Source organism: Streptomyces sp. NPDC006743 (assembly GCF_040703815.1).
In the GTDB taxonomy this organism is placed as follows: Bacteria; Actinomycetota; Actinomycetes; order Streptomycetales; family Streptomycetaceae; genus Streptomyces.
The window spans coordinates 1-57,671 of record NZ_JBEYJA010000019.1; the positions used below are offsets into that span (position 1 = coordinate 1).

Below are 57,671 nucleotides of genomic sequence, written 5' to 3' on the forward strand. Positions count from 1 at the left end.
CGCGACGCGCGCATGGCCATGCGCGCGTCGCGGGCCGTGGCACCGGGCGCCCGAGTGGACGGCGCGCGCAGTGCCGGTGAGGCGGCCGGACCGCGGGACTGGCCGGCTCAGCCGCCGCTCTTGCGCCTGAACGACCGCTGGCTCGCAGCCGGGCCGTGCGCCGCACGCACCTTGGAGGCGTCCGGGTTGGCGGCGACGTCGGCCGCGTCCGCCTGCGCACCGCGCTTGCGCGCCAGGGCTTCACGGAACTTGCGCTTCAGGTCGTAGTTGCCGTCGTCGTCGGGCGTCAGAGGGGACGTCTCGGCGCCGTCCGGCTCCGCACCTTCCGTACCTTCCGTGGTGACGGGCTCTGCGGTCATGGTGACCTCCTGGGTCCGGGGGTGGGCAAGCACAGCTTGTCATGCCGGGCGCGGTGCGGGGCGCCGGCCACCTCATCCCGCTGCCTCTTCTGCGGGTGTCCGCGGCGCCGTTGAAGGGGTTCGCCCGGTGAGTGGGAGGGCGGGAGGGGCTTCGGGCCGGCCGTGGGTGGTCGAGCCATCGGCCCGGACACGCGCTGCCAGGACGACATACCTCAGCCGTTGCGGCGTACGAGGGCGGCCCTGCGGGCCTCGGCGAGCTTGCGGGCCTCGCCGGCCTTCCGGGACCTGCCGCCGGCGCCGCGGGCGGGGTCCTTGGTGGTGCCCAGACCGCGGAACGGAGCGTTGGTGTTCTTGGGCCGGGGGACGGCGGCCCCGGCGTCGAGCGGGATGCCGACGGGAGCCCTGGCGCCGGTGATCCGGCTCAGTTCCGCCTCGCCCGAGCGCACCTTGGTGACGGTCGGCTCGATGCCGGCCCCGGCCATCATGCGGCTCGTCTCACGGAGCCGGCCCGCCGGCACGAGCGTGACCACGCTGCCGGACTCACCGGCACGGGCGGTGCGGCCGGCCCGGTGCACATAGTCCTTGGGGTCGGTGGGCGGGTCGACGTTGACGACGAGATCGAGGTCGTCGACGTGCAGGCCGCGGGCCGCCACGTCGGTCGCCACCAGAACCGTGAGCCGGCCGCTCTTGAACTGCTCCAGGGTCCGCGTGCGCTGCGGCTGGGACTTGCCGCTGTGCAGGGCCCCGGCGGGCACCCCGCAGGCCCGCAGATGGCGGGTGAGCTGGTCGACGGCGTGCTTGGTGTCGAGGAACAGCAGTACGCGGCGGTCGCGGGCGGCGATCTCCGTGGTGACGGCGTAGCGGTCGGGGCCGTGGACGACGAGAAGGTGGTGCTCCGTCGTCGAGACCGTGCCCGCGGACGGATCGACCGAGTGGACGACGGGGTCGTGGAGGTGGCGGCGGACCAACTGGTCGACGTCGCCGTCCAGAGTGGCCGAGAACAGCATCCGCTGACCGTCGGGGCGTACCTGGTCGAGCACGTCGACGACCTGCGGCAGGAATCCCAGATCGCACATCTGGTCGGCCTCGTCCAGCACGACGATCCCGACCCCTCCCAGGCGGCAGGCGTTGCGCTCGATCAGGTCGTGCAGGCGTCCGGGGGTGGCGACGAGCACCTCGGCTCCCTCGCGCAGCGCGGCGATCTGCCGGCCGATCGACAGGCCGCCGACGACCGTGGCCATCCGCAGCCGCAGCGCTTCGGCGTACGGCGCCAGCTCCTGGGCGACCTGCTGGGCCAGCTCCCGCGTGGGCACGAGGATCAGGGCGAGGGGCTGCTTCGGCCGGGCGCGCCGCCCGGCCGTACGGGTCAGCAGCGGCAGGCCGAAGGCGAGTGTCTTGCCCGATCCGGTGCGTCCGCGCCCGAGGACGTCGCGCCCCTTCAGGGCGTCGGGCAGTGTGGCGGCCTGGATCGGAAACGGTGCACGCACCCCGCGTCCGCTCAGGGTCCGCAGCACCTCCGCCGGCAGTGCGAGACCGGCGAAGGAGGGGGCCGGGGGCAGCGCCGGAGCCCCGGCCCCGGGCTGGGCGGGACCGCCGTGAGCGATGCCGGAGTCGTCGGGGTGCTTCATGAACAGCCTTCCGCAGGGAGACGTACCGAGGAAGGCCCGGCAGGATGGCTCAGCCCGCGCACGAGCGGACCCGGACCAGCAGAATCGCCCACCGCGACGACCACGCAAACGCATGACACTAACACAGGGCACGACTCACGCCGGGGACACCGGTCTTCCCGTCGGACGAGGCGGTTCCCCGGCTGCGGAGCGGCGTCAGAGAGTGAGCACGACCTTGCCCTGGTCCCAGTAGGTGCCGTGGTTCGTACGGACCGCGACTTTGCCGTCCTTGGTGAGGACGAACAGGTCGGCCTTGCCGTCGCCGCCGGCGTCACCGAACTCCAGGACACCCAGCCCGGTGCCGTCGACGAAGCGGTCCCAGCCGCCGGACCACTGCTTGCCCTGGTCCCAGTACGTGCCGTGGTTGGTCCGGACGGCGATGTTCCCGTCCGTGGTGTGCGCGATCAAGTCCGCCTTGCCGTCGCCGTCCACGTCCGCGAAGTAGAGGCGGCCCAGGTCCTTCCAGGTCACGAAGCGGTCCCAGCCGCCGGACCACTGCTTGCCCTGGTCCCAGTACGTGCCGTGGTTGGTCCGGACGGCGATGTTCCCGTCCGTGGTGTGCACGATCAAGTCCGCCTTGCGGTCGCCGTCGACGTCCGCGAAGTACAGCCGGCCCAGATCACTTCCGTCGAGGAAACGGTCCCAGCCGCCCGACCACTGCTTGCCCTGGTCCCAGTACGTGCCGTGGTTGGTCCGGACGGCGATGTTGCCGTCCGTGGTGTGCACGATCATGTCGGCCTTGCCGTCGCCGTCCACGTCCGCGAAGTAGAGGCGGCCCAGGTCCTTCCAGGTCACGAAGCGGTCCCAGCCGCCGGACATGACCTTGCCCGGGGCGAAGGTGTCACCCTGGTTGCGGTGGACGACGACGTCGCCGTTCGTACGGAGGACGACCAGGTCGGCCTTGCCGTCACCGTCGACGTCGGCCGAGTAGTCCCGGTCGCGGTTGCGGACGTCCTTCACCCAGTCCGCCAGGCCGTCGACCCGGGCATCCACCGCACCGGTCCGGGTCTCCGTCTCCCCGAGGCACCCGCCCTGCCAGGACGTGCTGTGGACGGCGGTCAGCTCGACCGCACCGCCGCTGCCGCGCAGGGCCGGGCCACCGGCGTCACCCTTGCAGACCGAGGCTCCGTCCTGACCGGTCAGCGCCACGGTGGTGCCGGCCGTGGAGTCCACCCGGAACTCACCGGTGTGCAACTGGTCCGGGACCCACTCGGTGCCGGTCCGCCCGAATCCGGCACCCAGCAGGGTCTCCCCCGTCTCGGGGGCGCCGGCGGCCAGCGCCACCGGCGTGACCGTGGTGACCGGCTCGGCGAGCCGGACCATGGCCACGTCCCGGTCGTCGCGCGGGACCACCTCGACGACGTCGAGGGTCTGTCTGCCCACGGTCGCCCTGGTCTTCAGTGCGGGCTTGCCCGGCTTGACCACGGCACCCGGGGTGGGCGCGAAACAACTCGTGGCGGTCAGCAGCCACTGCTGGTGCACCAGCGCGCCGGAGCAGGAGCGCAGGGAGTCGTCCTCGCCGATGACGAGCCGGGCGGTGAAGGCCTGGTCCCCCGCGGTCGCGGGCTTGCCCGAGAGTGCCTGCGCGGCCGGGGCCGCGCTCAGCACACCCGCGGCGACCGCCAGGACGACGCCGGCGGTCATGGCGCCGCGAGCCCGCCGGGTCCCGATTCCTGTGGTGCGCAAGGTACTTCCTCCTGGGGTTGTGTTGATCGTGCGGGTGGCGAGACGAGGTGGGCAGGCGGTCCGCCACGGTCGCGCGCCGGTCCGCCACGGTCGCGCGCCGGTCCGCCGCGAAGTGGGCAGGCCGGCGCGAGCGGTGAGGGCGCCGTCGCACCGGCCCTGCCACGCCGGCCTCGCCGACGGCTGGAAGCCGCACCTCACCGCGTTACGACGGCTGCTGTCTGGTACGGCCGCGCGGTGGCCGGGCAGGCCAGGACGGGCCGGAAACGAGGGATCGGCCGGTACCGGGCAGGCTCGGCGCCGGCGGGTGTCCTTCGGTCTCCGCCGGTGTCTGCTGGTGTCTGCAGGTGTCTGCTGGTGTCTGCAGGTGTCTGCCGTGTCTGCTGGTGTTCGGCGGCATCTCCCGGTGTTCGCCGCTGACCACGGCCGTCGGGAAGCGCCGAGGGGGCCACGTGCCCGGCTCGCCGGCCGATACCCGTCGAGATCGCCGGGGCCGGATCACTGTGCGGTCCGTACGCCGGGCCAAGGACGAGGCTCGCGGACGCGGCGCCCGGCGCCGGCGGCACCTCGCCGCGCGCCGCGGGGAGCGCGGCGAGGCGGTGACGTCCGGGCAGTCGCACGTGACCTGGGAAGACCCTGGCGCACGGGGCACCGAGGACGGGCTACTTCGAGGTCCTGATCTCCACGAGCATGTGGTCGCGGCCCTCCGGGTCCGCGGACTCGCCCACCGGCGTCCAGCTGTTCTTGCTGATCTCGTAGGACTTCTCCTCGCTGCCCACGGTCATGTCGACCGTGGTGGAGTAGTCGTTGCCCCTGATCGAGAAGACGGCGGGGATCTCCAGGGTCAGCCAGCCCTCGTTGCCGACCGTGTTGAAACAGATCTTGTCGGCCTTGTCGCGGGCCAGGAGCTCCAACTGCCCCGTTCCTGAGACGCAGTCGGCGAGCGTGATGTGGCCGTCGCCCCGCTTCAGGACGATGTTCCGCTCCGCCAGGATCTTGTCCGCCTGGGGGTAGTCGAAGTTCTCCACGGCATAGCCGGGGGCGTCCCCCGCGACCAGCGCGGCGGTGTCGGCGGCCTCCGCGGTGCCCGCACCCGAGCCCTGCGCGCCGCCGGCCACGGCGGTCCAGGCCAGCGCGCCACCGACGGCGGCGGCGAGTACCCGTACCGTGAGCCGCATTCTCCGCGACTTTCCGGCGTCGGTGCTGATTTCCTTCATCGCATCCCCAATTTCGTTGCCACCGCGCGGGCCTGAAAAACCACCGGTCCCGAAACCGGTCGCCCGAACCCGTCGCGGACAGGGGAAGCCGCACACACGGAATGAAATCCCCCCTCGCGCCCCCTCGGCGCGCTCCGCGACGCACTCTCCGAACCCCCGGTGATCGTCATCGGCTCTGGCATCCCAGCACGGCGACGCACCCACGTCCAGCGCCGTGAACTGCCCATACCCGGACATTGAAAGCAACCTCGCGGTGACCTGCGTCACGCCGGGAAAAAGCCGCAGGGGCTGACGTCATGATTTCGTCGAGAAAGGTGCCGGATCGTCACATCCTCATGATTCGGTGCACTGTTGGCGTATTGGCGGGCACAACTTCCCCGGCATTTCGAGGATGTTGATACTGTCCACGAATTGTGGCGGGGGCCGGTCCACGGATCCGCGGTCCGTCACGGCGCGAAATCCGACACGTCACCGCATCACTCGTAGAAGGGCAAGTCCCGCATGCAGACAGCTTTCTGGAGCAGACGCCGCGTCCTCGGCGCGCTCGCGGCCGCGACCGCTGTCGCCGCCACCCCCTCGGTCCTGCGGCCGGCCACCGCCGCGGCCGCCGAGACGGGAGGGGCCGACCCGGTGCCGCTGCCGGACACCGAGCGCGCCAAGGCCGTCCGCGCGTGGCTGACCGGCGGCAAGGGCGTCAAGGCCGCCGCCACCACGGCACTGTGCGGGACCGACACCGAGATCCGGACCTTCCTCGCCGAGACGCTGCCGCAGCAGACCGTGCAGGACAACCGGGTCGCGATCGTCCGCAGTCTGGACCGTGCGGGCAAGGGCCTGCGGCGTGAGGCCGTCGCCGCCCTGGACAACGGCGACGAGGCGATAGCCGGCTTCCTCTCGAAGGGCTTCGCCCCCGCCATCCTGGAGGATTTCCAGGTCGCCACCAGCATCGTCGCGTCCACCGGTGACAAGGGCGTGGTGCGCGCGGCCAACGCCGCCCTCGACACCGGCACCGAGCCGGCCCTCCTCGCCTTCCTCGCCGACAAGCAGTACGACGCGCGGCTGGAGGACACCCGGGTCCAGGTCAGCGTCATGCTGATGACGGGCGGTCCGGAGGTGCAGAAGTACGCGGACCGCGCGCTCAGCGGCACCGCGAAGGACGTCGAGTGGTTCATCGAGACCGGTCAGCACATCGCGCGCGCCCGCGACCAGGAGTCGGCGACCATCGAGGAGCTGGTGGCCGTCGTCGAGCGCGAGGGCAAGCGCGCCGAACGCGAGACGAACCTGGCCGTCGAGGCCGGGGCGCGCGCCGAGACCGCCGCCACCAAGGCCAAGGAGGCCGCCGAGAAGGCCGCCGCCGAGGCCGCCGCCGCCCAGAGCGACGTGCAGAAGTCAGGGGCCGCGGCCCGCAAGGCGGCGAGCGCGGCGAAGGGCGCGGCCGACGCCGCCCGCAACGCCGTCAACGCCTCCAACGCGGCCGTGCAGGCCTCCCGTCGCGCCTCCTGGGCCGCCGCGGGCGCCGCCCAGGCCGCCGCGAAGGCCGGCAACGCGGCCGCCCGCGCCTACAACGCCGCGATCGCCGCGTCCAAGGACGCCGGCAAGGCGCAGGACGCCAAGAACGCCGCGGTCGCCGCCCGCAACGCCGCTTCCAAGGCCCGCAGCGCCGCCGCCGCTGCCGCCAAGGCGGCCCTCGCCGGCGACGCGGCCTCGGACGCCGGCCTGGCCGCCGCCTCCGCCGCCCGCAACTCGGCCGCCGCCGCGACCGCCGCCGCCCAGGCCGCCGTCTCCGCCGGTGCCGCCCAGGCGGAGGCCGCCGAGGCCAAGCGCCAGGCCGCCATCGCCACCAGCGCCGCCAACCGCGCCACCAACGCCGCCTCCGCCGCCCAGGCCCTGGCGAGCGCCGCCGCCAAGGCGGCCCGTACCGCCCGCGACGCCGCCAACTCCGCCGCCGACCACGCCGACAAGGCCGCGGACGCCGCCGAGGAGGCCGTGAAGTACGCGGGTCAGGCCGTCGACTACGCCAACAAGTCGACCGCCCACGCCGCGGAGGCCGTGAAGGCCGCCAACACCGCCACCCAGGCCGTCAGCGACGCCCTGGAGGTCGAGAAGAACGCCCGCGCCGCCGAAGCGCAGACCCTGGAGCAGGACAAGCAGCAGGCCATCGAGGAGGCCCGGCAGCTCGCCGCCATCGAGCAGACCGAGCTCTCCGACGTCCGCGAGAAGCGGCTGATGGCGGAGCGCACCGACCAGGCGACCAAGGACCTCATCGCCAAGGCCGAACAGGCCCTGTACTCCGGCGACATGACGGCCGCCGCGACCCTGGGCCGGCAGGCCGCGGTCGCGCTGATGGACGCCCGCGGGGCCAACACCCGGCAGGCCGCCCAGCACGCCCTCGCCGGCTCCGACGACGACGTCTACGCCTGGATCGACCTCGACCGGGCCCTCGCCCAGACGCAGGACGACCGCGAGACCACCCTGCACGTGGCGACGGTCGGCGGACCGAAGGTCGCCGCGGCCGCCGCGGCCGCGCTGGAGAGCAGCGACTCCAAGGCCGTCGGCGACTTCCTCACCGGCGGCATGAAGCGCGCCTCGGACGAGGACCTGCGCGTCGCCATCAACAAGATCATCGACGATGACGCGGGCAAGGCCGTCAAGGAGGCCGCCAACAAGGCGCTCGACGAGAACACCACCGAGTCCCTCAACTACTTCTTCGACCACGACTACCCGCTGGCCGTCCAGGAGGACGACCGGGTGCGGGCCACCGAGCTGATCAACACCGCGGGCGCCTTCACCAAGGCCTACGCGGAGGTCGCGCTCGAAGGACCGGCGTGGATGCTGCGCAACTTCATCACCGTGATCCAGTACCGCACGGCGCAGCTCGACTTCGACACCGCCACCCACGTCGCCGCCATCCGCGGGGCCATCGCCGCCGCCGCGAAGATCGCGGAGAAGGCGCAGGAGGACGCGGCCCTCGCCTCGAAGGCCGCCGCCGACGCCCGCAAGGCCGCCGCCGAGGCCCAGGAGTGGGCGCAGAAGGCGCTCGACTCCGCCGCCAAGGCCGAGGACTACGCCCAGCAGGCGCGGGACAACGCCGACGCCGCCGACAAGTCGGCCGCCGACGCCCAGGCCTCCGCCGACACGGCCAAGAACGCCGCCGCCACCGCCCGCAGCGCCGCCCGCTCCGCCAACTACTCGGCCAACAAGGCCGTCGACTCGGCGCGCGCGGCACTCGCCTCCTCCGCCGCGGCCCAGCGCTCCGCCGCCGCGGCCCGCGCCGCCGAACTCGCCGCCTCCGCCGACGCGAAGGCCGCCGCCGCCGCGTACGCGCAGGCCAAGCAGATCGCCGCCGACAAGAAGCGGGCCGAGGACATCGCGAAGGCCAAGGCGGCCGCGGCCCAGGCGCAGAAGGATCGCGACGCCAAGCAGGACCCGGCCAACAGCGACAAGAACAACCAGGTCAACCCGAACGGCACCGCGGACGGTGACGCCGACGAGTGGTGGAACGACGCCCAGTTCTACGCGGACGCCGCCAACGTGATCAGCGTCGGCGCCGGGTTCCTGGCCGCCGGCTGCGCCCTCGCCGCCTTCGTCTTCCCGCCGGCCCTCGCCGCGGCCGGTTTCTTCGCCGGCGTCTCCGCGGGCGCGGGTGCCCTCGGCACCCTCTTCACGGGCATCGAGCACGGCTTCACCAGCAGCGCCTTCTGGGAGTCCGCCGCCGGCACCGGCCTGAGCCTGGTCTCCTTCGGCGCCTACAAGTGGGTCGGCGCCGCCGACAAGGCGCTCGGCGGCGGCCTCGTCAAGCCCGTCGTCAGCAAGATCACGGACACCGGTGAGGACCTGGTCTCCGGCATCACGAAGGGCCTCAGCGACCTGTGGGGCCTGGCGGCCTGATCCCGCCCGCCCTCGCTTGCGGGGCGCCGCCGTCGGGCGGCGCCCCCTTCTCCCCTCCTCTCACGGAAAGTCCCTGTCCCCATGCATGGAATACGTGGCGGGCGCGCGGCAAGGAGACGCGCCCGCTCGACGGTCCTGACCGTCCTCACCGCCCTGACCCTCCTCACGACGGCCGCGACGAGCCAGGCGGCCGAGCCGCACGCGACGGCGAAGGCCCCGTCCGCCGCCAAGTCCGCGGCGTCCGGCGCGAAGACCACCGGCACCAGCAGGTTCGCGGCAGGCTCCGGTGAGGACTGCACGCCCACCGCGCCGGGCTCCAAGGAGCGCCGCGCCGGTGCCGTCGAGTCCTGTGTGACGGTCGCCCCCGCCCCGGTGCGGGCGAAGACCCGCACCGGTGCCGCCGCACCCGCCGCCACCACCCTGGCCGCCGCCGGCAGCTGCGACCTGAGCCCCGGCAACTACAGCTACGAGCGCTTCTCGTACTGCGTGAGCGGCATCACCGTCACCTACATCCTCCGCGACAGCAACGCCCGGGAGATCGGGCGCGGCACCCTGGCGGTCTCCACCAGTGCCGGCCTCTCCCCGACCGCGACGACCTGGAACGAGCAGGTCACCGTCACCATGACCGGCGCCCAAGGCGACGTCGCCGCGCTGAACGCCAAGTTCCGCGCCTCCTGCGACGCCGGCTGCACGGCCACCAAGACCGCGCCCTGGTACGGCGGCGGCCTCACCCTCGGCCAGACCCTGACCGGCACCGTCACGTACTCCTCGCCCCAGACGGCGGGCTCCTCCGCCTCCTTCTACACGGCGTACGCGATGTACGTGACGTCCCCGGGCGCGACGGCGACCGACCCGAACGCGTCGTGGAAGAACGCGCGGCAGATCAGGTGCGACGACGCGGTCGGCGGCACGTCGGTGGCGGGCTGTGCCGTTCCCTCCGTCACGGCCGTCGTGCCGCTGAAGGCGACGAGCTCGGACGCGGGCGGCGCCGTGGCCGCCTACGGCTGGGCCCAGAAGAACCTCGACGGCGCCTGGGGGACGAAGGGCCGCCCGCTGACCCGGTCGACGAGCGGTGTGGCCGCCCGCACCGCCGCCACCTGCACGGGCTTCACGGCCCAGACCGATCTCGTCGACGCCGACAGTTGCGGCGACTTCCCGTTCGGTGAGGCGAAGGAGGGCGGCACCGCCGGCAGCCAGTGCGTCCAGGTGATCCCCAACCTCGGCAACGGCGAATGGGACACCTACATCCTGAACGACGGTCATGCCCTGGACCGTTCCGCACCCTGCGTGCAGGCCCACGTCACGCCCACCGAGAAGCAGTTCGCCGACACCCAGCTCGCCGGCGGCTTCGCGGACCAGCGGGTGATCGACGCCGACCAGTTCGAGCTGACGGTCTCGACGCCGGACACGGGACCGCAGGCCAGCTGCCTGAACGACCCGCCGCCGGCCGGCGCGCTTCCCAACGGCGACGGCTGGTTCAAGAACACCACCGAGCCTGTTCCGCTCGTCAACCAGACCGACCCGGCGGGCGGGCCCGGACAGCGGCCGGCCCAGGCGCAGGCGTGCCTGGGGCGGGGCACCGGCAAGGGGACCGGAACCAGCGACCCCATCACCGGCATGAAGGACGCGGAGGCGTTCAAGAAGGCGAACAACGTCACCTATCAGCTGGTCCGGTGCCATCTCATCGCGAACATCCTCGGCGGACAGGGCACGAGTGCGCTCACCCGCTACAACCTCGTCCCCTGCTGGCAGTCGGGGATGAACACGGGTACGCCCAGCATGCGGACGTTCGAGACCAAGGCGCAGGACCTGATCAAGGGCCCCATCGCCGCTTTCGGAGCGAACGACGCGCTCTTCTACCAGGTGACGCCCGTCTACAAGGACGCTAACAGCACCATCCCGACGGGTGTCACGATGAACGCGACGATCCAGCGGGCGGACGGGACGACCGAGGAACTGTTCCCCAACGTCTACGTCACCAACACCTACCAGAACACCGGATCGCTCAACCTGGGTAACTGACCCGCCCAGTCAGCGCCAACGGGAGCCTGCATGAGTTTCACCACCCCACCGCGGCCGTTCGACGTCACCGCGCTCTTCCCTCAACTGGCCCCGCTGGCGCGCACCGCGACCCGGCTGCACCCGCGGCCGGCGTCGCCGACCGTGCACGACAGCTCAGTCGGCGGGCCGCTGCTGTGGCCCGCCGACGAGCCCTGGCCGCACTGCGACGAGCCGCACGACCGGCACGCGGCGCCGGTGGTCCACTCCCCGGACGACGTCCGGCTCCTGCGCCGCGACCTCGCCGCGGCGACCGAGCGGCTGCGCCTCGACCCGGAGGCACCCGAGGTCACCCCCGAGGAGCGGGAGAACTGGGAGCGGATCAAGGGGGGCCGCCCGTGGTTCGACGGCCCGGTCCCTCTTCTTCCCGTCGCCCAGCTCCACGCCCGCGACGTCCCCTTCCCGCGCCCCGCCGACGCGGACCTCCTCCAGGTCCTGTGGTGCCCCTTCGACCACGCGGAACACCCCCACCCCCGGACCGCGCTCTTCTGGCGCTCCGCCGCCACCGTCACCGACGTCCTCGACGCGCCGCCCGAGCCGCCGGTCGTCCAGTCCGCGCACTACCTCCCGGAGCCGTGCCTGTTCTCACCGGAGCAGGTCACCGAATATCCCCACCCCAGGGAGCTGGACAAGGAGATCCGGGACCAGTTGGACGACTTCAGCCGCTGGGAGACGATCGATCCCGCGCGGTACGCCACGTACGCGTACGACCCCGGCGAGCTCTACCTCGGCAGCCTCTCCACCGCCCCCGGCTGGAAGACGGGAGGCTGGTCCCGCTGGGACCCCACCGACCCCGTCGACCGCGCCTGCCCCGAGTGCGGCACCGAGGAGGTCCCGCTCCTCACCATCGCCTCCTCGGAATGGGACGGCATCGGCAAGTCCTGGATCCCCGAGGAGGAACCGGCGAACCCGGCCCCGCCTCCGCTCGGCGCCCGGGACGGCAACTTCACCTTGATCGACATCGTCGGCGGCTACAACCTCCAGCTCCACGCCTGTCCCGCCGACCCGGCCCACCCCCACATCGAACTGGTCCAGTGACCGGCACGAGCCCGTAGCGGACCTGCCGAGCGGGAGCCGGGCGTCTGGGGCGGGCGGGGCGGCGGGAGGCGTCTGCCACTCGGAGCCAGGTTCCGCCCCGGCCCGCCCGCGCCGTACAGCGAAGGCGCACTGGTACGCCTCGCACCGCCGCGCGTCCCCCGCCGGGCCGCCGCCCAGGTCGAACACGGGGTCCGCCGATAGAATGTGACCGGGCCGGCCGCCGGCTCACGCGACGGGGAAAGGTGCCGTCATGACCGGACGCATCAGCTACCGGAGGATCTACGAGGACGCGTCGCCGCGGGACGGCAAGCGGGTGCTCGTCGACCGGCTGTGGCCCCGTGGCGTGAGCAAGCAGGACGCCCGGCTCGACGAGTGGCTGCGGGACGTCGCCCCCTCCACCGATCTGCGCCGCTGGTACCACCACGACCCCGACCGCTTCGCCGAGTTCCGCCGCCGTTACCTCTCGGAACTGGACGACCCCGACCACCACCCGGCCGTCGAACGCCTGCACGACCTGCTGGCCCATGACGACGTCACCCTGCTCACCGCGACCAAGGACGTGGACCGCAGTGAGGCCGCGGTGCTCGCCGGCCGGCTGAACGGTGCGGACCGCCACGGCTCGTGACTGTGAGCCGTGGGGCGGGTCCGGATCCGTCGTGCGGACGGGCCCGCGACGTCCCCCGCAGGCGCCCGCGCGCCGGAAGACCATGACCACGCGTCACCGTGCACACCGAGCCTGGAGGCATGCTTCGTGGCCGAGTCACAGTCCGTGATCGCCCCGCCCGCCCGCTCCGCGCTGTTCCTCGTCTGCACCCTCGCCTCCGGCGGCGAGACGGCCGTCCGCGACCTGCTCCCGGACGTGGCCGGACTGAAGCGGTCGGTGGGGTTCCGGGCGCCGGACGACGCGCTCACCTGCGTCGTCGGCATCGGCTCCACCGCCTGGGACCGCCTCTTCGACGGGCCGCGCCCGCGCGACCTGCACCCGTTCGTGCCGCTGACCGGCGGCCGCCACCACGCCCCCTCCACCCCGGGCGACCTGCTGTTCCACCTGCGGGCCCGGCGCATGGACCTCTGTTTCGAACTGGCCCAGCTGATCGGCGAACGCCTGCGCGGCGCCGCCACCGTGGTGGACGAGGTGCACGGCTTCAAGTCCTTCGACGAACGCGACCTGCTCGGCTTCGTCGACGGCAGCGAGAACCCGGAGGGCCGGCCGGCCGCCGACGCCGTCCTCGTCGGTGAGGAGGACCCCGGTTTCGCCGGTGGCAGCTACGTCATCGTCCAGAAGTACCTGCACGACCTCCCCGCCTGGAAGGCGCTGCCCACCGAGGAGCAGGAGAGGGTCATCGGCCGCTCGAAGGCGGACAACGTCGAGATGCCCGACGACGTCAAACCCGCCGACTCCCATGTCGCCCTCACCACGATCACCGGCGAGGACGGCACCGAACACAAGATCGTCCGGGACAACATGCCCTTCGGGCGGGTCGGGGCGGGCGAGTTCGGCACGTACTTCATCGGGTACGCGCGCACGCCCGCCGTGACCGAGCGGATGCTGCGGAACATGTTCCTCGGCGACCGGCCCGGCGTGCACGACCGGATCCTCGACTTCTCCACCGCGGTCACCGGCTGCCTCTTCCACGTGCCCACCGCCGACTTCCTCGACGATCCGCCGCTCGCGCCCGGGGCCGCCGCCTCGGTCCCGGAGGGCTCCCTGCGCATCGGCAGTCCCGAAGAAGGCTGATCACAGACCCACGCCTCCCGTGACGAGCAGCCTCCACCGCGCACTCACGCCTGTCACGGCCCAGGCGTGCGCCCGGACTCCCGCCCGGTGGCCGCTTGCCGGCCGAGCCGGGCCGGCCGGGGCGCGCCCGGCAGGGGACGCGGGCGTCGAGGCTGCCGGACTCGCGTGCCGTGCGCCGGGCAGGACGGTCGCGCGGGGCGGCCGCCCGGCCGCGTGCCACGGGGTCAGGCCGGCGTCCGGCACCTTCGTTTCCGGTGCCCCGCCGACGCCGACTGAGAGTGCGCGGGCACGGGTACCCGGTGGCCCGTCCTGTCGGCCTCGGGGCGAAGGGATTGTGGCCATGGCTGACGACACGAGCGGCTCCGTCCGTGAGGAGGCGCGGCCCGCGGACCCCCAGGCACGGGCCTACGCGGACCCGGCCCCGGTGGGCCTCGCCGGGTTCGCGCTCACCACGCTGCTGCTGTCCATCATCAACACCGGCCTCCTCAAGGAGGGCGGGGCGATCCTCCCGGTGCTCGCCGTCGCGGCGTTCTACGGCGGCATCGCGCAGTTCGTCGCGGGACTGTTCGAATTCCGGCGCGGCAACACCTTCGGCGCGACGGCGTTCATGTCCTACGGCGCCTTCTGGCTGACCTACTGGTGGCTCGTGCAGCACCTCGCCGTCGCCGGGGACGTGCACAACGCCCTCGGGCTCTACCTGCTCGGCTGGGGCATCTTCACCGCCTACATGGCGGTGGCCGCGCTGCGGGTGAGCCTCGCCGTGCTGGCGGTGCTGGTGCTGCTCACGCTCACCTACGTCTTCCTGGCCGTCGGGTCGTTCCAGGGCGGGGCGCCGCCGCAGGTGATGACCCAGATCGGCGGCTGGTTCGGCATCGTGACCGGGCTCACCGCCTGGTACGCCTCGGCGGCCGCCGTCATCAACGCCACGCACCGGCGGACGCTGCTGCCGACCGGCCCTCGCTGAGAATCGGCCCCCGGCCGGGCGCACGGCGGTGCCGGAACCTCGGCCGGGGCGCGCCGGAGGCGGTGCGCAAGGGGCATGGCCCGGGTAGGGGGCCCGGCCCCGGGGTGCAGGACGGCCTGTGCACCGGCCCGGACGCGGGGCCCGGCCAGGCCGCGGGAAGGCACGGCCCGGACCCGGGGCCGGCCAGGGCGTACGACGGAACTGATCCCTGATCCCGGTACGCGGGGGCCGAGCAGGGACCGAGCGGGGACCGAGCCGGAGTGCCCGCGGCGGCACCGCGCCGGTGCACCCCGCGGCCCCGCGGTGCACCGGTCCGGCCGGGCGCACCGCGCGCCTACGCCCCCGCCTCCGCGCCGTCGGTGACGGACCCCGCCGCCACCGGCCGGCCCGCGACCGGCGGTGCGCCGGCCGGCTGCTGCTCCCCCGCCGTAGAGCGGGTCCCCTCCCTGGACGGGTCCCCCTCCGTGGAGCGGTTCCCCTCGGTGGGGCGGTCCCCCTCCTGCGGCTCTCCCCCTGGACGCTCCCCCGCCCGCTGTTCGCCCTGGCGCTGCTGCTGGGCGAACTGCGTGCGGTACAGCTGCGCGTAGCGGCCGTCCGCCGCCAGGAGTTCGTCGTGCGTGCCGCGTTCGACGACCGTGCCCGCCTCCACGACGAGGATGAGGTCGGCCGCGCGCACCGTGGACAGCCGGTGGGCGATCACCACCGCGGTGCGGTCCGCCAGAGCCTCGGTCAGGGCCTCCTGGACCGCCGCCTCCGAGGTGTTGTCGAGGTGCGCGGTGGCCTCGTCGAGGATGACGACCCGCTGGCGGGCCAGCAGCAGCCGGGCGATCGTCATCCGCTGGCGCTCCCCGCCGGACAGCCGGTAGCCGCGTTCGCCGACGACGGTGTCCAGGCCGTCCGGCAGCGAGCGGACGAGGTCGTCGAGGCGGGAGCGGCGCAGGGCGTCCCACAGTTCTCCGTCGGTGGCGTCGGGGCGGGCCAGCAGCAGGTTGGCGCGCACGGAGTCGTGGAAGAGGTGGCCGTCCTGGGTGACCATGCCGAGGGTGGCGCGCAGGGTGGCGGCGCTCAGGTCGCGCACGTCGACGCCGCCGATGCGCACGGCGCCCTCGTCGACGTCGTACAGGCGCGGCAGCAGTTGGGCGATGGTCGACTTGCCAGCGCCGGAGGATCCCACGAGGGCGACGGTCTGTCCGGGTTCGGCGCGGAAGGAGACGCCGTGCAGGACCTCGGCGCCGCCCCGGGTGTCCAGGCTCGCGACCTCCTCCAGGGAGGCGAGGGAGACCTTGTCGGCGGACGGGTAGCCGAAGCGGACACCGTCGAACTCCACCGCGACCGGGCCCTCGGGCACCTCGCGGGCGTCCGGCTTCTCCTGGATGAGCGGCTGGAGATCGAGGATCTCGAAGACCCGTTCGAAACTGACGAGGGCGCTCATCACCTCCACGCGCGCCCCGGCGAGCGCGGTGAGCGGCGCGTACAGGCGGGTCAGCAGCAGGGCGAGGGAGACGACGGCGCCCGGCTCCAGGGTGCCGCGCAGGGCGAACCAGCCGCCGAGCCCGTAGACCAGGGCCAGGGCGAGGGAGGAGACGAGGGTCAGGGCGGTGATGAAGGCGGACTGGGCGGTCGCCGTGCGGATGCCGATGTCGCGGACCCGGCGGGCGCGGGCGGCGAACTCCGCCGATTCCTGCTCGGGGCGGCCGAAGAGCTTGACGAGGGTGGCGCCAGGGGCCGAGAACCGCTCGGTCATACGGGTGCCCATCGCCGCGTTGAGGGTGGCCGCCTCGCGCTGCATGCGGGCCATGCGGCTGCCCATCCGGCGGGCCGGGATCACGAACACCGGCAGCAGCACGAGGGCGAGCAGGGTGATCTGCCAGGACAGGGTGAGCATCACGGCGAGCGTGAGCAGCAGCGTGACCACGTTGCTCACCACTCCGGACAGGGTGTTGCTGAAGGCGCGCTGGGCGCCGATGACGTCGTTGTTGAGGCGGGAGACGAGCGCGCCGGTGCGGGTGCGGGTGAAGAAGGCGACGGGCATGCGCTGCACGTGGTCGAAGACCGCGGTGCGCAGGTCGAGGATGAGTCCTTCGCCGAGGGTCGCGGACAGGCGTCTGCCGAGGATGCCGAGCGCCGCCTCGGCCACCGCGATGGCCGCGATCAGCAGGGCGAGGCGGACGACGGTGGCCCGGTCGCCGTGCGAGACGATCGCGTCGACGACTCGTCCGGCGAGGACCGGGGTGGCCACGGCGAGCAGGGCGGTCACCACTCCGAGGGCGACGAAGCGGGCGATGCGGCGGCGGTGGGGGCGGGCGAAGGCACCGATGCGGCGCAGCGTCTCGCGGGCGAAGGGGCGGCGCTCCTGCTGGGCGTTCATCACGCTGTGCAGCTGCGTCCAGGCGGTGGTCTCCATACTCATGGAGGAGAACCTAGGACCTCGAGCAACGTTGAGGTCAACACCGGGCCGCGGGGGGGGTGGGGCGCACGGGCGCGCCCGGGACGCCGACCGGATGGCTCCCGGGCTCCGGCGGCGTGCGCCCCGTGCGCCGGTCAGGTACGAACTACCCTTGCGCATGGGGCAGGATGAGCGGTCGCGCATCCGAAAATCGAGCAGGTGATCACGTGACGCAGCATCGCCCACGGCCGTGGACGGCCACCCATCGTGCAGACGCTCTGCGCGGAGGCGGCCGGTGAACCGCGCCGTGACTCTGGACGATCTGGTCCTCGCCGGGATCTCGGTGGCGGCGGGGGTGGCGGTGGCCTTCCTGTCGCGCACGCTGCTGCTCTGGCTGGCCCGGCACGCCAAGCGGACCCGCTGGAGCGGTGACGACGTCATCGTGGACGCGCTGCGCACGGTGGTGCCGTGGGCGGCCATCGCGGGCGGCGCGGCCGGCGCGGCGGCGGTCCTGCCGCTGACCCGGGCCGCCCGGCACCATGTGCACCAGGCGCTGACCGTGTTCCTGATCCTGGTGGTGACGCTCTCCGCGGCGCGGGTGATCGCGGGGCTGGTGCGGACGGTCACGCAGTCCCGTTCGGGGGTGGCCGGGTCGGCCACGATCTTCGTCAACATCACCCGGATACTGGTGCTGGCGATCGGTTTCCTGGTGATGCTCCAGACGCTGGGCATCTCCATCGCCCCGCTGCTCACCGCCCTGGGCGTGGGCGGTCTCGCGGTCGCGCTGGCTCTGCAGGACACCCTCGCCAACCTGTTCGCCGGGGTCCACATACTCGCCTCCAAGACGGTGCAGCCGGGTGACTACATCCGGCTGAGCACCGGCGAGGAGGGCTATGTGGAGGACATCAACTGGCGTCAGACGACGGTGCGCCAGCTCTCCAACAACCTGGTCGTCATCCCCAACGGGCAGCTCGCCAAGACGAACATGACCAACTTCACCCGGCCCGAGCAGCGGCTGACGATCCTGGTGCAGGCGGGCGTGGGCTACGACAGCGACCTGGAGCACGTCGAACGGGTGACGCTGGAGGTGGTCGCCGAGGTGATGCACGAGATCACCGGGGCGCTCCCGGAGCACGAGCCCGCCCTGCGCTTCCACACCTTCGGGGACTCGCGGATCGGCTTCACCGTGATCCTCGGCGTAGGCGAGTTCAGCGACCAGTACCGGATCAAGCACGAGTTCATCAAACGGCTGCACCGGCGTTACCGCCGGGAGGGCATCAGCATCCCGGCCCCGACCCGGACGGTGGCGCTCCAGCAGAGCCCCGTGGTCATACCGCAGCCACGCGGCGCGGGGGACGGCGCGGTCTCGGCGTAGGAACCGGATCGGGACGGGTTCCCGCACACGGACCGGATCCGGACGGGTGCCCGCACCGGCCGGGTCCGGGGTGGGTGGGACACGTTCCGGTCGGGTGCCGTGCGGGCGGGATCCGGCCCGTCGGCCGTGGGGCGGCCGGATCCGGCGTGGACCCCTGTCGAGCCGAGGCCGATCACGAGATATCTTGATGTCGAGCAATGTTGCAGACGTGGAGCGGAGCACCCGGTGACTGACTCGACCATCATCTACACACACACTGACGAGGCCCCGGCCCTGGCGACGTATTCCTTCCTGCCGGTGGTCCGGGCGTACGCCTCGCAGGCGAGTGTGGCTGTGGAGACCCGTGACATCTCGCTGGCCGGGCGCATCATCGCGGTGTTCCCTGAGTACCTGAACGAGGACCAGCGGATCCCCGACGCGCTGTCCGAGCTGGGCGAGCTGGCCAAGACGCCCGAGGCCAACATCATCAAGCTGCCGAACATCTCGGCGTCGATCCCACAGCTCAAGGCCGCCGTCGCCGAGCTGCAGGGCCAGGGCTACGCGCTGCCGGACTACCCGGACGACCCGAAGACCGACGAGGAGCGCGAGATCCGCGCCCGCTACGACAAGGTCAAGGGATCCGCGGTCAACCCGGTCCTGCGCGAGGGCAACTCCGACCGCCGCGCCCCGGCCTCGGTGAAGAACTACGCAAAGACCCACCCGCACCGCATGGGTGCCTGGACCGGCGAGTCCAAGACGAACGTGGCGACCATGGGCGTCGACGACTTCCGCTCCACCGAGAAGTCCGTCGTCATCGCCGAGGACGGCGCGCTGCGCATCGAGCTGAAGGGCGACGACGGCTCCACCACGGTGCTGCGCGAGTCGGTGCCGGTACTCAAGGGCGAGGTCGTCGACGCTTCCGTGATGCGGGTGGCCGCGCTGCGCGAGTTCCTCACCGCGCAGGTGGCCCGGGCCAAGGCGGAGGGCGTGCTGTTCTCCGTGCACCTGAAGGCCACGATGATGAAGGTCTCCGACCCGATCATCTTCGGTCACGTGGTGCGCGCCTTCTTCCCGAAGACGTTCGCGAAGTACGGCGAGACGTTCGCCGCGGCCGGCCTGACCCCGAACGACGGTCTGGGCGGCATCTTCAAGGGCCTGGAGAGCCTGCCCGAGGGCGCCGAGATCAAGGCGTCCTTCGACGCCGAGCTGGCCGAGGGCCCGGAGCTGGCCATGGTCGACTCCGACAAGGGCATCACCAACCTGCACGTGCCCTCCGACGTGATCGTGGACGCCTCCATGCCGGCCATGATCCGCACCTCGGGCCACATGTGGGGCCCCGACGGCCAGGAGCACGACACCCTCGCCGTCCTGCCGGACTCCTCCTACGCGGGCGTCTACCAGGCCGTCCTCGACGACTGCCGCGCCAACGGGGCCTACGACCCGTCCACCATGGGTTCCGTCCCGAACGTCGGTCTGATGGCGCAGAAGGCCGAGGAGTACGGCAGCCACGACAAGACGTTCGAGATCCCGGTCACCGGCACGGTCCGCCTCGTGGACCAGGCCGGCGAGGTCGTGATCGAGCAGGCCGTCTCGGCCGGTGACATCTTCCGCGCCTGCCAGACCAAGGACGCCCCGATCAGGGACTGGGTGAAGCTGGCCGTCACCCGCGCCCGCGCCACCGGCGACCCGGCCGTCTTCTGGCTGGACGCGACCCGCGCGCACGACGCCAACCTGATCGCCAAGGTCGAGCAGTACCTGCCGGAGCACGACACCGAGGGCCTGGAGATCAAGATCCTCTCCCCGGTGGAGGCGACCAAGCTGTCGGTGGAGCGCATCCGCCGCGGCGAGAACACCATCTCCGTCACCGGCAACGTGCTGCGCGACTACCTGACCGACCTGTTCCCGATCCTGGAGCTGGGCACCAGCGCCAAGATGCTGTCGGTGGTCCCGCTGATGGCGGGCGGCGGCCTCTTCGAGACCGGCGCCGGCGGTTCCGCGCCCAAGCACGTGCAGCAGCTGGTCAAGGAGAACTACCTGCGCTGGGACTCCCTGGGCGAGTTCTTCGCGCTGGTGCCGTCCTTCGAGCAGTACGCCGAGGCCACCGGCAACACCCGGGCCAAGGTCCTCGCCGACACCCTCGACCGCGCCACGGCGACCTTCCTCAACGAGGACAAGTCCCCGACCCGTCGCGTCGGCGGCATCGACAACCGCGGCAGCCACTTCTACCTGTCCCTGTACTGGGCGCAGGAGCTGGCCCGGCAGACCGACGACGCCGCCCTCGCCAAGGCGTTCGCGCCGCTGGCCGAGGCCCTCGCGGCGAACGAGCAGAAGATCGTCGACGAGCTGATCGCCGCCCAGGGCAAGCCGGTGGACATCGGCGGCTACTACCAGCCCGACCCGGCCAAGGCCGCCGAGGTGATGCGTCCGTCGGCCACCTGGAACGAGACGCTGGCGACCCTCGGCTGACCCGGCTGACACCTTGGACCTGACGGTCCGCCCGCTCCGCCCCGGCCCGCACCACGCGGTCCGGGGCGGAGCCGTCTGCGGCACCCGTACGAAGCGCACCGGGACGGCCGACGCGGTCCGGTCCGCCGGGAGCGGCACGTCCGTCACCGCCCCGCGCTGACGGACGTGCCGCGCGCCGGGACCACGGGCACGGGAGCGGACACCGGCAGCACCGGCAGCACCGGCACGCGAGCGGACACCGGGAGCGATACGGCCGCCGGGAGCGAGGCGGTCGCCGAACCGGCCGCGGCGCCGTCGGCTCAGGCGGCGCGCGCCGTCACCGGCCCCGGCGCCCGGCGCCACCGGTGTCCCTCGCACGGCCGCACGGCTGGAGCACTCCCACGCGACAAGCGCTCCCGTCGCGGTGAGGGTGGATGCATGACGCAGGAGATCACGACGCCCTCACCCGACCGGGTGGCTCCGCGGCCCGCCGCCCGGGTCGTGCCGATCACCGCGGAACCGCCGGCCCCCTCGCCGCCCCCGGTGCGGGAGTGGCCCGCACTGGACCTGGACGGCCCGGAGTTCGACCCGATACTCAGCGCGCTGATGCGCGAGGGACCGATCACCCGAATACGGCTGCCCCACGGCGAGGGCTGGGCGTGGCTGGCCACCCGCTACGACGACGTGAAGCTGATCACGAACGACCCGCGGTTCAGCCGTGCCGAGGTCACCGGCCGCCAGGTGACACGGCTGGCCCCGCACTTCAAGCCGCGGCCCGGTTCGCTCGCCTGGGCCGACCAGCCCGACCACAACCGCCTGCGCAGGGCGGTCGCCGGCGCCTTCACCGTCGGCGCGATGAAGCGGCTGCGGCCCCGCGCGCAGGAACTCCTGGACGCGCTCCTGGAGCCGGTGCTGCGCGCCGGACCGCCCGCGGACCTGGTGGAGCGGGTCCTGGAACCCTTCCCGATCGCGGTGGTCGCGGAGGTGATGGGGGTGCCGCCCGCCGAACGGGAGCAGGTGCACACCTGGACCCGGCAGATCATCTCCATGTGCGGGGGCGCCGAGGCCGCCGACCGCGCCAAGGAGGGCATGTACGGGTGGATCGCGCGGACGATCCGGGCGCGCCGGGACAGCGGCGGCCAGGACGTGCTGTCGCTGCTGGGCGCGGCCGTGGGCCGGGGCGACATCAGCGAGGACGAGGCGGTGGGCCTGGCCGGGCCGCTGCAGATCGGCGGCGAGGCCGTCACCCACAACTGCGGGCAGATGCTGTACCTGCTGCTGACCCGGCCGGAGCTGATGGCGCGGATGCGGCAGCGGCCCGCCGAGCGCGGCCCGGTCCTGGACGAGCTGCTGCGCCACATCCCGCACCGCAGCACCGTGGGCCTGGCCCGGATCGCCCTGGAGGACGTCGAGCTGCACGGCGTGCGCATCGCCGCGGGCGATCCCGTCTACGTCTCCTACCTGGCCGCCAACCGTGACCCGGCGGTCTTCCCCGGCCCGGACACCATCGACCCCGACCGGGACTCCAACCCGCACCTGGCCTTCGGCAACGGCCCGCACTACTGCACCGGCGCGGTCCTCGCCCGGCTGCAGACCGAGCTGCTCGTGGACACCCTGCTCGACCGGCTGCCGGGGCTGCGGCTCGCGGTGCCGCCCGGCCAGGTCGCCTGGCGCCGCAGGACGATGATCCGCGGCCCGCAGAACCTGCCGGTCACCTGGTGAGGACCGCCCCGGGCGCCCCCGCGCGGCTCACGCCCGCAGCCACTCGGTGACCACCACGTCCGAACCCGTGCGCAGCCGCAGGGCGAACGGGCCGGCGGGGGGTGCCTGGGAGGCGAAGCGGCCCAGGTCGTCGGCGGTGAGCCGGGCGCCGGGCCGGGGGCCGTGCAGCACCTCGATCCGGGCGGGCTGCGGCGGCATCACCTGCCCCAGCAGGCCGTCCCCGCTGACCTCCACGTCGACGGTCAGGTCACCCGCCTGGAAGGTCAGCATCCGCGGCACTTCCCCGGAGCCCCTGACCGGAAGGGCGTCGAGCAGCGAGTCGAAGGTCAGCTCGGCGATCCGGGCGTCGAGGTCGTGCAGCGCGTAGGCCTCCAGGGCGAGTTGGCGCAGCTCGTGCGGGACCGGGTCGAGGACGGCGGCGGCCTGCCGCAGTTCCTCCTCCAGCAGGCCCTGTGCCGCCTCCGTGACGTCACCGCCCTCGCGGTCGTGGTCGTGGTTGCCGGTGCGGTCGTTCACGAGGTCCCCCGTGCGTCGTCGAGTCGTGCGCGCAGGCGTCGCAGGCAGCGCTGGCGCAGAGGTCCGATGCTGCCCACGGCGACGCCGAGCGCGGCCGAGACCTCCTGGTAGCTGGGCGGCGGCGAGGCCATCAGGACCCGCAGCAACTGGCGGCAGCGGTCGCCGAGTCTCTCGAACTCCTGCCACAGCCGCCGGATCCGCTCGCTCTGCGCCGCGGCCTCCTCGGCGTCGAGCAGCGACTGCTCGGGCGCCCCGACCTCGCTGACCCCGTCGAGCAGGTGCGGGTCGTCGGTCACCGTCAGCCGGCTCAGGCTCCGCAGCGTTCGGAGACATTCGTTGCGGGCGGTGCTCGCCAGCCACGAGCCCGCCTTGTCGGGTTCCCTGATCCGGCCGAGGTGCTGGGCGAAGCGGAACCAGACGGTCTGGTACACCTCGTGCCCGTCGGCGTCGGACAGCCGGTGGGCGCGCACCACCGACCACACCAGCGGGCTCAGCCCCTCCACCAGTGCTTTCCAGGCCGCCGCGTCACCGTCGACCGCGGACTGGACGAGCACGCCGACATCTGCACGGTCCACCGATCCACCCCTCGTGTACGGCCTGTCATCGTACGCCGTGGAGGGGAGCGTTCCGGTTCTCATGCCTGCGGAGCCGGCCGCCGGACGGGGACCGGCCGCCAGGTGGGCGGGCGCAGCGCCGGCACGTGCGCCCCGCGCACCTCCGCGTACTCCCGGTTGGCTGCGAGGAGCAGGCGGCGGGCGGCTCTCGGGTCGCGTTCCTCGTGGGCCGTCATGTGGGCGGCGACCATGGCGGCGGCCACGGGGGCGGCGAAGGATGTCCCGCTCCAGTGCGCGTACCCGTCGAACATCACCTGGTCCGGCTTGGCCGGGTTCCTGTCGCCGTCCTCGCTCAACAGGCCCGCGTGCCGGGGCCACTGGCAGGTGCAGGCGTACCGGAAGCCGAACCGGCAGGCGTCGTAGGTGGAGTGCCGGTACACGTACGGCACGGGCGTCTCGAAGCCGGTGAGGGCGCTGGTGAGGCGCTCACCGGGGGCGTACGCCTTCACCCAGTGGCCGTGGTTGCTGAAGCAGGCGCCGTGTTCGCCGTCGCCGCGCAGCGCACCGACCGACAGCACCGAGTCCTCGTAGCCGGGCCGGTCGGCGTAGGCCGCGGGCCAGAACGGCGTGGCACTGGAGTTGTTGCCGGCGGCGGCGACCAGGAGGGTGCCCCGCGCGCGCAGTTCCCGCATGAAGGCGTCCACGCCGAGCAGGCCGTCGGTGCGGCCGTTGGAGGTGCCGGCGGAGAGGCTGATGATGTCGGGCCAGCCGCCGGCGTCGACGGCCTCGAACAGCCGGTGCCCGAAGTCGGACTCCAGGACGGCGCCGGCGTCGTTGAGGCTGCCCCGGACGGTGATGTCGGTGTTGGGGGCGACCGCGGCGACCAGTCCGGCGATGAACGTGCCGTGCCCGACGTACTGCTCCAGGACGCCGTCGTCGCCGGTCTCCCGGAGCTGGCGGTCGCCGCGGACGCGGGCCAGCAGCGGGACGGCGCCGTGGTCGTGCATGAGTCCGGTGTCGACGACGAGGACGTCCACGGCGGTGTCCGGATCGTACGGGGTCCCGTCGGGCGCGGGGTTGGTGCCCGCGGCGCGCGGTGCGGGCACCGGCTCGTCGCCGGGGCAGGCGTTGACCGCGATGGACACCACGTGGTTGCGGCTGACCAGCCGCCGTCCGGCGCGTCCCTCGTGCTCGCGCAGGGCGCGCAGCGCGTGCGCGACGGCGAGGTCGCCGCCGCGGCCGCCCTCCCCGGGGTCGCCCACCTGGATCCGGGTGACGCCGGTGCGGTTGGTCCCAGGGCCCGTCCGGCGCACCCGGTCGGCGGCCAGGTCCGGCGCCGCGGCGAAGTGGGTGCGCACCGTGTCCTCGACCAGGTGGGCCTCCTCGCCGTCGCGCGCGAGGACCACGCCCTTCTCGTAGAGGAACTCGGCGGAGTCGTCCGGTCCCATCGCCAGCGGGACGTGGGGCATCGAACGCTGGATCTGCGCGAACTGCTCGTGGAAACGCTGTGGTGCCATGGCGCGCGTGTCCTCCCGTCGGGACGGTGGTCGTCAGTCAGAGCCGCGGGGGCCCCGGTTGATACAGCGGGCGGGGTGCCGGAGCCCTGGGACGCGGTTCCGGGGCCGCTCGCGGACCACTACCATCCGGTAGGTGACAGCGGGAAGCGAATCGGTGCTCGACCTGCTGCCGATGGTGTTCGCCGACCCCGGCGAGGCGCTGGCGCGGGCCCGTGCGCTGCTCGGCTCCCGTCCCTCGCCGCTGCACGCGTCGGTGGCGCACCAGGTGATCGGTATCTGGCAGCGGGACTTCGGCGATCTGCGGCTGGCCCTGCGGCACCTGCGGCGGGCGCGGGACCTGGCGGCGCGGGCGGAGTCGGCCGAACGGGAGGCCGACGTGCTGGCCACGCTCGGGGTGGCGCTGGTGCACGCGGGGCGCACCCGGCAGGGGCTCGCGGCGTTCGAGCGGGGGGTGGCGCGCGGGACCGGGCACACCCGGGCCCGGGTCAGGTACCGGCGGGCGTACGTGTGGTGGGTGCTGGGGCGGCACCGGGAGGCGCTGGAGGACGTGCGCCGCGCGGTGGGGGTGCTGCGCCAGGCCGACGACGTGATCTGGACGGCGCGGGCGCTGACGCTGCGGGCCACCGTGCATCTGGCGCTGGGCGCGGTGGAGCGGGCGGACGCCGACTTCACCGCGGCCGAGGCGCTGTGGGACACCACCGGCCAGGAACACGACAAGGCGGACGCCGTGGAGAGCCGCGGTCTGGCGGCGTTCCGGCGCGGTGACGTGCCGGCGGCGCTGCGGCTGCTCGACGAGGCCGAGGAGCGGTACGCCAAGCTGGGCACGCCGACGTTCATGCTGAACATCCGGCGCTGCGAGGTGCTGATGGCGGCCGGCCTGGCGCCGGAGGCGCTGGCCGAGGCGGACGCGGCGATCACCGAACTCGACCGGCTGGGCGGGCAGTCGACCCGTAAGGCGGAGCTGCTGCTGGCGGCGGCGCGCGCGGCGCGGCTGGCCGACGACCCGCACACGGCGATCGCCCGGGCGGCGGAGGCGGTCCGGTTGTTCGGCGGGCAGCGGCGCGCCTGGTGGGCGGCGCACGCACGGCTCGTGCTGCTGGAGGCGCGGGCCGCCACCGGAGGCCGGTCCGGGCGGCTGGTCGCCAACGCGGCGGCGGTGGCGCGGCAGTTGGCGGCGTTCGGTTCGCCGGCCGCGCCCGAGGCGGCGCTGCTGGCGGGCCGGATCGCGCTCGCCCTGGGCCGCCCCGCGGAGGCCGAGCGGCATCTGGCGGTCGCCGCCCGCAGCCGGCGCGGCGGGCCGCCGCTGGCCCGGATGACGGGCTGGGCCGCGCAGGCGCTGCGGGCGCGGGCGGCCGGTTCGGGCCGGGGTGTGCTGGAGGCGTGCCGGCGCGGTCTCGACGTGCTCGACGACCACCGGATGACGCTGGGCGCCTCCGAGCTGCGGGCCCGGGCGACCGCGCAGGGGGCCGAACTGGCCGCGCTGGCCCAGCAGGCGGCGCTCGCCTCCGGCAGCCCGCGGCGGCTGCTGGTGTGGAGCGAACGCTGGCGGGCCACCGTGCTGTCCGCGCCGCCCACCCGGCCGCCCGCCGATCCGGCGCTGCTCAGCGGTCTGACCGCGTTCCGTGAGATCGCGGCCCGTGCGCAGGAGGCCCGGCAGGACGGTCACCCGGTGCCCGCCCTGGAGCGCGAGCAGCGGCGTCTGGAGCGCGAGATCCGTTCCCGCACCCTGCACCTGCGCGGCGAGGCGCCCGGCGGCGGTGACCGCTTCGCGCCCGCCCGGCTGCTGGAGCGGCTCGGGGACGGGTACCTGGTCGAACTGGCCGTGCTGGACGGGCGGGTGCACGTGCTGCTGTGCGGGCAGGGGCGGGTACGGCGGTTCGAGGCGGGGCGGCTCGCGGAGGCGGTGACGGAGGCGGAGCACGTGCAGGCGGGCCTGCGGCGGCTGGCGCACCCCGGCGCGGCGGCCCGGCTGCCGCTGGTGGAGGCGGCGGGCCGCCGCCTGGAGGAGCTGCTGCTCGGCCCGGCCGCCCGGCACCTGGGGTCCGGTCCGGTCGTGGTGGTGCCGCCGGGTTCGCTGCACCGGGTGCCGTGGGCGCTGCTGCCGTCGCTGCGCGAGCGGGTGCTGAGCGTGTCCCCGTCGGCGGGCAGCTGGCTGCGGGCCCGCGAGACCGCGCCGCCGCCGGTCGGCCGCCCGGTCCTGGTGCGCGGCCCGGGGCTCGCGACCGGCGGCGCGGAGGTCCCCGAGCTGGCCGGCCGGTACGGGACGGCGACCGTGCTGGAGGGGGGCGCGGCGCACGTGTCGCGGGTGCTGCGGGAGCTGGACGGTGCCGCGCTCGCGCACATCGCCGCGCACGGCACCTTCCGCGCGGACAGCCCGCTGTTCTCGTCACTGACGATGGCGGACGGTCCGCTCATCGTGCACGACTTCGAGCGCCTGGACCGCAGCCCTTACCGGATCATCCTGTCCTGCTGCGACACGGCCCGCTTCGCCTCGGTCGGCGCGGACGAGCTGCTCGGTCTGGTCACCGCGCTGCTGCCGCTGGGCACGGCCGGGGTGGTGGCGTGCAGCGCGCCCGTCAACGACGAGGCGGTGGTGCCGCTGATGCTCGCGCTGCACAAGGGCATCGGTGCCGGACTCTCCCTGGCCGAGGCGCTGCGCGACGCCCGGGCCGCGGTGTCCGGCGATGCGACGCACCAGGCGACCGGGTGGGCGTTCTCCGCGTTCGGCGCCGCCTGAGCGGGACCGTCCGGCGGGACGGGCGGAGCGCCGGCCGGGGACGGCGGTGAACGACCGCCGGCGCGGCCGAGCGCGGTGAGGTGACCGGGTGTCAGGGGGCCGCGCAGGAGGGGAGCGGCCGCTCGCGCCGCTCCCCCGGCCTCCTAGCGGCGGGCCGGGGGCCGGTCCGGGCGGTGCGCGGTCAGGGGGCGGCGCGGGAGGGCCGGAAGCCCGTCAGCCCCGGCGGCGGGCGCGGCCCGGCACGGTGAACAGCGCACTGCTGACCCGGAGCAGGCCGAGGGCGCGGCCGGCGACCGGACGCGGCGCGGCCGCCGGTATCCGGCCCGGGGCACGGGCTGCGGCCGCCCGGGGAGCCGCGCCCCTCTCCCTCACCTGTCCCCCGATCGCCGGCGGGCGGCCGCCGGAGTAGCGGCCTCGCGCCGCCGCTGCCCGGCGCGGAGCCCTACCGCGTCCCGGGCACGGCGGCGGCCGTACGGCCCGGGCGGGTGCGAGGCACCCGTGCGTGGCCGTTGTGAGCCGGAAGGTGAGCGGCCGCTCCGAGCCGGGACTCACGTCGGTCGTCCGTCCGGAGGCCGACGCCGGTCCCTCGGCCGGCCGGGGCAGGCGCACCGGTGGGACGGTCGGGCGGGCGGGCCGGCCGACGCCGCGGTCTCAGGGCCGGCCGGCCCGCCGGGCGCGGTCCGCGTGGGCGGCCCAGTCGAGGACCGGGACGGCCGCGCCGGCCGCCTCCCGGCCCCGGCAGCGGGCGTGGTGGCGGCGGGCGGTCCCGGCCAGGTCGAGGTGGGTGCCGAAGGCCGGGTGCGCGGTGAGGCGCCGGGCGTGGTCCCACAGGCCGGGGTGGTCCGCGACGCGGTGCACGGCACGGGCGTCGAGGTGGTGGCGGTGCACGGTGTCGAGCTGGACGAGGGTGACCCACAGCGTCACGTCGGCGGCGGTGAGCCGGGGGCCCGCGACGTGGTCGTGGTCCCTCAGCCGCTGCTCCAGTTCGTCCAGGGCGCGGAAGAGGACGTCGAGCGCCCCCGCGCGTTCCGCGGGATCGCCGTCCGCCCGCCCGGCGCGCTGGGCGGCCTCCTCGACACCCCGCGCGCACAGCCGCTCGACGGCCTCGACGTCGGTCCACGGGCCGGCGTCGGTGCCGCAGGGGTACAGGGCGGGCCTGCCGTCGCCGAAGTGACGGTCCAGGTCGCGCGTGATGTCGGGGGCGTGGGTGCTGACGATCCGGCCGGACCAGCCGTCGCTGAGGACCGGCGCGAGGGCCGGCCCCGGGTGGCGGTGGGCGCTCGCGTCGTAGAGCGGGCGCAGGGCCGAGTGCCCGCCGTCCGGGCCGTCCGGCACGGCCGGCAGGAACGTCACCGGACAGCTGTCCCCGATGCCGAGCAGGCTGTGCGTGACGGCGATGGCCAGTCCCTGCGGGCAGGCCGTGGACAGGTGGAGGCGGTAGCGGCCGGGCACGGCGTAGTGGCCGCTGCGCGCGTCCCGGCCGATGCGCCCCCGGAAGGCCGGTGCGGGGCGGGTGGCGGGACGGGCGGCCTGCGGTGTGACGGACATGGGTCTCCCCGGGTACGGGCACGCGCGGGCGCACGCGCCGCGGAAGCGGTGTCGAAGCGTGGGACCGGGCCCTGGCCCTGCGGGCCTGGGACGCCCGGCTCAGCGGAGAGCGCCGGGGGCGCTGAGCGGGGTGGGGGCGGCGAGCACGCCCCGGGCGGCGGCGCGTGCGCCGAGGGCGCTGCAGACGCGCAGGAGGTCGATGTGGCGGCGCGAGGTGAGCAGGGGCGCGGCGAGCGGCGGCCCGCCGAGCGGGGAACGCGGGCGGCCGCCCGGGGGCGCGCCGGACGGGGAAGGCACGCCGCGCGGGGGCAGGCCACGCGGGGGCGCGCCGGGCGCGGGCGACGGCCGGGACGTACGGCTCACGCGGCCGGTCACCGGCTCGAGGCGCCTCATGATTCCCTACCCGTTCACTAGGATTCCTCTCTGGAGTGTCGGGCCGCCCGGAGCCGCAGTCAAGGGGGCGTCCACGGGGTGGCGGGTGCGCGCGGTCGCCGGCTCTCTCCAGGGGCACGGCAGCGAAGGGCCTTGCTCCGAGCGGCTGTTGCGGACCCGGACCGCTGCGCAGGGGCGGCGCGGGAGTGCGTCGCCCGCTCGGCTACTGTCGGCGCCGCCCCCGTTCACCGCGCGATCCGGCCTGCCGAGCCGCGGCCGGTTCGTCCCACAGAAGACGCGAGACGCCCACGCATGCACACGCCATCATCGACACCGGAAGCGGCACGGGCCGGCGGGACGTCCGACCCCGTCCGGATCGGCGCCCTCGCGCCGCTCACCCGGCCCGGCTGGACCGAGGCGGGCCGGCACCTGCTCGCCGGCCTCGAACTGGCCGTGCGGGACGTCAACGAAGCGGGCGGGATCGCCGGAAGGCCGCTCGAACTGCTGGTCCGGGACACCGCCGCCGATCCCGGCAGGGCCGCGGAAGCCGTGGACGAGCTGGCCCGCCTGGGCGTGGCCGCCCTGGCGGGCGAGTACCACAGTGTCGTCGCCCGTGCCGCCGCCGCCAGGGCCGACGCCCTGCGCGTGCCGTTCCTGTGCTCGTCGGCCGTCTTCGACGCGCTCACCGAACAGCCCACGGACTGGGTCGCGCGGCTGCCGCCGGTGCAGTCCCACGGCTGGCGGATCTACGCGGACTTCCTCCTCGGCGCGGGCCACCGCCGTATCGCCGTGGCGGCCGAGCCGAGCGTCTACTGGGCGGCCGGCACCCGCATCCTGCGGGACCGTCTCACCCCGCGCGGCGGCTCGGTCGTCGAACTCGACGTGCGCGCGCTCACCCCGGCGGGGCTGTGCGGCGAACTCGCCGGCACCGGCGCGACGGCCCTGCTGCTCCTGGCCGGCCACCCGGAACCGGCGGTGCCGGTCGTCCGCGCCGTACGCCGTGACCCGCGCCTGGCCGGTGTCCTGATCGGGGCTCCGGCCGGGCAGCCGGAGTTCACCGGATGGGCGGCCTCGCTGGGTGAGGACGGCGCCGCCGTCCCGTTCCTGCGCTACCTGCCCGAGCAGGTCGGCCCCCTCGGCGCACGCGTCGGGACGGCTCTGCGCGAGCGGTCGGCCGGCCCCCCGTCGTTCGTCGCCTTCGAGGGCTACGACACGATCGCCGTCCTCGCCGACGTGCTGCGCTCCCACGGCGCGGACGACCGGGCGCGCACCGCCGCGGCCTGGCCGCACGTCGCGGTCGAGGGCACCCGCGGGCCGATCCGGTTCTCCCGCGCGCCGGGCGCCGGTGTGTGGCAGTGGGAGGGGGCGCCGGTCCAGGTCGTCGACCGGGACCCGGCGGAACCGGACCGCTTCCGGATCCTGCACACCGGCTGAGCCGTCGCCGGCGCGGAGCAGGCGCCGGCAACGGTCGCGGGGCGGTCCCGGTTTCCTCCGGAACCGCCCCCCGGGCGCGGCCGCGGGCCTCGTCGTGAGCCGGGGTCACGCGGGCGGGCCGTGCGGCACGGTGGCGCCGCCCGCCCCGCTCCCCGCCCTCGGACGCCGCTACCGCAGGACGGTGATCCGGTCGGCCGCCGGGGGCGCGATCGGGCCGGCCGCCGACGAGTTGGCCGTCAGGTAGTCGTTGAACGCCTTGAGGTCGTCCGCGCCGACCAGCGGGTTCCTGCCCTTGCCGAGTTCGGTGAAGCCGTCGCCGCCGCCCGCGAGGAAGGAGTTCATGGCCACCCGGTACGTGGCGGCCGGGTCGATCGGCGTCCCGTTCAGCCGGACGGAGCCGGCGTCGACGCGGGCCGCGCCCGACCGGGTGAGGTCCAGGGTGTAGGTGAGTCCCCGCGAGACCTGAAGGATCTTCGGTGAGGCCTCGTTCGGGCCGCTGACCTGCTGCTGCAGCGCGGTGACCAGCTGCGCGCCGGTGAGGTCGACCAGGTTCACCGTGTTGCTGAAGGGCTGGACCGTGAACGCCTCGCCGTACGTCACGACGCCGTCGCCCTCGCTCCCGCTCGCCTTGTGGACGAGGTCGGAGCGGATGCCGCCGGGGTTCATCAGCGCCAACGCGGCCTTGGGGTCGAGCGACTTGGCGTGCGCGAGCTGGGCGTCCGCGATCAGGTCGCCGAGCGGGGATTCGGGAGTGGTCGCCCCGCGTCCGTCGATGTCGCCGGAGATGTAGCCGACGGGCCGGTCGGCCACCGGCGCGGCCAGCGCGTTCCAGCGTGAGATGAGTGCCGTCATGTCGGCGGCCTTCGGCTGGGTGCGGCTCACCACGTGGTTCGCGGACTTCACGCTGGTACGGACGATGTCCCGCGTACGGCGGTCATAGGTCAGCGTGGTGTCGGTGTACAGCTTGCCGTACGAGGACGCCGAGGTGACCATGCGCGGCCGGCCCGAAGGGTCGGGGATCGTGCACACGTACGCCTGGTGCGTGTGACCGGTGACCAGAGCGTCGACCTTGGGCGTGATGTTCTTGGCGATGTCGACGATCGGCCCGGAGATGCCGTCGCCGGCGCCCGGGGAGTCGCAGTCGTAGTCGTACGAGGCGGACGCGGGCCGGCCGCCCTCGTGGACGAGCGCGACGATCGACTTCACGCCCTGCCTGTCGAGGACGTCGGCGTACTTGTTGACGGTCTCGACCTCGTCGTGGAACTTCAGGCCCTTGACGCCCTCGGCGGTGACGATGTCCGGGGTGCCCTCCAGCGTCACGCCGATGAAGCCGATCTTGACGCCGTCGTGCTTCCACACCCAGTAGGGCTTGAGGATCGGCTTGCCGGTCTTCTCGTCCGTCACGTTGGCGGCGAGATACGGGTAGTCGGCGCCCTCGAAGGTCCGGCCGGGCTCGTAGCAGCCGTCCTTGGGGTGGCAGCCGCCGTTCTGCATGCGGGCGAGTTCGGTCGCGCCCTCGTCGAACTCGTGGTTGCCGACGCTCGTCACGTCCAGGCCGAGCTTGTTCATCGCCTCGACGGTCGGCTCGTCGTGGAACAGGCCCGACAGGAGCGGGCTCGCACCGATCAGGTCACCGGCCGCGGCCGTGACGCTGTACGGGTGACCCTTGCGCGCCGTGCGCAGCGAGGACGCCAGGTACTCGACGCCGCCCGCGTCGGTCTTCTTCGTCGTGCCGTCCGGCTCGGTCTCGGTGACCTGCCCGGAGGAACCGGCGGGCGGCTCCAGGTTCCCGTGGAAGTCGTTGAACGACAGCAACTGGACATCGACCGTGGGCCCGCCGTGCCCGTGGCGGTGGGCCGCCGGGGCGCCGTTCGCGGGCGCGGCCGCCGCGCTCAGCGCACCGGCCGTGGCCAGAGCCGCCACGGCTCCGAGTATCCGGTGGGCGCGGCGTCTTGGCCGGATCGGGTGGGTCATGGGCTCCCCTGGGTGAGTACGAGGCTGTTCAGGCTGTGCGGAGCCTATGTTCAACGCGCGTAGCGCGACAGGGGGTCACTGATCACGAACAGGTTGCACCGGACTTCCCGCACAAGACACGCCACTTCCCCGGGACGCGGCGAGCGGCACCGTCATCCGGCCGGCCGGCGATCCGCGCGGCCGGCGGCCTGGAGGGCGGCCGGGCGGACTGCCGGCGGGCTGGAGGGCCGGAGAGGACTGGAGGGTCCGGCGGCGGGCGGGAGCGCTGGAGCGGGCCGCGTTGAGACAGCGTACAGAGCGTCTTCAGAGCGGGCGGAAACAATGGTCCGACACGAACACTGCTCGGCCGTCGGGAGAGTTATGTCCGCCGTACTTGTGCACCCGCAGGCGTCCGACACCCTGTCCGCCACCGGGTTGAGGGCGATGCTCCAGGAACTGGAACCCGGGTCGGTGTCCCTGGTCGGCTCGGCGGCCGACGCGGACGTCGTCGTGTACGCCTCCCACGCGGTGACCGGCACGGAGCTGAGCCGGCTGCGTGAGCAGGCGGAGCGGTGCCGCGCCAAGCACGTCCTGGTGGTCGGGGAGATACCGGCCATCTGCCTGCACAACCTGGTCACCTGCCGCATCCACGGGGTACTGAGCCGGGCGGAGACCGACGGCGCGCTCATCGACCGCGCCGTGCACTCGGCGCACAACGGCGAGGGCATCTTCCCGCCGTCGCTCCAGGGATCCCTGGTCGTTCAGCTCGGCCAGCTCCAGGAGAAGGTGCTGGAACCGGCGGGCCAGACCCTCATGGGGCTCAACCCGCGCGACATCGAAGTGCTGCGGCTGGTCTCGGAGGGGCTCTGTACGAGCGAGATCGCCGTCAAGCTCGCCTACTCGGAGCGCACCGTGAAGAACTCGGTGCGCTCCGTCATTTCGCACCTGGGGGCCCGCAACCGCGCGCAGGCGGTGGCCCGGGCGCTCCGGGAGGGTCTGATCTGACCCCCTCCCCCGAGCCTGTTCGCAGCTCTTACCGCCCGTGTGCCTCCCCGCCGGCCGTCCTGCCCACTTGCCCTCCCCGCCCGGTGGGCCTCGGTCAGGAGCCGCCCCCGGCGGGCCTCGGTGGGCAGCCCTCAGCAGGCGCTCAGCAGGCGGCTGCATTCGGCGCCCCCGGGGGCGCCGAGCCCTTCGAAGACCTCCTGGGCGCACCGCCACGCCTCACGGGCGCCCGCCCGGTCGTCGGTGGCCGCGCGCAGCCTGCCGATCCAGACCAGCGCCTGCGCGTGCCGGTAACCGTCGCCCAGGCTCTGGTACAGGGCGTCGGCCCGGTGCAGGTACCGCTCGGCGTCCCGGACGCTGCCCCGGGTCAGGTACACCTGGCCGAGGTGCATCATGGCGTCCGCCTCGCCGCGCGGGTAGCCGGACTTGTGCCAGTGGCCCATCGCGCGTTGCAGCGCGTTCGTCGCACGGCCCGGATCCCCGGCCGCCATCAGGGCGCGGCCCAGCGCGCTGAGGGCCCAGGCGGTGCCCCAGTGGTCGTCGGCCCGCTGGTAGGCGCGGCGGGCCGTCTCGTAGGCGTGCGCGGCCTGGGCGGGGCGCCCGGTCCGCAGGTACAGGTCGCCGAGCGGCACGAGCACGGTGCCCAGCTGCCAGTCCTCGCCCGTCCGCTGGAACTCCGCCGCCGCGCGGACCAGTTGTTTGCGCGCGCGGCGGTAGTGGCGCAGGTACAGGTGGGCGAGGCCGGAGGCGGCCCGGATCTGCGCTTGCCCCTCGCGGGACTGCGCCCGGCGCGCCGCCGAGGCGCCCACCCGCAGCGAACGCAGCCACAGGGACCAGTTCTTGTGCAGGTAGAACCAGGAGGTCAGGGCCACCGGGATGCGCCAGGCCAGGTCGTACTGGCCGCAGTTCAGCGCCAGTTCGCTGATGGCGACCAGGCTGTGCTGGTGGGCGGCGAGCCAGCGCACGGCGCCGCGCCGGTCGGTGGGGCCGCCGGCGGACCAGGGGGTGGGCTGCGCGGGCAGGAGGTCGCGCACCGGGCGCGGCGCGATCAGCGCGCTCGCCTCGCCGACCGCGTGCAGCGTCCAGCGCAGCAGGCGCAGGCGGGCCCCGGCGAGTTCCTCGTCGGTGAGCAGCGCCTCGGCCTCCTCGCGGGCGAACTCGCCCAGCAGGTCGTGGAACCGGTACCGGTCCGGGCCGGCCTCGGTGAGCAGGGTGTTCGCGGTCAGCTCGGCGAGGATCGCGGCCGACTCGCGGGCGGAACGGTTCAGCAGGGCGCCGGCCGCCCGCAGGTCGATGTGTGTGCCGGGGAACAGGCCCAGCAGACGGAAGGCCTCCCGCGCCCGCGGCGACAGCTCCTCGACGGAGGCGCGGAAGACGGTGCGCAGGTCGACGCCGGTGTCCGGCAGGCCGGAGGAGAGCACGTCGAGCCGGTTGCCGCCGGCCCGCACCCGCTCCAGCAGTGCGCTCAGCGGCATCCCCGGGCTGCTGACCACGCGGTTGCCGATGACGGCGACCGCGAGGGGCAACCCGGCGCAGTACCGTACGAGTTCGTCCGCCGCGGTGGGTTCCGGGCGCGTGCGGCCGACGCCCGCGCAGGCGTCCAGGAGCTCGCGGGCCCCTTCGTGGCTCATCGGTCCGAGGAAGAGGGCGTGCGCGCCGTTGCGCACCACCAGGGTGTCCAGGCGGCGGCGGCTGGTGACGAGTGTGGCGCAGCCCGCCCCGGTCGGCAGCAGCGGCAGCACCTGCTCGGTGGAGTGCGCGTCGTCCAGCAGCACGAGGAGCCTGCGGTCCTTGGTCAGGGACCGGAACAGGGCGGACCGGGCGGTGCCGGTGAGCGGTATCCGGTCCGGGGCGACGCCGAGGGCCACGAGGAAGTCGTAGAGCGCCTCGCCCGCGCTGAGCGGCGGGGCGCCGGGGTGGAACCCCCGCAGTTCGACGTGGAGACAGCCGTCGGGGAACTTCTCGATGCTACGGTGCGCCCACTCCATCGCCAGCGTCGTCTTGCCCGTACCGGCGCTGCCCGTCACGAGACACAACCGCGGCCCCTCCCCGGCCGCCGTCAACACCTCCCCCAGCCGCGCCAGTTCCCTCTCCCGTCCGACGAACCGCCCCGCTCGCGGCGGCAGCTGGCGCATGTCGGCCCCGTGGCCGGAGCCGGCGGCCGGTGCGTGCGCGGCGGCTCCGGGGGGCGGGGAGGCGGCGGGTGCGGCGGACCGGTGAGGTGCGGCGCGGTCGCCGGGTGCGGCCGGCACCGCCGCCGGTGACGTGGGCACACCGGGTGCCGCCGGTCCGGCCTGTGCGCCGAAGGCCGCGGGCGCGGCAGGTGCGCCGGGCGCCCTGGCGCCGCCCGGTCCGGGCACCCGTAACGCGCTGCCCTCGCGCAGCTGCCGGTACAGCTCGCGCAGCCGGGCCCCGGGCCGCACCGCCAGCTCCGCGCGCAGACGGCGGTCGAGGCGTTCGTACAGGCGCATGGCCTCGTCGCGCTGGCCGCCGCGTTCGAGCGCGGTCATCATCAGGGCGTGCGCGGACTCGCGCAACGGGTGGTCGCGGATGACCTGCGTCAGCTCCTGGACAACGATGTCGGTGCGGTCCAGGCCCGTCATCAGCCGCGCGTAGTCCTCGACGGCCGACAGCCGCAGCGCGGTCAGCCGTTCCCGCTCCGCCTGCGCGAACGGCCCCGGCACACCCTGGAGCGGGGTGCCACGCCACAGGTCGAGCGCCGCGCGGAACTGCCTGGCGGCGGCGTCGGGATCACCATCGCGCAGGGACCTGGCCAGCGCGCACAGGTCGAGGAACCCGGTGCTGTCCAGGTGTGCGGGCGGCAGCCGCAGGCAGTAGCCCCCGGCGACCGTGGCCAGCACGCCGTCGGTGGCGCGCTGCTTGTGCCCGGGGTCCAGCTGCTTGCGGAGGGCCGCGATGTACGTGTGCAGGTTGCCGCTCGCGTTGCCGGGCAGTTCCTCGCCCCACACCGCGTCCATCAGCTGTTCCTTGGAGACCACGCTGCCGCAGGGGCTGGCGAGGCGGACGAGCACCGCCTGCCGCAAGGGCGGCCCGGAGCTGTGCCGGACCCCGTCGACCTCGACGGTGAGGGAGCCCAGGACGCCGATCCGTACCACTGCCGCCGGCGCATGTGCCGTGGTGGCCGCGATCCCGCTCGCGCCGGTCGCCGCCTGAGCATCCCTGAGCTGGTAGGCCACGCGCATCCCCCATCGTCGCGTACGAACGGACGGTGGCGCCGCAACCAGGCGTCCGCTCTTACCGTGAGCAGGCCCGCGCCGGTCACGCGCGGGCCTCACGCCCTGGCGATGCCGGTCGTGCACCTGCCAGGAAGAGGTGCTACCACTGTTAGCACGAACTAGCCTACCAGGCCGGTCACTTGATCCCCCTGTTCCGCGCGATCCGTGTGCCGCGTGCGCTCCGGCGGCCGCCTCCCTCCAGATGATGTGCCCGCTCCCGCTCACTGATCCGCCGGAGCCCGCTCACGCGACCGGTTGCGTCCCCTTCACCGCCGACAGGATGTGCGGCCAGGCGGCCGCGCCGAGCGCCGCGTCGGACACGGGGTCCCCGCCGAGCGCGTGCAGCGGCTCCCCCGACAGGGCCTGCTCGCCCGGCAGCAGCGGGTGGTGGCCGGCCCGGGGGTCGCCGATCACCGTGGCCCGGCGGCCGTGCTCGCGCAGCCTGTGCTGAAGCTCCCCCGCGTACGTCAGCGACGGCCACATCGCGTCCGCCCCGCCCGCCACCAGCACCACCCGCGCCGCCGTCCGCTCCACCGGGATCGCCGCGGCGGCCGCCCGCGCCGCGAACGTCCGCGCGCTGTGCTCGTACAGCGCCCGGAAGGAGGCGGGCCCCGGCGCGCCCGGCCGCGGCAGGTACGCCGTGTCGTAGGGGGTGAACGGCAGCGGCGTACCGCCGTGACGCCAGGAGGAGCGGAAGGGGTGGGCGCGGCCGTCGGTGCCGGGGCCGAGGTTCGCCCACACCACCGAGGTCGGCGAGAGCGCCACCACCGCCGCCACCCGCGGATCGTGCACCGCCAGCAGCAGCGCCGCCTCCGCGCCCTTCGACTCGCCCAGCACGCTCACCCGCCGCGCGCCGCGCCCGGTCAGCAGGTCCACGGCGGCGGTGAAGGTCTCCAGGCCGACCTCGCAGATGCCCGGCGGCTGGCCGGGCCCGCCGAACCAGCGGACGGACAGTGCCGTCAGCCCCTCGGCGGCCAGCAGCCGGCACCGTTCCTCGGCGATCTCGCCGCCCGAGCCGCCGAGGACCAGGACGGCCCTGTCGCAGCCGCCCTCCGGCTCGACGAGCACGCCCTCCCACGGCTCGGTGACGGGCAGCGTGGTGAGGCTTGCCGGTGCCGCGCCCCGGGCCCGTCGCGCCGCTCGCGCTCCCTCGGACATCAGGCGAGCTTCGGCATGACCTGCGAGGCGAACAGGCGGAGGCTGGGCTCCATCGTCGCCAGCGTCTGGCCGCCGAAGTCGACCTGCCACAGCATCGTGTCGGCGTGCAGCTGGGACGAGAGGTGCTGCGCCCGTTCCAGCACCTGCTCCGGGGAGCCGACGACCGCCGTGCCCACGCTGCGGAAGTCGTCGATGCGCATGGTGCGCAGCACCTGCCCCATCGCCTCGTACGTCGGGTAGTCCTTGGACGTGGTGCCGCTCCAGTCCTCCGCGGACTCCGCCCACACCGTGAGGTATTCGCGCAGCAGCGGATCGGCCACGCGGTAGGCCTCCTCGTCGGTCTCGGCGACGAACAGCGGGACGCTGACGGCGACCCGCGGCCGGGCGCCCGGGCCGTGCGTCGAGCGGAAGGTCTCCAGGTAGACCTCGACCATCTCCCGGGTGCCCGCCAGGGCTTCCTTGTGCGGCGGCGGCGTCACGAGCAGTCCGAAGCCCTGCTCGCCGATCCAGGCGAAGCTCTGCCGCGAGCGCACCGCGGCCACCCACACCGGAGGGTGCGGGCGCTGCTCGGGGCGCGGCAGGCTGGTGGCGCGGCGGAAGGCGAAGTACGGGTTCTCCTCGTCCACCGACTCCTCGGTCCACAGCCTGCGTACGGCGGTGACCGTCGCCTGGAAGCGGGCCCGCGACTCGTCCATCGGGATGCCGAACGCCTCGAACTCGTAGGGCAGCCAGGCGCGGGCGTAGCCGACGTCGAGGCGGCCCCCGCTGATGGCGTCGACCATGGCGGTCTGGGCGGCGATCTGGACCGGGTGGTGGAAGGAGGCCTGGATCGCGCCGGTCATCAGCCGGATGGTGCTGGTGCGCGCGGCGACGGCGGACAGGAACCCGAGCGGGTCGGGGCAGTAGCCGCCGTAGTCGCGCAGGTAGTGCTCGGTCATCTTCACGTAGTGCAGGCCCTCGTCCTCGGCGATGCGCGAGAGCGTCAGCACGTCCCGGAAGTAGTCGCGCGCCGAGCGGACCGCGGGTCGGCAGTCGGGCAGCAACGAGATGCCGTGCTTCATGGTCAGCCTCCGATGGTAGTGACGCCGGCCGTTCGTCCGGTCGACGAGGGTTCCCGCCGCGAACGGGCCAGGAGCAGGAAGGTCCACCGCGCGCCCGCCAGCGGCAGGACGAGCGCGACGGCCTGGAACAGGGCCGTGTCGACCGCGGTGGTCAGGAGTGTCGCGGCGGGGGCGACGCGCGGGGAGCGCCGCGCGTGCGGGCCGCGGCAGCCCAGTGCCGCCAGCAGGAGGGCGCAGCCCCAGCCGGCCACCGGGCCCGCCCGGTCCAGGGCGGTGGCCACCGCGACCCCGAACACGGCGGCCTGCTCGGCCCAGGCCGCGAGCAGGCCGAGCGCGAGCGGTACGAGAGGCGGCCAGGTTCCGGCGCCCGGGAGGGCGGACGCGTGCCGCATCCAGGCGCTGCGTTGCAGGGCGGCCCACTGGGAGACGGGGCGCTGTGCGTCCGTGTCCCGCCGTACGGCGGCGAGTTCGCCGAGCGTGCCGCACAGCAGGGCGGCGCAGGCCAGTTCCCCGGCGCCGACGAGCAGCCCGGCGGGCAGCAGCTGCCAGGCCCGGCCGCCGAGGCGGAACGGGTCGCCGGCGCCCCGCGGCGAGGTGAGCGCCCACCATGCGCCGGTCAGCGCGAGCGCGGCCAGCGGCGGACCGAACCGCGCGGCCCACTGCGCGGCCGGCGAGCGGGTGTCCGCGCGGCCTGCCGCACCTGAGCCGCCCGCCGTACCTGCGCGGCCGGCCAGGCCCGCGCGGACGGCCGGGACCGCCCAGCAGGCGAGGACCAGCAGCGGCGGTACGGCGCCGGCGGTCACCGTGCGCCCTCCGTCCTCGCCCGTGACGCGGCCCGGTGGTGCAGCCAGGCGCGCAGGTTGAACAGCACGTGGCCGAGTACCGGCGCGAGCACGGTGCCGGTCACGGCCACCGCCACGGTGGCCGCCAGCGACAGGGGGAGTTTCGCCAGCACCTGGTTCCAGCCGAAGAACAGGTGGGCCAGGCCGAAGGCCAGGACGCCCAGGGCCAGTGCGGCCAGGCGCAGCACCGGGGCATGGGCGCGCAGCGCCACGTCGTACCAGACGCCGCGGAACACCGTCTCCTCCACCACGGCGGCGGACAGGGTCCACGCCGGGCCGGCCGGCAGCCGCCGGTCCTTCGCGCTGGGCCGCCACGACCCGTCGCGCTCCTGCCGGGACGGCGCGGCGACGGCCTCCCGCCCCGGCGCGGCGCCGGGTCCGTGGCCTCCTCGCCCCGGTCCTTCGCGTCCCGTGGCGCGCCGCCGTGCCAGCGCCCGCAGCACCGCCCGGTCGCCGGCCGTCGCCACCAGCGCCACCGCGCCGCCCGCGGCGATCACCGCGGCCGGCCGCCATGGCGGCGGCAGGGAGGGCGCCGCGCGCCACAGCACGGCGGGTCCCTGGACCAGCAGCCCGCCCGCGGTGACCGCCGCGCCGAGGGCGACGTAGACCGGGAGCATCGGCGTACCCCGGTCGTCCAGGTAGCGGTTGTGCACGGCCCCCGCCAGGTTCAGCGTCGCGAGGGAGCACAGCGCGAGGCCGGTGAGCAGGTAGAGCCGCAGCTCAGGGGTAAGGGTGAGGGGCAGCACCGTGGAAGCCTCCGTAGGCGGCGAACCGGGGGTGGGCGGCCGGTGGCGCGGCCGGCAGGGGCAGCACCAGGGTGCCGGTCGAGAACACCCGCACCACGGTGAAGCCCAGCGCGCGCACGTCTGCGGTGGTCAGGTCGGCGAAGTACAGGTCCTTGCCGCCGGCGCGGTAGGCGTCGACGAGCGCGGCGATCTGCTCGCGGCGCGGCCGGGTGTCGTCGGCCGGCAGATCGCTCGCGGCGGCCTCCTCGCAGGCGGCGAAGCGGTCCTCGACCTCCTTGGCGCCTCCGGCCGCCGCGTAGCTGCCGACGTTGGCCTCCAGGTCGTAGAAGTCCTCCGGGGCCTCCTCCGCCGGGCCGGGCCCGGCGGGGCCGTGGTCGATGCGTTTCTCCACCGCGAGCCATCCGGCCAGCCACCGCACGCCCGCCGCCTCCAGCAGCGCCCGGTACATCGTGTCGGCCAGCCTGGTGCCGCTGCCGAGGCCGACCGCGATCTGCGGCACGAGGCCAGGGGGGCGCCGCAGCAGGCAGGCCACCGTGAAGCCGGGCAGGTCGGGGTTGGTCAGCAGGTGGAACTCCGGCGGGAGATCACCGCGCGGGAAGACCTCGCGCACCAGGTCGTCGACGATGCGGGTGCGCCGGTCGCCGCGTATGCGCACGCTGGGCCGGGTGCCGTGCCAGTGGCCGATGGCCGAGTCGATCTGCACGGCCTCCGAGAGCGCGGCGGCCAGCGCCGCGTCGGGGTCGGTGTGCGCGGCGGCGCCGGTGGTGACGGCGGGCGCCAGCCAGGGTTCGTCGTCGCGCGGCACGTAGCCGAGGAAGTACCACTGGGCGGGGATCAGCCCGCTGAACCGCCCCAGCAGCGAGGGCAGCCGGACCCAGCCCATCTCTGCGTCCGGGTCGAACCGGTCGAAGAGGAAGCCCTTCGCCCGGTGCTGATCCGGGGTGAAGAGCGTCAGCTGCTCCTCGGTCGGGACCCGTTCCCCGGCCGCGGTCAGCTCGCGGTGGCTGGCGTAGCGCACCGGGAAGCGGCCCTCCAGGGGCGCGACGTTGCAGGCGTAGCGTTCGAGGGACTCGGCGAGCACCCGGATCCGCGCCTCGAACGGCTCCGTGCCGAAGCCGCCGAGGTGGAAGCTGCCGGCCTTCGGCGCGGGCAGGTCCTGGAGGAGGTGGACGCCGGTGAGGTCGGCGCTCGCGATGAGCATGCGCGGGTCGCTGCGGCTGCGGGTGAGGTGGTCGAGCACCGGGACGATGCCGCACAGTCCGCCGTGCACACGGCGGCGGAGCGCCTCGGCGCGCTGCATCTCGTCCTGCCGGACGTTCAGCGCGAGCGGCACGGACGACGGCTCAGACATCGAGCCACGCCCTCGGGTCGTAGTACAGCGGGGAGTCGTCACGTTCGGCCACCGTGCCGCAGCCGACGCAGCCGGGCAGCGGCAGCACCTCGTTGTAGGCGATCTCCATCGTCGGAAGGTGCATGCCCAGCACCTTCTCCACGGTGAACGCGGTCCCGGTGTGCAGGTAGTTGACGGCTTCCAGGGCCAGGTGGGAGGCGAGCAGCGCGGTGACCGGCGCGGCCACCGGCGGGGTGCCCAGGCGTACGGCGCCGCGGGCCAGGGCCTCCTTGTAGCGCACGTAGGACGCCTTCTCGCGCAGGTTCATCACCACGCGGGTCTCGAAGCACTCGTAACAGGCGGAGCGGCCCGGCACCACGGTGGGACCCGCGAAGACGTACGGTCCGTCGACGGCGCCGTGCAGCCAGGTGATGCCGAGCCGGGCGGCGAGCCGGTTGAACACCTGGAAGCGCTGCGGGTCGATCACGGTGGCGGTCAGCACCGCGTACGCGCCGCGCCAGGGTTCGAACTCGTCGGCGAGCGCGCGCAGTCGCAGCCCGTCGTGGACGACGGCCGGGTCGACGCCGGCGAGCCGGCGCACCAGCGGGTCGTCCGGGCCCGGGCGCACGACGGGCAGTCCGTGCCCGTTGCCGAGCGCGTCGCGCACGCAGGCGGTCACTTCCGGGTCGCCCAGGAGCAGCACCTGGCCGGCGTGCTCGGCCGGTGCCCTCCGGCCGAGCGAGGACACGTCGTCGAGGTAGGCGTCGAGTGCGCTGCGGGGCCCCTCCCGCAGCACTCCCAGCTCCGCGAGATGGCCGGTCAGGGCCTCGACCTCGGCCGGGGTGACACCGTGGCGCACGGCGAGTTCCGCGGGGGACGCGGTGCCGTCCAGGTCGGTCACGAGGGCGAGCAGTTTCCCGCCGCCGCCCTCGTCGGTGACGGTGCGGGACTCCATGTTCCATATGCCCGTTCGGAACTCCACGATGTCCGGACTGTGCCCGATCACCGTGACCGATTGGCTTACTCGGGGATTCTTTCCCGTCACCGAGAAACCTCCAGCCCGTAAAGGTGAGTTGTTCGTACGGTCGAATGTCGTGCGGACCGGATGGCGGACCGGATACGAATCACAGGGGAAGGCCGACAAGAATGGTGTGGAGCAGGGTCTCCAGCACTCCGTCGATACCGAGGGCGGCGTTCGCCTCGTCGTCGTAATAACCGGAGAAGTCGGTGGCGGCCAGGTGCGCTCCGGTCACCGCGAGGTGGATGTTCTGTGACAGCGCGCCGCACTCGTGGAAGACGAAGCGCATGCCGCGCGGCCCGTACTTGCGCATGGACCGCCAGGGGCGGGCGACCAGCAGGATCACCGCGGCGGCGTCCCGCGGGTGCGGCCCGCCCGGGGCGTCCTGCAGCGCGTCGAGCAGCGCGGCCAGGCCCTCCGGACCGGTGTGCGCGGCGAGCGCGTCGCGCTCCGGCAGGTAGCGGTGGACGCCGGGCGGCACGCCGTCCACCCGGGAGGCGGCCACCCACACCTGGACCGGGCGCAGTCCGCCGGCGCTGGGCACGGCGTGGAAGGCCCCGGCCAGCGGCACGCCCTCGGCGGTGCGGACCTCGGCGTCGGCCGTGCGGCCCGCGCCGTGCCGCAGCAGCGCCGCCAGTTGACCGGCGGCGAGCGGACCGGCGGCGAATTCCCGTTCGCTGCGCCTGCGTTCGACCACCTCGGTCAGCGGATCCGTGAGCGGCGCCGACGGCGGCAGGGCGGTCAGCGCCTCGGCCGGCACCTGCTCGGCGCCCTGGTGGGCCCAGCACATGGCGAGCGGGTCGGAGGAGTACGCCGAGATCGACAGCTGTGTCTGACGGTCCCACCGCCGCAGGCGGGAGGCGACCAGGAACTCCTCGGCGACGCGCGGCAGCCGGGGGTCGTCGGCGTTGTCGGCGCGGAAGGAGTGCGTACGCAGCCCCACGCCACCGGCCTCGGGGGCGCGGGAGCGGCGCGCGGTGGCCAGCACGGCTGCGCGGGAGAGGGAGGGCGAGGCGGAAACCGGGTCGGTCACGGGCACTCTTTCCTCAGCACGGACGATCCTTCCTCGGGAAGACCTGCGCGGGGGGCCGGGCCGTCTCGCGGACCCGCGCCCAGGCCTGCGGTGCGGCGGCGGACGGACCCGGGCGGGGACCGGGGCACTCGGCCGCCGGCCCCCGCCCGGCGATCACGGGGCCGAGACTCAGCCGCGACGGCGCACGACGGCGCCACAGCAGGAGGAGCAGGCACCCGGCACGACGACCTCGCGGTCGTCGCGCTTCTCGCTGGCGGTGGTGGTCGTGATCTTCATGGGGACCTCCTGTTGGTGAATGCCCGGTAAAGGCTTTCCAAGGAAAGAACCAAGGGCTTCCCATATGGCCGGCGAAATACATCCGACCTGGTTTCAGCCCTTGCCCTGCACGGCCGGGAAAGCCGCGAGGCGCTCCGGCCGCCGTCAGGCAACCACAGTCCGCGGCAGCCGAACAACGGGCCTTGGGTGCATCGGATTCTGCACGGATGAACAGTGTTAGCAGCGGTGGTCGGAAAGATTGAATAGCTGACGGTGCCGGCCCCGCCGCCCACCGGAAGGAGAAAGATGACGACCAGCGCGCGCAACTCGCACGCGGACGCCCCCGGAGCTTTCCCGGACGCTCCCGAAGCCCCCTTCGGCCCCGAATGGGCGGCCGACCCGCACCCTGCGTACGCGCGGCTGCGCGCCGAGGGGCCGGTGCGGCGCGTCCGCGTCCGCGAGGGCCTCGAACCCTGGGTGGTCAGCCGGTACGCGGACGTCAAGGCGATGCTGGGCGATCCGCGTCTGAGCACCGACCCGGCCGTCGCCGCGGATTTCGTGCGCGAGGCCATCGGCCGCGGCCGGCCCGAGGAGAAGGTGTCGCTGCTCGGCCGCCACCTGCTGAGCACCGACCCGCCGGAACACACCTCGATGCGGCGCCTGATGTCCCGGGCGATGACACCGCGGCGCACCGCCGCGCTGGAGGAGCCGGTGCGCCGCCGGGCCGAGGCGCTCCTCGACGCGGCCGCCGGCCGGGACCGCTTCGACCTGCTCGACGAGTACGCCGTGCCGCTCGCCGTCGACGTGGTGTGCCGGCTGCTCGGCGTGCCGGAGGAGATGACGGACCCGTTCCTCACCTGCGCGCGGTCGTTCTCCCGCGCCGAACTCGACGAGGGCGACGCCTTCGCCGAGGCCGCCGACGCCCTGGGTGAACACCTGGTGCCCTGGCTGCTCGGGGCCCGCGAACGCGGCGGCGACAGCCTGGTGGGGCTGCTGGCGTCGGGCGAGGGCGAGGAGGAACTAGACCCGCACCGGCTCATCGACGTCGTCTACCACTTGTTCTTCTCCGGCTACGAGTCCAGCGCCTACTTCGTGTGCAACACCGCCCTGCTCCTGCTCACCCACCCCGAGCAGCGCCGCCAGGTGCGGGAGAAGCCGGAGCTGATGGAAGCGGTGGTCGAGGAGGCGCTGCGCCTGGAGGGCTCGGTGAAGGTGCCCACGTGGCGGTTCGCCAACCAGGACTTCGACCTGGCCGGCGCCCCGGTGCGGCGCGGGGACGCCGTACTGGCGCTGCTCAACTCGGCGGGCCGCGACCCCGAGGTGGTGGACGACCCCGACAGCTTCCGGCTCGACCGCCCCTCCTGCCCGCACCTGGCGTTCAGCCACGGCATCCACCACTGCCTGGGGGCCGCCGTCGGCCGGCTGGAGAGCCGCGTGGCCCTGTCCGCCCTCTTCGGGCGCTTCCCCGGCATACGTCTCGCGGTGCCGGCCGGGGAACTCTCCTGGCGGGACAACCTGATGATGCGCGGCGTGACCGCGCTGCCCGTCGTGCCGGGCCCGGACGGGGGGACCGCGCCGTGACCGCCGCCCCCGCCCTCCGCTCCACCTGGGTCAACCGGGGCCACGAGGCGTTCCCCGCGACCATGGCGGACCACGAGCACGCGGCGCTGAGCGAACTGCTCGCGCTGTACAACCCGATCGGCGGCCCGATCACCAAGGTCTTCACCGAACTCGGCGGCCCCGGACCGCTGCACAGCAACGTCGCGACCGCCTCGTTCAGCAGCATCGACCGGCTGCTGCGGCGGCTGACCGGCGTGCCCTCGCTCGACCCCGGCACCCAGGACAGCATCAGCGCGGGCGGCAAGGGCTACTCGCTCTTCGACATGTTCGCCTCCAGCGCCGGCGAGACCGTCGAGCGGGTGATCGGCTCACTGCGCGGCACCGGTGACACGGAGCAGCGCTTCGGCACCTACGACGAGCTGCGCAGGGCGGGCGTGCCGTGCATGGCCCCGGACCGCATACCGCTGTTCTCCGCCGCCCAGTACGCGCGCCCCGGTTTCCTCTACGAGCCGTTCACGCGCACCACGCCCGTCAGCTGGAGCCGCGGCCACCGTCTGGTCTCCGGCGACGAGGTGTGGGTGCCGACCCAGCTGGTGGAGCTGGTCCACCTGATGGAGCCCGGCGAGGCGTCCATCGGCTACGCCTCCTCCGGCGGCCTGAGCAGCCACGTCACCCGGGAGGCCGCGATCTACCACGGGGTGCGCGAGCTGGTGGAGCGCGACGCGACCAACCTGCGCTGGTACCTGCGGGTGCCGCCGGACCGGGTCACCGTCACCACCGCCCCGCGCAGCCACCGCCTGCGCACGCTGCTCGCGGAACTGGCGACGCACAACGAGCCGGTGGAGCTGCTCCACCACTCCCTGGACATCCCGGAGATCCCCGTCTTCACCGCGCTGCGCGTGGAGCCCTGGCGGCACCGGTTCGCGTTCTGCGCCGGCGCCGGTGCCGACCTCGACGCGGAGACGGCGCTCGCGGAGGCCATCGGGGAGTTCGGGCAGTCCGAACGCATCCTGCGCTCGTCCTTCCTCGCCCCCGACCGCCCCGTCTCGCAGCTGTTCGCCCGCCAGTTCGGCATGGCCCCCGACGCGCCGCTCACGGACATGCTCACCTACGTGCAGGCCATGGGCTACTACGGCAACCGGGAGCTGCGCGGGCTGCTGGCCGCACACCGCCACGGCGGCGAGGAGGTCGCCCTCTCGGACCTCGGCGCGGCGCCGCCGCGCCACGGGGACGGCCCCGCCGACGCCGCACGGCTCGCCGCACTGTGCACCGTGCTCGAACGCCACGGCATCGACCCGGTCGTCCTCGACCGCACCCCGGAGGGGCTGTCCCACCTGCGGCTGATGCGGGTGTTCGCGCCCGAGCTGACCCAGCCCTTCCTCCAGTCCCGCCCGATGCTCGGCCATCCCCGCTTCGCGCGGGTGCGCGACCTGCTGGGGGACCGCTCGCCGCTGACCGGCGAGCCGCAGGCGTCGCCGCCCCTGCCCTACCCCTGACCCGCGCCGCCCGCGCCGGTGCGCGCGACGGCCCCACGAGCTCCGGCCGGGACCTCCGGTCGGGGGCGCGTCTTGACGCGCTGTTTCCCTGTCCGACCGTCAGACCGACACGAGGGAGCCAGGTACGTATGAACCTGTCCACCGCTCAAGTGCCCACGGAGAAGTGGAGCACCAACCCCGAGAGCCAGGCCCTGCTGGCCGCGTCCTGCTGCTGCTCTTCCGTCCTGTGCTGCTGCTGCTGCGGCGTGGCGACCGGCATGAGCGCGGTCCGCACCACCGAGGCGGAGCTCGTCCCGGCCGGCCGGTGAGACCACCGTGCGGGCCCCCTCCCCGGGGCCCGCACGACCACGCCGGGCGCGGCGTCCCGCACGCCCCGCTCCGGCCCCCGGTCCCAGCCGCCCACCCCGCAGAAGGCACCCATGACCTCCTACACCCTCAATCCCCACCTGCGTTTCCTGCGGCGCACCGACGACGAGGTGCTGATCAGCCGCGGCAGCCGCTCGATCCACTCGGAGCTGCTGCGCGACGACGCGGGCGGCGGCGTCCTCGCCGACCTCCTCGAACGGCTGCGCACCCCCGCCGACGCACAGGCGCTCACCGAATGGGCCCGCGAGCACGCCCCCGGTGCGCGGCTCGACGTCCCCGCCGTCCTCGCCCACCTCGCCGGCAAGGGCATCGTGGTGCCGGCCGGCGCCGACCCCGCCCACACCCATCTGCGTACGGTGTTCCCGGCACCCGCGGGCACGCCGGAGCCGTCCGTTGCGGTCACGGTCGTGGGGGACGGCGCGCTCGCCGCCACCGTCGTGCGGCAGCTGTCCGCCTCCGGTCTCACGGCGGCCGGTGCCACGGTCCGCGAGGCACCGCTCCCGGCGCCGGACGAGGTGCCCGAGGAGCTGTTCGCCGGCGCGGGCTTCGTCGTCGTGGCCCTCGACCGGCCCGACTCGACCCTGCTGCACGCCCTCAACGACACGGCGCTGCGCGGCAAGACGCCCTGGATGCCGGTGTACTTCGACGGCGGCGAGGGCGTCGTCGGCCCGACCCACGTGCCCGGCGAGAGCGCCTGCCACCTGGAGTTCGAGCTGCTGACCGACTCCTCCGTCGGCTTCAACGGCCACGTCCTGGAGCTGCGGCACGGCGCCGACGCGTACGGCCCGACCGCCGCCGCCCCGCCGCACCAGCTGGAGATCGTCTCCGGCCTCGCCGTCGAGGCGCTCCTGGCGCACCTGGCGGGCGGCGAACGGATCACCGCCGCCCGCGCCGTGCGGTTCGACTTCGAGCGCATGGAGATCGACTACCAGGACGTGATGCGGCTGCCGCGCTGCCCGGCCTGCGGCCCGCAACGCGCCCCCTACCGCAACCCGTTCCTGTGACAGGAGCCACCATGGAGACCGCGTTCCCCCCGACCGGCCGGGGCGGCGTACCGCTGGACGAGACGCCGGTGCCGGACCCGGCCAAGACGCTGGTGCTGCGGCCCTCACCCTCCGCCGCCCACCAGCAACGGCTCACCGCCCGCACCCCCGACCCGGCGGAGTTCTTCCACGTCAACTCCGCCCTGTCCCCGACCGGCGCGCACAACACGCCGCTGGACGAGGACCGTCTCCACGAGGTCATGACGTGGTTCCACGGCAGCGCCTTCGCCCCGCACGAGGACGAGTGGGACCCGCGCGAGGCACAGGCGGGCGGTGCCGTGCTGCCCGCCGCCGCCGTGCGCGCCGCCTGGAACGTGGAGCTGCCCGGCTCGCTGGGCGAGGACGGCGACGAGCTGCTCTACGGAACCGATCTGATGCTCCTGCTGCACGGCAGGCTCTACCGCTGGTTCCCCGGCCGCGACTGGCTGTTCACCGACTCCCGGCGCCCCGAGGAGAGTGTCGCCGCGATCCGGGACTGCCTCCTGCCGTCGCACGCCGCCCGGGGCCCCGCGGCCGAGGCCCTGCTGTTCGTGGTGGGCGTCGCCCCGCGCCTGACCGCTCTGCAGGGGCCGCGCGGCTACCGCAGGATGCTGGTCACCGCGGGCCGTCTCACCGACCGGCTGACGCGCGCGGTCGCCGAAGCGGCCGGCGGCACCCCGCCCGTGCTCCTGGACTTCTACGACGACCGGCTGCACCACCTGCTCGGCCTCGACGGGGTGGAGCGCGCGGTGCAGGCCGTCGTGCCGCTGCCGTGGCCGGACCGGGCGGCACAGCACTCCCCCGGTACACCCGACGCGCCTCACCTGCCGGCGACATCCGACACCCCGGACACACCCGCCGCACCCGACGCACCCGACGCAGAAAGCAGCCGATGACGACCGCCGACGAGCTCGACACCCTGCTGGCCGGCCTGTCCCGACGGGACCGCGACGCGGTCGCCGCACTGCTGCGCCCCGCGCTGCGCGAGCGCGAACGCACCGGCGACCGCGCGGCCCTCGACGTCGTGTCCATGGCCCACCGTGCACTGAACGCCCCGGAGACCATGGCCGACAAGGTGAGCGCACGCGCCGCGCCGGCCCCGCAGGTGCTGCCGGTGCGCGCCGGACGGGCCGAAGTGGCCTTCCCCGGCGAACTGCCCAAGCTCACGCACCTGTTGCAGGACGTGCTGGCGGCCCGCGCCTCGCGCCGGGACTTCGCGGGCCGGCCGCTCGCCCTGGAGGACGTCGCCGGCCTGCTCGCCCACTCCTACGGCGTCCGCGGCACCACCGCGGCGTACAACAGCCCCTCGTTCCCGACCCGTTACGCACCCAGCGCGGGCGGCGTGCAGTCCACCGACATCTACGTGATCGTCAACGACGTCACGGGCGTCGCGCCGGGCGCGTACCTGTACGCCCCGCAGGACGGCGGCGCGCTGCGCCTGCTCAACCGGGGCGACATGCGCCGTCTCGTCGTCGAGGCGTGCCCGGACACCGAGTGGATGTACAGCGCGGGCGTGGTGCTCGTCCTGGCCGGTTCGCTCTCCCGCGGCCGGTGGAAGTACGGCGACCGCTCCTACTGCTTCGCCCACCTCGACGCCGGGTTCGTCGGCGAGAACCTCTATCTGTGCGCGGCCTCGCTCGGCCTGCGCATCTGCGCGGTGGCGGGCTTCGACGCGGACCGTGTCGGCGGCGTCCTCGGCCTCGACGGCAAGCAGGACATCCCGCTGCTGCTCATGCCGGTCGGTACCCGCGCCTGACCGGGCCCCTCCGCGGTCCCCGCCCGCCCCCCGATCCGCCCCCGCGGCCCTGCACTCCCCCGCCAGGGCCGCGGGGGCTCTGCCTGCCGCACCGCTCACCCCCGCAGACACCGCTCACACCCGCCCGGCGGGGCCCTGCGCGAGCCGCCGGACACCGCGGACACCCGCCCCGGGCCCCCTCCGCCGGCCCGCCGCACACCCCCTCACGCCAGCCCGGCGGCACCCCGCGCGAGCCCCCGCACACCGCTCACACCCGCTCCCCGCTGCCCTCCCCGGGCCCGGTGGCGGACGCCGCCGTGCGCTCCTCGCCGGCCTTCTCCGTCAGGCGCCCGCGCCGCACCAGCACCAGCGACAGCAGGCAGCCGAACAGCAGCACCCCGGCACCGCTGTACTCCGCCACGTGCAGCCCCCGCACGAAGGCCTGGTCGGCCGCGTGCGCGACCTTCGCGGGCAGGTCGGCGCCACCGAGCCGGGTGCCGCCGGCGAGCCGGTCGACGTACCCGGCGCGCTCGCCGGCCGGGATGCCGAGCGAGGCGAGCCGGTGGCCGAGGTCGCGGTTCATCTGCGCGGTCAGCACCGAGCCGAGGACGGCCACCCCGATGACCCCGCCGAGTTCCCGCAGGGTGTTGCTGGAGGCCGACGCGAGCCCCGCCCGCTCGGCCGGCACCCGGGCGAGCGCCGTGGCCGTGATGGGCGTGAGCACGAGACCCATGCCCAGGCCGATCACCGGCAGCAGCCACCAGTACGAGCGGAACGAGGCGTCCGCGCCGAACCGCGCCATCATGGCCATCGCGAACGCCGACACCAGCAGCCCCGCCGTCATGGGGTACCCGGCGCCGAACCGCCCGGCGATCCAGCCCGCCAGCGGGGTCACGGCGGCCACGACCACCATCGCCGGCATGACGACCAGGCCCGCGCCGGTCGCCGACCAGCCGAGCACCTGCTGGAGCCACAGGCTCAGGAAGTACAGCACCGAGAACATGCCGAGATAGAGGAAGAGGCCGTTGAGCAGGGCGCCGGTGAACAACCGGTCGCGGAACATGGCGAGATCGAGCATGGGGCTGCGCACCTTGCGCTCCACCAGCACGAACAGCGGCAGCGCGACAGCGGCCAGCACATAGCCGCCGACGACGTACGGGTCGGTCCAGCCGCGCACCGGGCCCTCGATGGTGGCGTACACCGCCGCGCCGGTCACCAGCACGCCGAGCAGCTGCCCGGCCGGGTCGAGCCCGCGGCCGGCCCGGTCGGCGGACTCGGGGACGAGCAGGAGGCCACCGACGAGTCCGATCAGCGCGACCGGCACGTTGAGCCAGAAGACCCAGGCCCACCCGAGGTGGTCGACGACGGGCCCGCCCACGATCGGGCCGACGCCCAGGCCGAGTCCGGAGACACCGGCCCAGATGCCGATCGCCACGGCCCGTTCGCGTTCGTCGGTGTAGATTTGGCGGATGATCGACAGCGTGCCGGGCATGAACGCGGCGGCCCCCGCGCCCTGCAGCACCCGGCCCGCGACGAGGACCCCGACATGACCGGCCAGCGCGCACACCGCCGAGCCCGCTCCGAACAGCAGCAACCCGGCCAGGAACACCTTGCGGCGCCCGAAGAGGTCACCGATCGTGCCGGCCGTCAGCATGAGCGCGGCGAGGCTGAGACTGTAGCCGTCGACGATCCACTGCAGGTCGCTGATGCCGGCGTCCAGCTCCCGCTGCAGACTGGGCAACGCCACGTTGACGACGGTATTGTCGAGCATCGCCATGAACAGGGACACGCACAGCACGAGCAGCGCCGCCGTGCGGCGGCCGCGGCTCAGCGGGGCTCCGGCCGTGTCCGGCGCGGGTGCGGGCGCGCTCACGCTGCGGGGGTCGGGATGAGCGGCGGGCATGATCACTCCAATACGTCTGCGTCGGCCGGGCGCCGTACGCGCCCGGCACTCGGTGGGAACGGGATGAGGTCATCGCGATGACGCGCCGGTCACCCGGGGGCACCGCCCGTCGCGCCGTGCCCCTGTCGGCCGCGGCGATCACGCGCTGCGCGCGGGAGCTGATCGAGGACGACGGTCTGGAGTCCCTGTCGATGCGCCGGCTCGCCGAGCGCCTGGACACCCAGGCCGCCTCGCTGTACCGGCACGTGCACAACAAGGAGGAGCTGGTCGACCTGGTGGCCGACTCGCTCTTCGGTGACTTCGAACCGACCGTCGAGCACGGTCCCGACGACGACTGGCGCTCGTACCTGACCCGGGTGGCCACCACCTACCGCGCGTTCCTCCTGGACCACAAGGACGCCGAGCGCGTCGTGGCCGGCCGGTTCGCCGTCGGCAAGAACCTGGTGCGGCTGATGGAGCCGATGCTGGAGACGCTGCGGACCGCCGGCCTGAACGAGCGCGACTCCGCGTACGTGCTGTACCTGGTGGTCGTCCACGTGCAGGGCTTCGTGCTGCACGAGAAGGCGCCGCTGTCCGCGTCCAACGCGGCGGGCCTGAGCCGGGAGCTGGTCCTCACGACCACCCGTGACCTGCTCGAACACTTCCCGGACGAGGACTTCCCGCGGGTCCGCGAGGCGGCACCGTACCTGGCCGAACCGGGCCTGGACGCGCGGTTCCGCTACGGTCTCGACCTGCTGCTCGACGGGCTGGCGCTGCGGATCGCGGAGTCCGGCTCGGCGTGAGCCGGGCCGCCGCGCACCGTCCGGTGCGCGGCGGCGGCGGGTCATCGGCGCCATCGCCGGTTCTGCCGCCGTTCCTGCTGCGCCTGTGCGCGGGCCTGCTCCCGGGCCTGCTGGCGTTCGCGCTGCGCCCGGTCGCGTTCGGCCTCCTCGGCGGCGCGGCGCTCGTCACGCAACTCCTCTTCCAGGCGCCGCAGTTCGTCGCGCTCACGCTGCTCCACGTCACGGCGGGCCCGTTCCTCCGGATCGCCCTGCCACGGCCACCTCATGGTTCCTCCCCACCTGAACCCGTGTCGAACTCGAGCCGACGCCGTGTCGCGCTGCTGCCGATCGATGCCGACCAGAGGGGTCTGTCGTGCTCCTGGAACCGAGGCTAGCATCATGTGCGAACAGTGTTAGCAGGCTCGGTGCGAACGTCTCGAATCCGCCGCCCAGGAGGCACTCCATGACCCCGTCGACCGGATACGATCAGGCGCAACTCCCCCCGCACGTACGGCTGATGAGCCTTGTCGCGGGCAAATGGATGGCGCAGCCGATCATCGCGCTCGCCGAACTCGACGTCGCGGAGGCGCTCGCCGACGGCCCCCTGGACACCCACGCTCTCGCCGCGCGGGTCGGTGCCGACGCCGACGCCCTGGGGCGGATCCTGCGCGCCGCCGCCTGCCTGGGCGTGGTGGCACACGACCCGGACGGCCGGGGCTGGCGCACCACGGAGGTGGGCGAGAAGCTCCGCGCGGGCGTGCCCAACAGCCTGCGCGACTTCGCCCTGTTCATGGGCGACCCGGCGACGATGGCCTCCTTCGCCGCACTCACCGAGACCGTACGGGGCAACGGCCCCGGTTTCGACCGGGTGCACGGCCGCCCGTTGTTCGAACACCTGGCGCAGGCACCCGAGTTGGCGCGCCGCTACCAGGGCGCCTGGGGCCCGCTGACGGCGGAACTCGCCGAAGACGTGACGAAGGACTACGACTTCACCCGCTACCGGGTCCTCGCCGACGTCGGCGGCGGCAACGGCGAGCTGCTCGCCGGGCTGCTCACCGCGCTCCCCGAGGCCCGCGGGATCCTCATCGACCGCCCCGACGCCCTGGAGACCGCGCGCGCCCGGCTCGCCGACGGCCCTGTGGCCTCCCGGATCACCTTCCGCCCGATCGGTGACCTCCCGGCCGACGCCGACGCCTACGTGCTCAAGAACGTGCTGCACTGCTACGGCGACGACGCCTGCGCCGGGCTGCTCACGGAGGTCGCCGCCGCGATGCGGGGCCGTCAGGACGCGCGGCTGGTCCTCATCGAGACGGTGGTCGCCGAGGACGACCGGTTCGACTGGGCGAAGTTCATCGACATCGAGGTGATGGCGAACAACGGCGGACGCGAGCGCACGCGCTCCGAGTGGCACGCACTGCTGCGACGGGCGGGCTTCGCACTCACTTCGGTGACGCCCACCACTCCGCCGCAGAGCGTGATCGAGGCCCGCCTGGCCTGACGGGGTCGGCCAGGTCTCCTGGGACGCAGGGCCGGCGAGGGCACCCTCACACGAGAAGGTCCCTCGCCGGCTCTCGCCCGCGAAGGCCCTTCACACCGTCGGGACGACAGGATTTGACTGCGACCCCTTGACCCCCAGTGAACGAAATACCGTCCAGGGGGTCCGTGAGGTCCAGGGAGACCGTAAAGATCCAGGTCAGGGCCCGAAACTCCGCGACAGTCCGAGCAGCTCGTGAGATCTGTGTGAGACGGACGTGAGACGACCAAGCCCCGCCCGGCACAACGCCCGGCGGGGCTTCTCGCGTATCTACAGCCGATCAGTTCACCCGTGCCTCCACGTCCTCCACGGGCGCGTGATGATCTCGCGGAAGGTGTGGTGGGCCGGGTTCTTGCCGCAGTGCTTCAGCACCCACGACTGCGGCTCTGCGAAGTCGTGGGCGGTCTCGGAAGACTCCCCGCACACCGCGCACTGCATCGCGTACGTCACCGGCTCAGCGTCCGGCTCCCGGTCCGGCTCCAGCGTCCACGTCTCGTGCCGGATCACTGCCCGCGTCATCGCTTGCCCTCCAGCTCCGCCCAGACCCGCTTGCCCCACGGCAGCGGATCGGTGCCCCAGGTCTCGGCCAGCTCGTCCACGAGCGCCAGACCGCGCCCGCCCTCGTCCTCGGGGCCGGGCGTCTTGCGGACGGGTCGCGTCTTGGAGAAGTCCACGACGCCGACGCGCACGCGCCCCGCCTCGGTGCGGTCGATGCCCACGCGGATGGTGTCCCGCCGGGCGTGCTGCACGGCGTTCGCCACCAGCTCCGTCATGATCAGGGCGCCTTCTTCGGCCACGTCGTCCAGCCCCCAGACGGCGCAGGCGACGCGGACCAGCTTCCGCGCGGTGGCAGCGCTCTCGGGTTCTCTCGGCAGCGTCTCGGAGTACCCGGGGTGGCCGATGGGCCGGGTTGTAGGTTGCGGCATGTCGGTCTGCTCTCTCAGATCGGCCAAGTCCCGGGGCCGTTCGCGCGGTCGCCGGGACACTCGCGTTCAGGTAACCGGCGTCCCCAATCGGAGGGAGGAGCCGCACGGGGGGCCAGGGGAGGGGCCAGCGCGGGTAGCTTGGTAGCAGGGAGGCACTGCATGAACGACCAAGCGAGACGTGCCCAGTTCGGCGCGCACCTGGCGAGCCTGCGCAGAGACGCGGGCCTCTCGCAGCGCTCCCTGGCGCTCCGGCTGTGCGCCGTCGCCGGGATCACCACCCTGACGCGGAACGAGGTCTCCCGGTGGGAGCGCGGCGGGCGCATCCCGGACGCGTGGCTGCCTCCGCTCGCGCAGGTGCTCGGGGTGCCGCTGCACGAGCTGGAGCAGGCCGCCGCGTACGCGCGGGGAGACACCCACGCGGCCCTTCCCGGGGTCGCGGCCACCCTGGCGGACCTACTGCCCGACGGGGACGCGGTGGAGCCCCTGGCGGCCCCCTGCGGCCGTCGCATCGGTGCCACCACCGTGGAAGGGCTGGCGGCCCGCGTGCACGGCCTCCGGCTCGCGGATGACGTGCTGTACGGCGGGGACCTGATCGCGCCCGCCTTCCGGGAGCTGCGCGCCGCCGTCCGCCTGTACCGCGAGTCCGAGCACTCCGAGGAGACGGGGCGCGGCCTGCTCGTGCAGATCGGGGAGCTGGGACAGATCGCCGGGTGGATCGCCTCGGACGCCGGGTGCGGTGAGGATGCGGAGCGCGCCTACCGGCTCGGGATCTCCGCCGCCCGGCAGGCTGGTGACGCCGTGCTCGTGGCGCAGCTCGCTGGCAGTCTCGGCTACCACCTGTCCAACGGCGGCCGGGAGCGGGAGGGCCTGGAGTTGGCGAACGCGGCCGTGGTGGAAGCCGGGCCGGACGCCCCGGCCGCAACCCGCGCCCTGTTCCTGGACCGCGTGGCGTGGGCGCATACGCGCGCTGGAGAGGCGCAACCGGCCCTCCGGGCACTCGGGGAGGCGCACGCCGCTCTGGATGCCACGGACGGCCCTCCGGCGCCCTCGTGGGCGTACTGGGTCCGTCGTGAAGAGCTGGAGGTCATGGACGCCCGGGTGTTCACCGAGCTGCGCCGCCCGCTGCGCGCGGTGCCGCTGCTCCAGGACGTGCTGGGACGCTACGACGCCACGCACGCCCGTGAGGTCGCGTTGTACCGCTCATGGTTGGCCGTGGCGCTGGCTGACGCGAACGAGCCCGAGCAGGCCGCCGAAGAGGCCCGCCGCGTCATCGACACATCCGGCGATCTTCCCTCGGAGCGCACGGCGGAGCGGGCCCGGACGGTCCTCCGCCGGCTGAAGGAGTACAAGGACGTGCCCGAGGCGCGCGAAGTGCTGGCCGACCATGGGCACTTGTTGCTCGCTTAGGGGTACGCCACTCGTTTTCGGTCGGTAAAGCTAGCAACGCGCCTTCAGTGAAGGCGTCGAGAAAAGAGGAACTTTGTCCGATCAGCAGACGCCGCTACGCCTGTCATACGAGCCGGATGACTATCTGTGCACA

Annotated in this window: 45 protein-coding genes (1 of these 45 running past the window's edge); 22 read left to right on the forward strand and 23 right to left on the reverse strand. The window is 74.1% G+C overall.

Translation table 11 applies throughout. The features are described 5' to 3' along the window. Window positions 1-107: 107 nt before the first annotated feature. The 4 genes from ABZ719_RS17670 to ABZ719_RS17685 form a co-directional block, all read right to left on the reverse strand. Window positions 108-359 carry a DUF5302 domain-containing protein gene (locus ABZ719_RS17670; RefSeq protein ID WP_366726086.1) on the reverse strand — a complete coding sequence of 84 codons (252 nt, stop codon included), beginning with the start codon at window positions 357-359 and terminating at the stop codon, window positions 108-110. A gap of 212 nt (window positions 360-571) precedes the next feature. Next, on the reverse strand, window positions 572-1,987 hold the full coding sequence (locus ABZ719_RS17675; protein ID WP_366726087.1) for a DEAD/DEAH box helicase: 1,416 nt from the start codon (window positions 1,985-1,987) through the stop codon (window positions 572-574). A 195-nt stretch (window positions 1,988-2,182) separates the two neighbouring features. Beyond that, window positions 2,183-3,712: an FG-GAP-like repeat-containing protein gene (locus ABZ719_RS17680; RefSeq protein ID WP_366726088.1), complete on the reverse strand. Its 1,530-nt coding sequence runs from the start codon at window positions 3,710-3,712 to the stop codon at window positions 2,183-2,185. 659 nt (window positions 3,713-4,371) lie between these two features. Next, the gene (locus tag ABZ719_RS17685) at window positions 4,372-4,887 is read right to left on the reverse strand and encodes a hypothetical protein (protein ID WP_366726089.1); all 516 of its coding nucleotides are present in this window, start codon (window positions 4,885-4,887) and stop codon (window positions 4,372-4,374) included. A gap of 540 nt (window positions 4,888-5,427) precedes the next feature. Here ABZ719_RS17685 and ABZ719_RS17690 point away from each other — a divergent pair. The 6 genes from ABZ719_RS17690 (at window position 5,428) to ABZ719_RS17715 (ending at window position 14,609) form a co-directional block, all read left to right on the forward strand. After that, a complete protein-coding gene (locus tag ABZ719_RS17690) occupies window positions 5,428-8,811 on the forward strand; it encodes an ALF repeat-containing protein (protein WP_366726090.1) in 3,384 nt (1,127 codons plus the stop codon). Window positions 8,812-8,892: 81 nt separating this feature from the next. Then, entirely contained in the window at window positions 8,893-10,833 is a 1,941-nt protein-coding gene (locus ABZ719_RS17695; protein ID WP_366726091.1) for a DNA/RNA non-specific endonuclease, read from the forward strand. A gap of 30 nt (window positions 10,834-10,863) precedes the next feature. Further along, window positions 10,864-11,907 carry a hypothetical protein gene (locus tag ABZ719_RS17700; RefSeq protein WP_366726092.1) on the forward strand — a complete coding sequence of 348 codons (1,044 nt, stop codon included), beginning with the start codon at window positions 10,864-10,866 and terminating at the stop codon, window positions 11,905-11,907. A gap of 250 nt (window positions 11,908-12,157) precedes the next feature. Next, complete coding sequence (locus tag ABZ719_RS17705) at window positions 12,158-12,532, forward strand: DUF488 family protein (RefSeq protein ID WP_366726093.1); 375 nt, start codon at window positions 12,158-12,160, stop codon at window positions 12,530-12,532. Window positions 12,533-12,658: 126 nt separating this feature from the next. Continuing rightward, window positions 12,659-13,645, forward strand: coding sequence for a Dyp-type peroxidase (locus tag ABZ719_RS17710; protein ID WP_366726094.1), 987 nt, complete (start codon window positions 12,659-12,661; stop codon window positions 13,643-13,645). Window positions 13,646-13,985: 340 nt separating this feature from the next. Further along, a complete protein-coding gene (locus ABZ719_RS17715) occupies window positions 13,986-14,609 on the forward strand; it encodes an acetate uptake transporter (protein ID WP_366726095.1) in 624 nt (207 codons plus the stop codon). A 334-nt stretch (window positions 14,610-14,943) separates the two neighbouring features. Here the strand turns inward: ABZ719_RS17715 and ABZ719_RS17720 are convergent, their stop codons facing one another. Continuing rightward, window positions 14,944-17,019 (reverse strand): ABC transporter ATP-binding protein, encoded by a 2,076-nt coding sequence (locus tag ABZ719_RS17720; protein ID WP_366726096.1) that lies wholly within the window; start codon window positions 17,017-17,019, stop codon window positions 14,944-14,946. 271 nt (window positions 17,020-17,290) lie between these two features. On the opposite strand from ABZ719_RS17720, the gene ABZ719_RS17725 reads away from it, so the two are divergent. The 3 genes from ABZ719_RS17725 to ABZ719_RS17735 all read left to right on the forward strand — a co-directional run bounded on the left by ABZ719_RS17725 (window position 17,291) and on the right by ABZ719_RS17735 (window position 22,516). After that, a complete protein-coding gene (locus tag ABZ719_RS17725; protein ID WP_037862230.1) occupies window positions 17,291-18,370 on the forward strand; it encodes a mechanosensitive ion channel family protein in 1,080 nt (359 codons plus the stop codon). 225 nt (window positions 18,371-18,595) lie between these two features. Further along, on the forward strand, window positions 18,596-20,815 hold the full coding sequence (locus ABZ719_RS17730) for an NADP-dependent isocitrate dehydrogenase (RefSeq protein ID WP_366726097.1): 2,220 nt from the start codon (window positions 18,596-18,598) through the stop codon (window positions 20,813-20,815). A gap of 417 nt (window positions 20,816-21,232) precedes the next feature. After that, the gene (locus ABZ719_RS17735) at window positions 21,233-22,516 is read left to right on the forward strand and encodes a cytochrome P450 (RefSeq protein ID WP_366726098.1); all 1,284 of its coding nucleotides are present in this window, start codon (window positions 21,233-21,235) and stop codon (window positions 22,514-22,516) included. Between the two features lie 27 nt (window positions 22,517-22,543). On the opposite strand, the gene ABZ719_RS17740 is transcribed toward ABZ719_RS17735, so the two are convergent. From ABZ719_RS17740 to ABZ719_RS17750, 3 genes are all read right to left on the reverse strand, one after another. Continuing rightward, window positions 22,544-22,963, reverse strand: a complete 420-nt coding sequence (locus ABZ719_RS17740) for a hypothetical protein (RefSeq protein WP_366726189.1) — start codon at window positions 22,961-22,963, stop codon at window positions 22,544-22,546. Between the two features lie 65 nt (window positions 22,964-23,028). Continuing rightward, a complete protein-coding gene (locus ABZ719_RS17745) occupies window positions 23,029-23,670 on the reverse strand; it encodes a sigma-70 family RNA polymerase sigma factor (protein WP_366726099.1) in 642 nt (213 codons plus the stop codon). Beyond that, window positions 23,667-25,103, reverse strand: coding sequence for a S8/S53 family peptidase (locus ABZ719_RS17750; protein WP_366726100.1), 1,437 nt, complete (start codon window positions 25,101-25,103; stop codon window positions 23,667-23,669). The genes ABZ719_RS17745 and ABZ719_RS17750 overlap by 4 nt, the downstream gene beginning before the upstream one ends. A 133-nt stretch (window positions 25,104-25,236) precedes the next feature. Between ABZ719_RS17750 and ABZ719_RS17755 the strand changes: the two genes are divergently transcribed. Next, a complete protein-coding gene (locus ABZ719_RS17755; RefSeq protein ID WP_366726101.1) occupies window positions 25,237-27,840 on the forward strand; it encodes a CHAT domain-containing protein in 2,604 nt (867 codons plus the stop codon). A gap of 651 nt (window positions 27,841-28,491) precedes the next feature. On the opposite strand, the gene ABZ719_RS17760 is transcribed toward ABZ719_RS17755, so the two are convergent. Together ABZ719_RS17760 and ABZ719_RS17765 are read right to left on the reverse strand one after the other, a co-directional pair. Next, the gene (locus tag ABZ719_RS17760) at window positions 28,492-29,388 is read right to left on the reverse strand and encodes a glutathione S-transferase C-terminal domain-containing protein (RefSeq protein WP_366726102.1); all 897 of its coding nucleotides are present in this window, start codon (window positions 29,386-29,388) and stop codon (window positions 28,492-28,494) included. Window positions 29,389-29,487: 99 nt separating this feature from the next. Further along, window positions 29,488-29,781, reverse strand: a complete 294-nt coding sequence (locus tag ABZ719_RS17765) for a hypothetical protein (RefSeq protein WP_366726103.1) — start codon at window positions 29,779-29,781, stop codon at window positions 29,488-29,490. Between the two features lie 291 nt (window positions 29,782-30,072). On the opposite strand from ABZ719_RS17765, the gene ABZ719_RS17770 reads away from it, so the two are divergent. Next, window positions 30,073-31,194, forward strand: a complete 1,122-nt coding sequence (locus tag ABZ719_RS17770) for an ABC transporter substrate-binding protein (RefSeq protein WP_366726104.1) — start codon at window positions 30,073-30,075, stop codon at window positions 31,192-31,194. Between the two features lie 168 nt (window positions 31,195-31,362). Here ABZ719_RS17770 and ABZ719_RS17775 read toward each other — a convergent pair whose 3' ends face one another. Then, the gene (locus tag ABZ719_RS17775; protein WP_366726105.1) at window positions 31,363-33,168 is read right to left on the reverse strand and encodes a bifunctional metallophosphatase/5'-nucleotidase; all 1,806 of its coding nucleotides are present in this window, start codon (window positions 33,166-33,168) and stop codon (window positions 31,363-31,365) included. A 360-nt stretch (window positions 33,169-33,528) separates the two neighbouring features. On the opposite strand from ABZ719_RS17775, the gene ABZ719_RS17780 reads away from it, so the two are divergent. After that, the gene (locus ABZ719_RS17780) at window positions 33,529-34,152 is read left to right on the forward strand and encodes a response regulator transcription factor (RefSeq protein WP_366726107.1); all 624 of its coding nucleotides are present in this window, start codon (window positions 33,529-33,531) and stop codon (window positions 34,150-34,152) included. Between the two features lie 131 nt (window positions 34,153-34,283). Here ABZ719_RS17780 and ABZ719_RS17785 read toward each other — a convergent pair whose 3' ends face one another. The 8 genes from ABZ719_RS17785 to ABZ719_RS17820 form a co-directional block, all read right to left on the reverse strand. Next, window positions 34,284-37,346: a BTAD domain-containing putative transcriptional regulator gene (locus ABZ719_RS17785; protein WP_366726108.1), complete on the reverse strand. Its 3,063-nt coding sequence runs from the start codon at window positions 37,344-37,346 to the stop codon at window positions 34,284-34,286. Window positions 37,347-37,628: 282 nt separating this feature from the next. After that, window positions 37,629-38,543: an acyl-CoA thioester hydrolase/BAAT C-terminal domain-containing protein gene (locus ABZ719_RS17790; RefSeq protein WP_366726109.1), complete on the reverse strand. Its 915-nt coding sequence runs from the start codon at window positions 38,541-38,543 to the stop codon at window positions 37,629-37,631. Continuing rightward, on the reverse strand, window positions 38,543-39,604 hold the full coding sequence (locus ABZ719_RS17795) for an LLM class flavin-dependent oxidoreductase (RefSeq protein WP_366726110.1): 1,062 nt from the start codon (window positions 39,602-39,604) through the stop codon (window positions 38,543-38,545). Before ABZ719_RS17795 ends, ABZ719_RS17790 begins: the two co-directional genes overlap by 1 nt. Window positions 39,605-39,606: 2 nt before the next feature. Beyond that, complete coding sequence (locus tag ABZ719_RS17800; RefSeq protein WP_366726111.1) at window positions 39,607-40,407, reverse strand: hypothetical protein; 801 nt, start codon at window positions 40,405-40,407, stop codon at window positions 39,607-39,609. Further along, window positions 40,404-41,192 (reverse strand): CPBP family intramembrane glutamic endopeptidase, encoded by a 789-nt coding sequence (locus tag ABZ719_RS17805; RefSeq protein WP_366726112.1) that lies wholly within the window; start codon window positions 41,190-41,192, stop codon window positions 40,404-40,406. The genes ABZ719_RS17800 and ABZ719_RS17805 overlap by 4 nt, the downstream gene beginning before the upstream one ends. Then, window positions 41,167-42,543, reverse strand: coding sequence for a YcaO-like family protein (locus tag ABZ719_RS17810; protein WP_366726113.1), 1,377 nt, complete (start codon window positions 42,541-42,543; stop codon window positions 41,167-41,169). Before ABZ719_RS17810 ends, ABZ719_RS17805 begins: the two co-directional genes overlap by 26 nt. Further along, entirely contained in the window at window positions 42,536-43,504 is a 969-nt protein-coding gene (locus ABZ719_RS17815) for a TOMM precursor leader peptide-binding protein (RefSeq protein ID WP_366726114.1), read from the reverse strand. Before ABZ719_RS17815 ends, ABZ719_RS17810 begins: the two co-directional genes overlap by 8 nt. A 142-nt stretch (window positions 43,505-43,646) precedes the next feature. Then, on the reverse strand, window positions 43,647-44,573 hold the full coding sequence (locus tag ABZ719_RS17820) for a SagB/ThcOx family dehydrogenase (RefSeq protein ID WP_366726116.1): 927 nt from the start codon (window positions 44,571-44,573) through the stop codon (window positions 43,647-43,649). 561 nt (window positions 44,574-45,134) lie between these two features. Here ABZ719_RS17820 and ABZ719_RS17825 point away from each other — a divergent pair. The 6 genes from ABZ719_RS17825 (at window position 45,135) to ABZ719_RS17850 (ending at window position 51,028) form a co-directional block, all read left to right on the forward strand. Then, window positions 45,135-46,409 (forward strand): cytochrome P450, encoded by a 1,275-nt coding sequence (locus ABZ719_RS17825; protein WP_366726117.1) that lies wholly within the window; start codon window positions 45,135-45,137, stop codon window positions 46,407-46,409. Then, window positions 46,406-47,884 carry a YcaO-like family protein gene (locus ABZ719_RS17830; protein WP_366726118.1) on the forward strand — a complete coding sequence of 493 codons (1,479 nt, stop codon included), beginning with the start codon at window positions 46,406-46,408 and terminating at the stop codon, window positions 47,882-47,884. Before ABZ719_RS17825 ends, ABZ719_RS17830 begins: the two co-directional genes overlap by 4 nt. A 128-nt stretch (window positions 47,885-48,012) precedes the next feature. Further along, complete coding sequence (locus tag ABZ719_RS17835) at window positions 48,013-48,192, forward strand: hypothetical protein (protein ID WP_158771689.1); 180 nt, start codon at window positions 48,013-48,015, stop codon at window positions 48,190-48,192. A gap of 111 nt (window positions 48,193-48,303) precedes the next feature. Continuing rightward, the gene (locus ABZ719_RS17840) at window positions 48,304-49,254 is read left to right on the forward strand and encodes a TOMM precursor leader peptide-binding protein (RefSeq protein ID WP_366726119.1); all 951 of its coding nucleotides are present in this window, start codon (window positions 48,304-48,306) and stop codon (window positions 49,252-49,254) included. Window positions 49,255-49,265: 11 nt separating this feature from the next. Further along, window positions 49,266-50,168, forward strand: coding sequence for a hypothetical protein (locus ABZ719_RS17845; RefSeq protein ID WP_366726120.1), 903 nt, complete (start codon window positions 49,266-49,268; stop codon window positions 50,166-50,168). Beyond that, window positions 50,165-51,028, forward strand: coding sequence for a SagB family peptide dehydrogenase (locus ABZ719_RS17850; protein WP_366726121.1), 864 nt, complete (start codon window positions 50,165-50,167; stop codon window positions 51,026-51,028). Before ABZ719_RS17845 ends, ABZ719_RS17850 begins: the two co-directional genes overlap by 4 nt. A 247-nt stretch (window positions 51,029-51,275) precedes the next feature. Here the strand turns inward: ABZ719_RS17850 and ABZ719_RS17855 are convergent, their stop codons facing one another. Then, window positions 51,276-52,910 (reverse strand): MFS transporter, encoded by a 1,635-nt coding sequence (locus ABZ719_RS17855; protein ID WP_366726122.1) that lies wholly within the window; start codon window positions 52,908-52,910, stop codon window positions 51,276-51,278. A 116-nt stretch (window positions 52,911-53,026) separates the two neighbouring features. On the opposite strand from ABZ719_RS17855, the gene ABZ719_RS17860 reads away from it, so the two are divergent. Beyond that, complete coding sequence (locus ABZ719_RS17860) at window positions 53,027-53,692, forward strand: TetR/AcrR family transcriptional regulator C-terminal domain-containing protein (protein WP_366726123.1); 666 nt, start codon at window positions 53,027-53,029, stop codon at window positions 53,690-53,692. Between the two features lie 41 nt (window positions 53,693-53,733). Here the strand turns inward: ABZ719_RS17860 and ABZ719_RS17865 are convergent, their stop codons facing one another. Next, window positions 53,734-53,958 carry a hypothetical protein gene (locus tag ABZ719_RS17865; RefSeq protein ID WP_366726124.1) on the reverse strand — a complete coding sequence of 75 codons (225 nt, stop codon included), beginning with the start codon at window positions 53,956-53,958 and terminating at the stop codon, window positions 53,734-53,736. 176 nt (window positions 53,959-54,134) lie between these two features. Here ABZ719_RS17865 and ABZ719_RS17870 point away from each other — a divergent pair, with 176 nt between their 5' ends. After that, window positions 54,135-55,169, forward strand: coding sequence for a methyltransferase (locus ABZ719_RS17870; protein WP_366726125.1), 1,035 nt, complete (start codon window positions 54,135-54,137; stop codon window positions 55,167-55,169). A gap of 321 nt (window positions 55,170-55,490) precedes the next feature. On the opposite strand, the gene ABZ719_RS17875 is transcribed toward ABZ719_RS17870, so the two are convergent. Together ABZ719_RS17875 and ABZ719_RS17880 are read right to left on the reverse strand one after the other, a co-directional pair. Further along, on the reverse strand, window positions 55,491-55,724 hold the full coding sequence (locus ABZ719_RS17875) for a hypothetical protein (protein WP_366726126.1): 234 nt from the start codon (window positions 55,722-55,724) through the stop codon (window positions 55,491-55,493). Continuing rightward, window positions 55,721-56,131: an ATP-binding protein gene (locus tag ABZ719_RS17880; protein WP_366726127.1), complete on the reverse strand. Its 411-nt coding sequence runs from the start codon at window positions 56,129-56,131 to the stop codon at window positions 55,721-55,723. Before ABZ719_RS17880 ends, ABZ719_RS17875 begins: the two co-directional genes overlap by 4 nt. Window positions 56,132-56,290: 159 nt before the next feature. On the opposite strand from ABZ719_RS17880, the gene ABZ719_RS17885 reads away from it, so the two are divergent. Continuing rightward, window positions 56,291-57,538 carry a helix-turn-helix transcriptional regulator gene (locus ABZ719_RS17885; protein ID WP_366726128.1) on the forward strand — a complete coding sequence of 416 codons (1,248 nt, stop codon included), beginning with the start codon at window positions 56,291-56,293 and terminating at the stop codon, window positions 57,536-57,538. 73 nt (window positions 57,539-57,611) lie between these two features. After that, on the forward strand, window positions 57,612-57,671 hold the 5' portion of the coding sequence (locus ABZ719_RS17890) for a HEPN domain-containing protein (RefSeq protein WP_366726129.1). 1,410 nt of this gene lie beyond the right edge of the window; the window shows 60 of its 1,470 coding nt (coding positions 1-60); its start codon is at window positions 57,612-57,614; its stop codon lies beyond the right edge, outside the window.

Bases quoted from the DNA above. Each gene is read 5' to 3' on its own strand.
- ABZ719_RS17670 (WP_366726086.1), bottom strand. From the start codon at position 359: ATGACCGCAGAGCCCGTCACCACGGAAGGTACGGAAGGTGCGGAGCCG.
- ABZ719_RS17675 (WP_366726087.1), bottom strand. From the start codon at position 1,987: ATGAAGCACCCCGACGACTCCGGCATCGCTCACGGCGGTCCCGCCCAG.
- ABZ719_RS17685 (WP_366726089.1), bottom strand. From the start codon at position 4,887: ATGCGGCTCACGGTACGGGTACTCGCCGCCGCCGTCGGTGGCGCGCTG.
- ABZ719_RS17690 (WP_366726090.1), top strand. From the start codon at position 5,428: ATGCAGACAGCTTTCTGGAGCAGACGCCGCGTCCTCGGCGCGCTCGCG.
- ABZ719_RS17695 (WP_366726091.1), top strand. From the start codon at position 8,893: ATGCATGGAATACGTGGCGGGCGCGCGGCAAGGAGACGCGCCCGCTCG.
- ABZ719_RS17700 (WP_366726092.1), top strand. From the start codon at position 10,864: ATGAGTTTCACCACCCCACCGCGGCCGTTCGACGTCACCGCGCTCTTC.
- ABZ719_RS17705 (WP_366726093.1), top strand. From the start codon at position 12,158: ATGACCGGACGCATCAGCTACCGGAGGATCTACGAGGACGCGTCGCCG.
- ABZ719_RS17715 (WP_366726095.1), top strand. From the start codon at position 13,986: ATGGCTGACGACACGAGCGGCTCCGTCCGTGAGGAGGCGCGGCCCGCG.
- ABZ719_RS17720 (WP_366726096.1), bottom strand. From the start codon at position 17,019: ATGAGTATGGAGACCACCGCCTGGACGCAGCTGCACAGCGTGATGAAC.
- ABZ719_RS17735 (WP_366726098.1), top strand. From the start codon at position 21,233: ATGACGCAGGAGATCACGACGCCCTCACCCGACCGGGTGGCTCCGCGG.
- ABZ719_RS17745 (WP_366726099.1), bottom strand. From the start codon at position 23,670: ATGAGAACCGGAACGCTCCCCTCCACGGCGTACGATGACAGGCCGTAC.
- ABZ719_RS17750 (WP_366726100.1), bottom strand. From the start codon at position 25,103: ATGGCACCACAGCGTTTCCACGAGCAGTTCGCGCAGATCCAGCGTTCG.
- ABZ719_RS17760 (WP_366726102.1), bottom strand. From the start codon at position 29,388: ATGTCCGTCACACCGCAGGCCGCCCGTCCCGCCACCCGCCCCGCACCG.
- ABZ719_RS17765 (WP_366726103.1), bottom strand. From the start codon at position 29,781: ATGAGGCGCCTCGAGCCGGTGACCGGCCGCGTGAGCCGTACGTCCCGG.
- ABZ719_RS17770 (WP_366726104.1), top strand. From the start codon at position 30,073: ATGCACACGCCATCATCGACACCGGAAGCGGCACGGGCCGGCGGGACG.
- ABZ719_RS17775 (WP_366726105.1), bottom strand. From the start codon at position 33,168: ATGACCCACCCGATCCGGCCAAGACGCCGCGCCCACCGGATACTCGGA.
- ABZ719_RS17780 (WP_366726107.1), top strand. From the start codon at position 33,529: ATGTCCGCCGTACTTGTGCACCCGCAGGCGTCCGACACCCTGTCCGCC.
- ABZ719_RS17790 (WP_366726109.1), bottom strand. From the start codon at position 38,543: ATGTCCGAGGGAGCGCGAGCGGCGCGACGGGCCCGGGGCGCGGCACCG.
- ABZ719_RS17795 (WP_366726110.1), bottom strand. From the start codon at position 39,604: ATGAAGCACGGCATCTCGTTGCTGCCCGACTGCCGACCCGCGGTCCGC.
- ABZ719_RS17810 (WP_366726113.1), bottom strand. From the start codon at position 42,543: ATGTCTGAGCCGTCGTCCGTGCCGCTCGCGCTGAACGTCCGGCAGGAC.
- ABZ719_RS17825 (WP_366726117.1), top strand. From the start codon at position 45,135: ATGACGACCAGCGCGCGCAACTCGCACGCGGACGCCCCCGGAGCTTTC.
- ABZ719_RS17835 (WP_158771689.1), top strand. From the start codon at position 48,013: ATGAACCTGTCCACCGCTCAAGTGCCCACGGAGAAGTGGAGCACCAAC.
- ABZ719_RS17840 (WP_366726119.1), top strand. From the start codon at position 48,304: ATGACCTCCTACACCCTCAATCCCCACCTGCGTTTCCTGCGGCGCACC.
- ABZ719_RS17845 (WP_366726120.1), top strand. From the start codon at position 49,266: ATGGAGACCGCGTTCCCCCCGACCGGCCGGGGCGGCGTACCGCTGGAC.
- ABZ719_RS17850 (WP_366726121.1), top strand. From the start codon at position 50,165: ATGACGACCGCCGACGAGCTCGACACCCTGCTGGCCGGCCTGTCCCGA.
- ABZ719_RS17855 (WP_366726122.1), bottom strand. From the start codon at position 52,910: ATGCCCGCCGCTCATCCCGACCCCCGCAGCGTGAGCGCGCCCGCACCC.
- ABZ719_RS17865 (WP_366726124.1), bottom strand. From the start codon at position 53,958: ATGAGGTGGCCGTGGCAGGGCGATCCGGAGGAACGGGCCCGCCGTGAC.
- ABZ719_RS17870 (WP_366726125.1), top strand. From the start codon at position 54,135: ATGACCCCGTCGACCGGATACGATCAGGCGCAACTCCCCCCGCACGTA.
- ABZ719_RS17875 (WP_366726126.1), bottom strand. From the start codon at position 55,724: ATGACGCGGGCAGTGATCCGGCACGAGACGTGGACGCTGGAGCCGGAC.
- ABZ719_RS17880 (WP_366726127.1), bottom strand. From the start codon at position 56,131: ATGCCGCAACCTACAACCCGGCCCATCGGCCACCCCGGGTACTCCGAG.
- ABZ719_RS17885 (WP_366726128.1), top strand. From the start codon at position 56,291: ATGAACGACCAAGCGAGACGTGCCCAGTTCGGCGCGCACCTGGCGAGC.